At 54.0% G+C, this 57,671-nt stretch carries 55 protein-coding genes and 1 tRNA gene (2 of these 56 running past the window's edge); 10 read left to right on the forward strand and 46 right to left on the reverse strand.

Annotated features, from left to right (window positions below):
* Both cydC and E6072_RS02555 read left to right on the forward strand, forming a co-directional pair.
* Positions 1 to 507: the 3' end of a thiol reductant ABC exporter subunit CydC gene (gene cydC, locus E6072_RS02550; RefSeq protein WP_316693507.1), read on the forward strand. Its footprint begins 1,305 nt before the window's first position; only the last 507 of its 1,812 coding nucleotides appear in the window; the start codon falls outside the window, past its left edge; its stop codon occupies positions 505 to 507.
* Entirely contained in the window at positions 497 to 2,290 is a 1,794-nt protein-coding gene (locus E6072_RS02555) for a GAF domain-containing protein (RefSeq protein ID WP_316693509.1), read from the forward strand. The genes cydC and E6072_RS02555 overlap by 11 nt, the downstream gene beginning before the upstream one ends.
* A gap of 26 nt (positions 2,291 to 2,316) precedes the next feature.
* On the opposite strand, the gene E6072_RS02560 is transcribed toward E6072_RS02555, so the two are convergent.
* The 3 genes from E6072_RS02560 to hflX form a co-directional block, all read right to left on the reverse strand.
* The gene (locus E6072_RS02560) at positions 2,317 to 3,309 is read right to left on the reverse strand and encodes an L-lactate dehydrogenase (protein WP_316076693.1); all 993 of its coding nucleotides are present in this window, start codon (positions 3,307 to 3,309) and stop codon (positions 2,317 to 2,319) included.
* A gap of 135 nt (positions 3,310 to 3,444) precedes the next feature.
* Positions 3,445 to 5,439 carry an ATP-dependent DNA helicase gene (locus E6072_RS02565; protein ID WP_316693512.1) on the reverse strand — a complete coding sequence of 665 codons (1,995 nt, stop codon included), beginning with the start codon at positions 5,437 to 5,439 and terminating at the stop codon, positions 3,445 to 3,447.
* The gene (gene hflX / locus E6072_RS02570; RefSeq protein WP_316693515.1) at positions 5,440 to 6,960 is read right to left on the reverse strand and encodes a GTPase HflX; all 1,521 of its coding nucleotides are present in this window, start codon (positions 6,958 to 6,960) and stop codon (positions 5,440 to 5,442) included.
* 251 nt (positions 6,961 to 7,211) lie between these two features.
* Here hflX and E6072_RS02575 point away from each other — a divergent pair.
* Both E6072_RS02575 and E6072_RS02580 read left to right on the forward strand, forming a co-directional pair.
* Positions 7,212 to 7,288: transfer RNA gene (locus E6072_RS02575), tRNA-Val, on the forward strand.
* Between the two features lie 255 nt (positions 7,289 to 7,543).
* Positions 7,544 to 7,909 carry a hypothetical protein gene (locus E6072_RS02580; protein WP_316693517.1) on the forward strand — a complete coding sequence of 122 codons (366 nt, stop codon included), beginning with the start codon at positions 7,544 to 7,546 and terminating at the stop codon, positions 7,907 to 7,909.
* A gap of 12 nt (positions 7,910 to 7,921) precedes the next feature.
* On the opposite strand, the gene E6072_RS02585 is transcribed toward E6072_RS02580, so the two are convergent.
* Positions 7,922 to 8,350: a DUF3052 family protein gene (locus E6072_RS02585; protein WP_307737606.1), complete on the reverse strand. Its 429-nt coding sequence runs from the start codon at positions 8,348 to 8,350 to the stop codon at positions 7,922 to 7,924.
* A 310-nt stretch (positions 8,351 to 8,660) separates the two neighbouring features.
* Between E6072_RS02585 and aceE the strand changes: the two genes are divergently transcribed.
* Entirely contained in the window at positions 8,661 to 11,408 is a 2,748-nt protein-coding gene (aceE, locus tag E6072_RS02590; protein WP_316693520.1) for a pyruvate dehydrogenase (acetyl-transferring), homodimeric type, read from the forward strand.
* Between the two features lie 218 nt (positions 11,409 to 11,626).
* Here aceE and E6072_RS02595 read toward each other — a convergent pair whose 3' ends face one another.
* On the reverse strand, positions 11,627 to 11,755 hold the full coding sequence (locus tag E6072_RS02595) for a type II toxin-antitoxin system RelE/ParE family toxin (RefSeq protein WP_316693521.1): 129 nt from the start codon (positions 11,753 to 11,755) through the stop codon (positions 11,627 to 11,629).
* Between the two features lie 36 nt (positions 11,756 to 11,791).
* Here E6072_RS02595 and E6072_RS02600 point away from each other — a divergent pair, with 36 nt between their 5' ends.
* From E6072_RS02600 to E6072_RS02610, 3 genes are read left to right on the forward strand one after another with little or no spacing between them, the layout of a single operon-like run.
* The gene (locus E6072_RS02600; protein WP_316693522.1) at positions 11,792 to 12,121 is read left to right on the forward strand and encodes a DUF4298 domain-containing protein; all 330 of its coding nucleotides are present in this window, start codon (positions 11,792 to 11,794) and stop codon (positions 12,119 to 12,121) included.
* A 38-nt stretch (positions 12,122 to 12,159) separates the two neighbouring features.
* Positions 12,160 to 12,618: a helix-turn-helix domain-containing protein gene (locus E6072_RS02605; protein WP_316693523.1), complete on the forward strand. Its 459-nt coding sequence runs from the start codon at positions 12,160 to 12,162 to the stop codon at positions 12,616 to 12,618.
* A 25-nt stretch (positions 12,619 to 12,643) separates the two neighbouring features.
* Entirely contained in the window at positions 12,644 to 12,979 is a 336-nt protein-coding gene (locus E6072_RS02610) for a PIN domain-containing protein (protein ID WP_316693524.1), read from the forward strand.
* Positions 12,980 to 13,762: 783 nt separating this feature from the next.
* Here E6072_RS02610 and E6072_RS02615 read toward each other — a convergent pair.
* The 17 genes from E6072_RS02615 to rpsB form a co-directional block, all read right to left on the reverse strand.
* A complete protein-coding gene (locus E6072_RS02615) occupies positions 13,763 to 14,578 on the reverse strand; it encodes a hypothetical protein (RefSeq protein ID WP_316693525.1) in 816 nt (271 codons plus the stop codon).
* Positions 14,550 to 14,984, reverse strand: a complete 435-nt coding sequence (locus tag E6072_RS02620) for a hypothetical protein (protein WP_316693526.1) — start codon at positions 14,982 to 14,984, stop codon at positions 14,550 to 14,552. Before E6072_RS02620 ends, E6072_RS02615 begins: the two co-directional genes overlap by 29 nt.
* Positions 14,985 to 15,108: 124 nt before the next feature.
* Positions 15,109 to 15,615, reverse strand: coding sequence for a hypothetical protein (locus E6072_RS02625; protein ID WP_316693528.1), 507 nt, complete (start codon positions 15,613 to 15,615; stop codon positions 15,109 to 15,111).
* 526 nt (positions 15,616 to 16,141) lie between these two features.
* Entirely contained in the window at positions 16,142 to 16,570 is a 429-nt protein-coding gene (locus E6072_RS02630; RefSeq protein ID WP_316693529.1) for an acyl carrier protein, read from the reverse strand.
* Between the two features lies 1 nt (position 16,571).
* Entirely contained in the window at positions 16,572 to 17,069 is a 498-nt protein-coding gene (locus tag E6072_RS02635) for a DUF3145 domain-containing protein (protein WP_316693530.1), read from the reverse strand.
* A 630-nt stretch (positions 17,070 to 17,699) separates the two neighbouring features.
* Positions 17,700 to 18,191, reverse strand: a complete 492-nt coding sequence (def, locus tag E6072_RS02640) for a peptide deformylase (protein WP_238128024.1) — start codon at positions 18,189 to 18,191, stop codon at positions 17,700 to 17,702.
* Between the two features lie 3 nt (positions 18,192 to 18,194).
* Positions 18,195 to 20,060, reverse strand: coding sequence for a proline--tRNA ligase (locus E6072_RS02645; RefSeq protein ID WP_316693532.1), 1,866 nt, complete (start codon positions 20,058 to 20,060; stop codon positions 18,195 to 18,197).
* A 590-nt stretch (positions 20,061 to 20,650) separates the two neighbouring features.
* Positions 20,651 to 21,799 carry a flavodoxin-dependent (E)-4-hydroxy-3-methylbut-2-enyl-diphosphate synthase gene (gene ispG, locus E6072_RS02650; protein WP_316693534.1) on the reverse strand — a complete coding sequence of 383 codons (1,149 nt, stop codon included), beginning with the start codon at positions 21,797 to 21,799 and terminating at the stop codon, positions 20,651 to 20,653.
* A 156-nt stretch (positions 21,800 to 21,955) separates the two neighbouring features.
* The gene (locus tag E6072_RS02655; RefSeq protein ID WP_316693535.1) at positions 21,956 to 23,245 is read right to left on the reverse strand and encodes a site-2 protease family protein; all 1,290 of its coding nucleotides are present in this window, start codon (positions 23,243 to 23,245) and stop codon (positions 21,956 to 21,958) included.
* 9 nt (positions 23,246 to 23,254) lie between these two features.
* A complete protein-coding gene (gene dxr, locus E6072_RS02660) occupies positions 23,255 to 24,469 on the reverse strand; it encodes a 1-deoxy-D-xylulose-5-phosphate reductoisomerase (RefSeq protein ID WP_316693536.1) in 1,215 nt (404 codons plus the stop codon).
* A 54-nt stretch (positions 24,470 to 24,523) separates the two neighbouring features.
* Positions 24,524 to 25,075 carry a DivIVA domain-containing protein gene (locus E6072_RS02665; RefSeq protein ID WP_316693537.1) on the reverse strand — a complete coding sequence of 184 codons (552 nt, stop codon included), beginning with the start codon at positions 25,073 to 25,075 and terminating at the stop codon, positions 24,524 to 24,526.
* Positions 25,072 to 26,277: a 23S rRNA (adenine(2503)-C(2))-methyltransferase RlmN gene (rlmN, locus tag E6072_RS02670; protein ID WP_316693660.1), complete on the reverse strand. Its 1,206-nt coding sequence runs from the start codon at positions 26,275 to 26,277 to the stop codon at positions 25,072 to 25,074. Before rlmN ends, E6072_RS02665 begins: the two co-directional genes overlap by 4 nt.
* Positions 26,278 to 26,414: 137 nt before the next feature.
* Entirely contained in the window at positions 26,415 to 27,260 is an 846-nt protein-coding gene (locus tag E6072_RS02675) for a phosphatidate cytidylyltransferase (protein WP_316693662.1), read from the reverse strand.
* 45 nt (positions 27,261 to 27,305) lie between these two features.
* On the reverse strand, positions 27,306 to 27,863 hold the full coding sequence (frr, locus tag E6072_RS02680; protein ID WP_316693538.1) for a ribosome recycling factor: 558 nt from the start codon (positions 27,861 to 27,863) through the stop codon (positions 27,306 to 27,308).
* A gap of 4 nt (positions 27,864 to 27,867) precedes the next feature.
* Positions 27,868 to 28,566 (reverse strand): UMP kinase, encoded by a 699-nt coding sequence (pyrH, locus tag E6072_RS02685; protein WP_316693663.1) that lies wholly within the window; start codon positions 28,564 to 28,566, stop codon positions 27,868 to 27,870.
* A gap of 221 nt (positions 28,567 to 28,787) precedes the next feature.
* Positions 28,788 to 29,627 carry a translation elongation factor Ts gene (tsf, locus tag E6072_RS02690; RefSeq protein ID WP_399335071.1) on the reverse strand — a complete coding sequence of 280 codons (840 nt, stop codon included), beginning with the start codon at positions 29,625 to 29,627 and terminating at the stop codon, positions 28,788 to 28,790.
* A gap of 31 nt (positions 29,628 to 29,658) precedes the next feature.
* Positions 29,659 to 30,561: a 30S ribosomal protein S2 gene (gene rpsB / locus E6072_RS02695; protein ID WP_316693542.1), complete on the reverse strand. Its 903-nt coding sequence runs from the start codon at positions 30,559 to 30,561 to the stop codon at positions 29,659 to 29,661.
* A gap of 420 nt (positions 30,562 to 30,981) precedes the next feature.
* Here rpsB and E6072_RS02700 point away from each other — a divergent pair, with 420 nt between their 5' ends.
* Complete coding sequence (locus E6072_RS02700; RefSeq protein WP_316693544.1) at positions 30,982 to 31,527, forward strand: M23 family metallopeptidase; 546 nt, start codon at positions 30,982 to 30,984, stop codon at positions 31,525 to 31,527.
* Positions 31,528 to 31,698: 171 nt separating this feature from the next.
* On the opposite strand, the gene E6072_RS02705 is transcribed toward E6072_RS02700, so the two are convergent.
* From E6072_RS02705 to E6072_RS02820, 24 genes are all read right to left on the reverse strand, one after another.
* Entirely contained in the window at positions 31,699 to 32,634 is a 936-nt protein-coding gene (locus tag E6072_RS02705) for a tyrosine-type recombinase/integrase (RefSeq protein ID WP_316693546.1), read from the reverse strand.
* Positions 32,613 to 33,782 carry a DNA-processing protein DprA gene (gene dprA / locus E6072_RS02710; protein ID WP_316693548.1) on the reverse strand — a complete coding sequence of 390 codons (1,170 nt, stop codon included), beginning with the start codon at positions 33,780 to 33,782 and terminating at the stop codon, positions 32,613 to 32,615. Before dprA ends, E6072_RS02705 begins: the two co-directional genes overlap by 22 nt.
* 30 nt (positions 33,783 to 33,812) lie before the next feature.
* Positions 33,813 to 35,366 carry a YifB family Mg chelatase-like AAA ATPase gene (locus E6072_RS02715; RefSeq protein WP_316693549.1) on the reverse strand — a complete coding sequence of 518 codons (1,554 nt, stop codon included), beginning with the start codon at positions 35,364 to 35,366 and terminating at the stop codon, positions 33,813 to 33,815.
* 1 nt (position 35,367) lies between these two features.
* Positions 35,368 to 35,736, reverse strand: coding sequence for a YraN family protein (locus E6072_RS02720; RefSeq protein ID WP_316693551.1), 369 nt, complete (start codon positions 35,734 to 35,736; stop codon positions 35,368 to 35,370).
* 160 nt (positions 35,737 to 35,896) lie between these two features.
* Complete coding sequence (gene ahpF / locus E6072_RS02725; RefSeq protein ID WP_316693553.1) at positions 35,897 to 37,453, reverse strand: alkyl hydroperoxide reductase subunit F; 1,557 nt, start codon at positions 37,451 to 37,453, stop codon at positions 35,897 to 35,899.
* A gap of 2 nt (positions 37,454 to 37,455) precedes the next feature.
* A complete protein-coding gene (locus tag E6072_RS02730) occupies positions 37,456 to 38,019 on the reverse strand; it encodes a redoxin domain-containing protein (RefSeq protein WP_316693555.1) in 564 nt (187 codons plus the stop codon).
* Between the two features lie 109 nt (positions 38,020 to 38,128).
* Positions 38,129 to 38,434, reverse strand: a complete 306-nt coding sequence (locus E6072_RS02735) for a DUF2469 domain-containing protein (RefSeq protein ID WP_022864068.1) — start codon at positions 38,432 to 38,434, stop codon at positions 38,129 to 38,131.
* A complete protein-coding gene (locus E6072_RS02740) occupies positions 38,431 to 39,270 on the reverse strand; it encodes a ribonuclease HII (RefSeq protein ID WP_316693557.1) in 840 nt (279 codons plus the stop codon). The genes E6072_RS02735 and E6072_RS02740 overlap by 4 nt, the downstream gene beginning before the upstream one ends.
* Before the next feature lies 1 nt (position 39,271).
* Positions 39,272 to 40,024: a signal peptidase I gene (lepB, locus tag E6072_RS02745; protein ID WP_316693559.1), complete on the reverse strand. Its 753-nt coding sequence runs from the start codon at positions 40,022 to 40,024 to the stop codon at positions 39,272 to 39,274.
* Positions 40,025 to 40,118: 94 nt separating this feature from the next.
* A complete protein-coding gene (rplS, locus tag E6072_RS02750; RefSeq protein WP_022864071.1) occupies positions 40,119 to 40,469 on the reverse strand; it encodes a 50S ribosomal protein L19 in 351 nt (116 codons plus the stop codon).
* Between the two features lie 135 nt (positions 40,470 to 40,604).
* The gene (gene trmD / locus E6072_RS02755; RefSeq protein ID WP_316693560.1) at positions 40,605 to 41,999 is read right to left on the reverse strand and encodes a tRNA (guanosine(37)-N1)-methyltransferase TrmD; all 1,395 of its coding nucleotides are present in this window, start codon (positions 41,997 to 41,999) and stop codon (positions 40,605 to 40,607) included.
* Positions 42,000 to 42,019: 20 nt separating this feature from the next.
* The gene (gene rimM / locus E6072_RS02760) at positions 42,020 to 42,505 is read right to left on the reverse strand and encodes a ribosome maturation factor RimM (RefSeq protein WP_316693561.1); all 486 of its coding nucleotides are present in this window, start codon (positions 42,503 to 42,505) and stop codon (positions 42,020 to 42,022) included.
* A gap of 90 nt (positions 42,506 to 42,595) precedes the next feature.
* Positions 42,596 to 42,844 (reverse strand): RNA-binding protein, encoded by a 249-nt coding sequence (locus E6072_RS02765; RefSeq protein WP_022864074.1) that lies wholly within the window; start codon positions 42,842 to 42,844, stop codon positions 42,596 to 42,598.
* Positions 42,845 to 42,846: 2 nt separating this feature from the next.
* Complete coding sequence (gene rpsP / locus E6072_RS02770) at positions 42,847 to 43,338, reverse strand: 30S ribosomal protein S16 (protein WP_278605839.1); 492 nt, start codon at positions 43,336 to 43,338, stop codon at positions 42,847 to 42,849.
* 288 nt (positions 43,339 to 43,626) lie between these two features.
* Complete coding sequence (locus E6072_RS02775) at positions 43,627 to 44,670, reverse strand: inositol monophosphatase (protein WP_316693562.1); 1,044 nt, start codon at positions 44,668 to 44,670, stop codon at positions 43,627 to 43,629.
* Positions 44,671 to 44,704: 34 nt separating this feature from the next.
* Positions 44,705 to 45,823 carry an amidohydrolase family protein gene (locus tag E6072_RS02780; protein ID WP_316693563.1) on the reverse strand — a complete coding sequence of 373 codons (1,119 nt, stop codon included), beginning with the start codon at positions 45,821 to 45,823 and terminating at the stop codon, positions 44,705 to 44,707.
* On the reverse strand, positions 45,820 to 47,400 hold the full coding sequence (gene ffh, locus E6072_RS02785) for a signal recognition particle protein (protein ID WP_316693566.1): 1,581 nt from the start codon (positions 47,398 to 47,400) through the stop codon (positions 45,820 to 45,822). Before ffh ends, E6072_RS02780 begins: the two co-directional genes overlap by 4 nt.
* A gap of 36 nt (positions 47,401 to 47,436) precedes the next feature.
* The gene (gene ftsY, locus E6072_RS02790) at positions 47,437 to 48,783 is read right to left on the reverse strand and encodes a signal recognition particle-docking protein FtsY (RefSeq protein WP_316693567.1); all 1,347 of its coding nucleotides are present in this window, start codon (positions 48,781 to 48,783) and stop codon (positions 47,437 to 47,439) included.
* An 88-nt stretch (positions 48,784 to 48,871) separates the two neighbouring features.
* Entirely contained in the window at positions 48,872 to 49,633 is a 762-nt protein-coding gene (locus E6072_RS02795; protein WP_316693568.1) for a hypothetical protein, read from the reverse strand.
* Positions 49,634 to 49,716: 83 nt separating this feature from the next.
* Positions 49,717 to 53,391: a chromosome segregation protein SMC gene (gene smc / locus E6072_RS02800; RefSeq protein ID WP_316693570.1), complete on the reverse strand. Its 3,675-nt coding sequence runs from the start codon at positions 53,389 to 53,391 to the stop codon at positions 49,717 to 49,719.
* A gap of 13 nt (positions 53,392 to 53,404) precedes the next feature.
* Positions 53,405 to 53,854 carry a nucleoside-diphosphate kinase gene (gene ndk, locus E6072_RS02805; RefSeq protein ID WP_316693572.1) on the reverse strand — a complete coding sequence of 150 codons (450 nt, stop codon included), beginning with the start codon at positions 53,852 to 53,854 and terminating at the stop codon, positions 53,405 to 53,407.
* A gap of 40 nt (positions 53,855 to 53,894) precedes the next feature.
* Positions 53,895 to 54,725, reverse strand: coding sequence for an HPr family phosphocarrier protein (locus E6072_RS02810; protein ID WP_316693573.1), 831 nt, complete (start codon positions 54,723 to 54,725; stop codon positions 53,895 to 53,897).
* A gap of 140 nt (positions 54,726 to 54,865) precedes the next feature.
* Positions 54,866 to 55,117 (reverse strand): HPr family phosphocarrier protein, encoded by a 252-nt coding sequence (locus E6072_RS02815; RefSeq protein ID WP_316693574.1) that lies wholly within the window; start codon positions 55,115 to 55,117, stop codon positions 54,866 to 54,868.
* A gap of 39 nt (positions 55,118 to 55,156) precedes the next feature.
* Complete coding sequence (locus E6072_RS02820; protein WP_316693576.1) at positions 55,157 to 57,250, reverse strand: fructose-specific PTS transporter subunit EIIC; 2,094 nt, start codon at positions 57,248 to 57,250, stop codon at positions 55,157 to 55,159.
* Between the two features lie 368 nt (positions 57,251 to 57,618).
* Between E6072_RS02820 and ptsP the strand changes: the two genes are divergently transcribed.
* On the forward strand, positions 57,619 to 57,671 hold the start of the coding sequence (gene ptsP / locus E6072_RS02825; RefSeq protein ID WP_316693577.1) for a phosphoenolpyruvate--protein phosphotransferase. It continues 1,618 nt past the right edge of the window; 53 of the gene's 1,671 nt are visible here — the first part of the coding sequence; it begins with the start codon at positions 57,619 to 57,621; its stop codon lies off the right edge, out of view.

Below are 57,671 nucleotides of genomic sequence, written 5' to 3' on the forward strand. Positions count from 1 at the left end.
CATATTTTCGAGACCACCATTTTGGAGAATCTGCGGGTAGCCAACGGGGAGCTTACTGCTGCCGACGGTGAAGAACTGTTGAAAGAAGCAGGTTTAGCCGAATGGCTTGCTTCTCTACCGGCGGGTATAGAAACCGAGTTAGGATCGGGAGCCACTACCATTTCAGGTGGAGAACGCCGCCGTATTCTCTTGGCTCGTGCTTTGGCAGCGAAAGCACCACTATTGGCGCTTGATGAGCCCGGAGAACACTTGGATCCCGAAACCGCTGATGCTCTGCTGCGAGATTTACTTACTGCTGGAAGTGAGGAACAAAAACGTGGAGTCATCCTGGTAACCCATCGTCTCACCCCGCTCGACCAAGCTGATCAGGTTTTTATTATGGATAAACCGCATGGCCGTCCGGATGAACCGGCTGCTTTCGTAGCCCAGGGAACTCATCAGGAGTTGTTGGAAAACCACCCCGGATATGCTTGGAGCCTACGTCAGGAGCATGTCGATGTCTTCTAAGCAGTCATCTTTCCCGATTCCCCGCTTAGAGCCGGAAGCGAGGGAGACGCTTTCGTCTTCACAACCAGATTCTTCTGCTGGAAAACACCTTGATCTAGCACATCACTCTCCCCTACCGGAAGATAGCACCCGTTTAATTTCATCCGTGCTGCAATTGATGGGCAACCTGGAGCAAGATAAAGTCTTGCAGTCTTTTGTAGACCAAGCTTGTGAAGTTACGTCCTCTCCCTATGGGGCATTGTCGATTCTGGGTTCTCGCGGTGAAACTAGTGCTTTCTATACCCATGGGGTCAGTGAACAGCAGCGAAAATCTCTTGGCGATCCTCCGGTAGGTCGCGGCATTATCGGGGATATTCCCCTGGATAACGGCATTATTTCCAATGATTTACACTCCAATCCCCATTTTACTGGTTACCCGCCCAAGCACCCGGAGATGACCAATTTTTTGGGAGTACCTCTGCGGATCCATGAACAGGTTTATGGACGCCTATATTTATGTAACCGTCCGGGCGGCTATAGCCAACAGGACTTAGCTTATGTGTCGGGATTAGCGATTTTGGCGGCGGTAGCGGTAGAGAATTCGCGTCTCTATGAAGTCTCGCGATCTCGCGAACGTTGGACCCGGGTTTCTCAGCAGCTCACCACGATCCTATTGGAGGGAACCGAGGAGGAGGACGCACTCCAGTTCATTGCGAAATCTGTCCGGGAAGTAGCGGAAGCCGATACCGCGTTATTGATACTGCCTTCAGTGGGAGATTCCTGGGTGTGCGAAATTGCGTCTGGATATGGCTCTGCAGACCTAATTGGGGTCACCTTTCCCCCGCATGGGCGTGCTCGCACGGTATTAGCAGAGGGTCAAGGTTTGATTGTCGATTCCTTGGCGCGAGCCACCACCCTACGGGTCAAGGAGTTATCTCGTTTTGGGGCAGCGCTATATGCTCCCCTCCTGGCGGGTTCCCATGCGATTGGCGTTTTGCTGCTGCTGCGGCTGCCGGATAAACCGGAGTTTGATCCGGCGGTATTAGAAATGGCGGAGCAGGTTGCAACGCAGGCAGCTCTAGCTTTGGAGATCGCAGGTGCCAAACACGCTGCCAATATTGCCACTTTGTTAGATGAACGCGCCAAGATTGGTGAAGACCTTCACGACCTGGCAATTCAACAGCTTTTTGCAACTGGGATGCAATTGGAACGCATCCGCGCAGACTTTGCCAGGGGAGCTGATCTGGATGCGTCGCGCGCTGAATCTTTGATGCAGGATGCTTTGGCTAGCGTTGACGACTCGGTTAAACAGATCCGCGCAATTGTCCACAACCTGAGAGAACCTGATGCGGCAGTTGATCTAGTGGAGCGGTTGCGCCGCGAAGCGTCCTTGGCGCGTCGCCTGTTGGGGTTCGCTCCCTCTTTTGTTTTAGATATTGATGGCGAGACTCTCTCTGCCTCTGATCCTTCTCATGAAGAAATCTTGATTTCAGAGGCCGACCAGCGAGTGGGACACGATATTTCTGATGACGTGGTGGCGGTGGTTCGCGAAACTTTGTCTAATACCGCCCGCCATGCGGGCGCATCCTCGGCGCAAGTAGTGGTGAGCATTAATGGTATGGGCACCAACGGTTCTGTACGAGTGGTGGTGACCGATGATGGACACGGCCTAGATCCGGCAGTTACCAGACGCTCTGGCCTTGATAACTTGAAAAGTCGTGCCCGCCGCCATAGGGGCATCTGTTTTACCCAGCCAGCATCTCCGCATGGCTTACAGGTAGTCTGGGAAGTGCCCCTAGGTTAGGCGCACTTCCCGCAAGCTGACTACTTCTAGAGCCCGACGGTTTTAGCGACTTCTGAGAGTTTTTCGGCGCTGCGGGTCAGCGCATCGCGTTCGTCGAGGGTGATGGGCGGATCGAGTACGCGCCCTACCCCGGAACGCCCCACCAGGGTGGGAGCGGCCATACATACTCCAGAAATCCCATTCCAGTTGTCCAGCAGTGACGATACCGTCAGTACCCGATCCTCATCGCGCATAACTGCCGAAATAATATTGGTGACTGCCAGACCGATAGCGAAGTTAGTTACCCCTTTACCATCGATAATCCGATAGGCCGATTCCACGACGTCTTTGGAGATCCGTTTACGCAACTTATCATCGAAGATTCCGCCGTTGATCGTGGCTCCCCAACGCGAAAGCGGAACGTTCCCAATCTCGGCGCTAGACCACAAAGGTACCTCGGAGTCACCATGTTCACCAGCGATATAGGCATGCACATTTTGCACTGCTACCCCGGTCTCTTGGGAGATCAGGTAACGCATCCGGGAAGTATCGAGCACCGTACCGGAGCCAAATACCTGGTGCGAGGGTAGTCCGCTCATCTTCAAGGCCATATAGGTGGCGATATCTACCGGGTTAGAAACCAGAATATAGATGGCATCGGGTGCCACGTTTAACACTTTCGGCAGGATCGAATTCATGATGTTGGCCATCGCCTGCACCATATCCAGGCGGGACTGCCCGGGTTTTTGCTGGGGACCTGCGGTAATCACGATGACATCGGAGTCGCGGAGCACTTCCACATCATCGGATCCGGAGATTGAAGCTGCGGGGGTAAATTGAATCCCGTGGGCAAGGTCTAGTGCCTCTGCCTCTACTTTGGCTTTATTAATATCAAAGAGCGCGATTTCGCGCGCCGCGCCCTTGATTTGGCAGGCGTAAGCCAGTGCGGTTCCCACGAATCCGGCACCTACAATCCCGACTTTCGAGCGGCGAGTAAGCATCGACGCGGGATAGAGGGAATTGGCACGTTCTTTGGACATTTTTTCTCCTTGGGGCGGATTAACTCTCACCTCTTATTTTATCTTCGATACTCCGCTGATGTCGCTGCATAACGTCCTGGCGGCGAGGTGATATTGGATTCATTTCTGTCGCCAGGCATTTCCTAGATAGTTTAGCTATTTCTTTTCTGCCAGGCGCTTTAGCGCTCCGATAACTGTCTGGTGATCAGTGGTTCGCCAAAACGCAGGCAGAGATTTCAGTAGATAGCCCGCATAGCGGGCAGTAGTTAGACGCTGATCGAGCACGGCAACCACGCCTTTATCGGTGCTAGTGCGAATTAGTCTGCCTGCTCCCTGCGCCAATAGTAAAGCCGCATGCGAGAGGGATACCTCTGCGAATCCGCTGCGCCCAGCGGCCTCAGCCGCCCGAGTGCGGGCAGAAATATAGGGGTCATTGGGGCGAGGGAAGGGGATGCGATCGATGAGGACGAGTCGGCATTTATCGCCGGGTAAATCTACCCCCTGCCACAGGGAAAGGGTACCGAACAGACAGGAATTTTTACTGGCAGCAAAGTCGGATATTAGCTGATTTATCGGCGCTTCCCCCTGCAGAAAAACCTGTAAATCACTTTCTTGGGCGAAATACTCCGCGGCTTGTTCGGCAGCTTTAAGGGAAGAAAAAAGCCCCAAAACCCCACCTCCGGCGGCTTCAGCTAGTTCTAGGGCTCTTTCCAGTGCGTCTTCGCTGATCCCGGAGCGCCCTGGTCGCGGCAGATCTGCCGCCACATATAGAATTCCTTGTTTGCGATAGTTAAAGGGACTGCCCAGGTCGCTTCCTTGCCAAACGTTCTGGTCTCGCAGCCCTAGACGCGCCGCGATTGCCTCGAAAGATCCCCCTAGTTGCATTGTGGCTGAGGTGAGCACACAGGAATGTCCCTTAAATAGGTGGGCATAAAGATCCCCGCCCACATCCAAAGGTCCGCTATAAAGGCGGCGACTTCCAGATTTTTCTTCCGCGATCCAGGCGGCCGATTTTTCCGGGTCAAAGGCGGCAATAATCTCGCAAGCATCTAAGGCTTCTTCAATCTGCGCGAGGACGATGCGCTGTTTTACTCGTTTCTCATCTTCGTCGGCACTGCTGGTTACTTCCGCGGAAATATCCGATAGCTCTATTTGCAGAGCGGTCATGCTAGTTTCTAGTTTCTTTGGTAATTCGTTTAGTTCGCCCTCGTCAAGTCTCTCTATGATTTTCTCAAAATCGTGTGCCCCCTGTTCCAGAGCAGTTACTGGCAGCTGGAAGTGTTTACTGACTCCGCGCGCGACTTTTTCTATGGTGCTAGCCGCGAGGCTTACGCAGGCTTGGGAGCGGGCGCGGGAGGGAAGCTCATGGGCTTCATCTACGATCAAGAGGTCAAACTCTGGCAATAGCTCCGCGCTGGTCAGCGCCTCTATGGACAGTAATGCATGGTTGGTGATGATGATATCAGCGTCTTGGGCTTTCAGGCGGGCATCGCGGGGGAAACAGTCCGTATAGAAACGGCAGGTTTTCCCTTGGCATTGATTCGGGGAAATCGAGGCTTGCTGCCAGGCTGCTAAAGACACTCCCCGTTCCAGTTCATCACGGTCACCGCTGTCGGTTTCTTCTGCCCATTCGCGCAACCGCTGCAGCTGTTTACCGATATTGCTGGGTGAATATTCTGCGGCCTCATAACTGGGAAACAGTCCTTCGATTTCCTCGGGAGCCGCTAATTTCCAGCGACAAATATAGTTTGACCAGCCCTTTAATACCGCAACTGTAGGGGGAGGATATCCGAGTTCGCGGCAAGCCCCCACGACGGTGGGGATATCACAGGTAAGCAACTGCCGCTGCAAAGCCAGGGTGGCAGTGGAGATCACTACCCTATCCCCGTGTTCGATTGCCCGTTGGAAGGCAGCCGCCAAATAGGCGAGAGATTTTCCGGTACCGGTTCCTGCCCCTACCAATTGGCTGCCGGGCAGAGAAAACGAGCGGGCAACCAGGTTACACATCTGTACCTGTTCTGCCCGTTCACTGCCACCAATCTGGTTAATACAAGTGCTGAGGATTCGCCGCGCCGCCTGGGCATCTTTACCGCCGCCACCTTTGCCTCTATCGGCGGTGGCTACTAGCGGGGAGGCACCGGGACTATCCATCTAATTCGCCGCCTCTAGGATGGCTTGGGCGAGGGCGGGACCGGCGCGACCTACCACGTGAGTACCGTTTTCTAAGTATTCCACTTTGTCTACGATACCTTCCTCGTGTAGCCTGGCCACCAGCGCTGATTGGTCATAGGGGATCACATAATCGATAGGTTTTTCCGGAGATGGTAACGCGTTAGCGATTGCTTCGCGCAACTGGGCAATTCCCTGCCCGGTGCGAGTAGATAGCGGGATTCCCCCACCAATCGCGGATTGTAGTGCGCGCAGGTGCAGGGCGTCTACCAGGTCGGCTTTATTGAGGACGATAATCTCGGGGATCTGGGAAACTTGAGGTAGATCCGCTAACACTTCATGTACGGTTTCTACCTGTTGGACGGGATTGTGGTGACTGGCATCTACCACATGCACAATCAAATCGGCGTATTCGACTTCTTCCAGAGTGGAGCGGAAGGCCTCTACCAGTTCATGTGGGAGCTCATCGATGAAACCTACGGTGTCGGACAAAGTGTAGGCACGACCATCGGGCGTTTCTGCTTGTCGCACCGTGGGATCCAGGGTGGCAAATAGCGCATCTTGCACCATTACATCCGCATCTACCAGTACGTTTAGCAGGGAAGATTTCCCGGCGTTAGTGTATCCCACGATCACTACCGAGGCCAGGGAGCTACTGAGGCGCCCTTCTCGTTTAGTGTCTCGGGATTTTTTCATCTGTTTGATTTCACGGCGCAGTTTCGCGATTCGTTTAGTGATTCGGCGCCGGTCGGTTTCCAGTTTGGTTTCGCCCGGGCCGCGTGCGCCGATACCCGCACCCCCGGATACGCGCCCGCCAGCTTGGCGCGACATTGACTGTCCCCAGCCACGAAGGCGCGGCAGTAAATATTGCAGCTGCGCCAGTTCCACTTGGGCTTTACCTTCCCGGGAGGAGGCGTGTTGGGCGAAAATATCCAGGATTACCGCGGTACGGTCAATTACTTTCACTTTGACTTGGTCTTCTAGTCCTCGTCGCTGCGAGGGCTGTAACTGCGCATTTACGATCACAGTGTCGGCTTCGAGCGCTGCTACCTGTTCGGCTAACTCTTTGGCTTTCCCGCGCCCTACGAAAGTTGCGGCATCGGGGGCGCTGCGTCGCTGCAGAGCCGCGCCTACCAGTTCGGCGCCTGCGGTTTGGGCAAGCGCCGCCAGTTCTGCTAGGGAATGTTGAGCCTTACGACGATCGGAATCATAAATACCTACCAGAAATACTTTTTCGAGCTGTACTCGGCGATATTCGACTTCCGAAATATCTAGGTCTGAGGCTTGGTTGCGTTGAAATTCTTCGCGTAGCTGCCGGGAGAAATCTCCGCCGTGGGAGCTTTGTTTCGTCAGGGCGGTACTCGCCCAATCCAGCAGCTCTAAGCCCTCTTGGGGAGTGTTTGCGTCTGCATAGTAAGAACGAGAGGGATCTTCCAGGGAATTCTCGAGGGCGGATCCGAGGTCGGAATCAGTTTCACTCCGGTTCAAACTCCGGTTACGCACGCGGCGCACCAGATCGTAGGCTCTATCTAGCTCTTGTTTACTGACTTCCGTTTCCGCAGGTATTTGCGCCGCCTCCCTCGCTGTTCTTGGCTTATCTCATTTTCGCATGACCCCGCGTTAGCTGCAAAAAGACGCGCGGTAAGTGCGGGTGAATGGTATCTTGCAGACTACTGGGATGAGCAGGTTAGATGCAGATCACAGCCTGGGAAATTTGTTTCCTTCGCGCGATTAGGTATTCTTTAACAGGTCTAGGGCCTATAGCTCAGTTGGCTAGAGCGCCACGTTTACACCGTGGATGTCGGGGGTTCGAGTCCCTCTGGGCCCACCACGTAGGCATAATTCCGCCAGGGATTACTAACACTCGTTACGACTTATCTCCATCACATTTTCTTAGGTTGGCAATCATATATCTTCCAGATCGGGCTTAGAAGTCTGGGGTGGGAAAAGATGCGAGAGGGGGCTTGAGCCGAGCGCAGCAAGGCTCACCGGGGTCCCCCGAGCGCTTTTCCCGCCTCAGACCCTAGGATGTTAGTGAGGATAATGAAACTGTGTGCGTAGTCCCTGCAGGTATTACTATCACTGTATGTATTACAGGCTGATACCGTTATTTTCTTCGCTGCTACTTACCGGGTTAATCGGCGGATTGTGGTGGTTTGCCTGGGAGTCCACCGCTCCTGCTCCCACTTGGATGCTAGCTAGCGTACTAGTTATCGCTTTCTTGTTTGCAGCTATCGGGATTGTTTTTGCGAGTAAAACAACCGCTTCGATGGGTGCGAAAATTACTTACCTGACCGGGATGATATTTTTCCTTGCGGGATTCGCGTCCTTTTATGTATTTTCCCAGCCTACCACGATAAACATTTTTGGGTTTATAGCGGTTCTGGCAGGTTTAATAGTCGCGAATCTAGCCGCGGGTTACCTTTGCCGGGATGGTTCTCGGCAAAAGTAAATAATTCGCTGTTTAACGGCCGCGGGAGACTATTTGGGTGCCCGCCCACTGGGGGGAAACCACGTCAGAGGTGGTGGGATTCATACCCACCGTTTTCGCGGCCTCTTCGATTAGACGCGGATCAACCGCGCCGGGATCGGAGGCAATCGGGCTGAGCACCCAGATCAATCCTCCCTCATCCATATTACCCATCGCGTCCATGAGCGCATCGGAGAGATCATCAACGCCGCCATCGTCATCGCGCCACCAGATCAGGGCACCATCGGTCATAGCGGTGAAATCTTCATCTTGGAGATCGTCGTCTATCTGATCCATTATGGCTTGGCGAAGATCTTCGTCGACGTCCTCGTCCCAACCAAATTCCTGAATGACTTGTTCTTCTTTAAACCCCATCTCCGATACGGATAGGGAACTTTCGTGCCTTTCGCGTGTGGTTTCCACGCTCTCTAAGTTACATGATTAAAGCGTAAGGGGGAAACACGGACGCCAACATATAGAAAACTGCCCTCTCTTTTAGCAAAGTTTAGTAGTTTTTAGCCTCTTGCGCCCTCGCCCTGTCCCCTGCGCTCGGCTCGAAGGTTTAGCGATCCTGGGAAACTCAGTTGCGCCGGAGCTTGAGGCCTTGAGTAACTGCTGGGAACCCTAGTCTCTAAGGGTTCTTTGCGAGCCGGTTGGCTCCAGTAGCCAAAGCGCGAAAAATAGTTAACAATTGGCAAGTATGGTCTTTTCTGTTGGAGGAGCAACTAAACCTATGAGTGAAAATAAGGCATCCCTGGACTCTGTACACCAGTTAGCTAGCGCCCTGCCAGATCCAGATCCCCAGGAAACCCGGGAATGGCTGGATTCCTTGGATGATCTGATTAAAGAACGCGGTTCGGAGCGTACTCGCGATATCTTGTTGCGGATGCTTTCTCAAGCAGGCGAACAAAACGTGGCGGTGCCTGCCAATTTAAATACGCCTTTCACCAACACGATTAAGCCGCATGATGAACCGACTTTCCCCGGGGATGAACGCATCGAGCGGGACTATCGCCGTTGGATGCGCTGGAATGCCGCAGTGCAGGTTACCCGCGCACAACGTCAAGGGGTGCATGTTGGGGGGCACATTTCCTCCTATGCCTCTATCTCTACTCTTTACGAGGTGGGCTTTAACCATTTCTTCCGCGGCAAGTCTCATCCGAGCGGCGGGGATCACGTGTTTTTCCAAGGGCACGCCTCCCCCGGTATTTACGCTCGCGCATTTTTAGAGGGGCGGCTTTCTGAGGAGGATATGGATGGTTTCCGTCAAGAACTATCTCAAGCCCCTCACGGTTTGCCTTCTTACCCGCATCCGCGACACCTACCCGAGTTTTGGGAATACCCCACCGTGTCTATGGGGCTGGGGCCAGCCGAGGCGATTACCCAGGCCTGGTTTGATACCTATTTGACTAACCGGGGAATCAAGGACTGTTCTGACCAGCACACTTGGGCTTTCCTAGGTGATGGGGAAATGGATGAACCCGAATCGCGGGGAATGTTGCAGCTGGCGGGACAGCAAAAGCTCGACAACCTCACGTTTGTCGTGAACTGTAACTTGCAGCGTCTGGATGGCCCAGTACGCGGTAACGGACAGATTATTCAGGAACTAGAGTCTTTCTTCCGAGGCGCCGGCTGGAACGTTATCAAAGTAATTTGGGGTCGCGGCTGGGATCGCTTGTTAGCCAAGGATCATGACCATGCTCTACTGAAAGTGATGACCGAATGCCTGGATGGTGACTACCAGACTTTCAAAGCTAATGATGGCGCTTATGTGCGTAAACACTTCTTTGGACGGGATCCGCGCACCGCAAAAATGGTAGAGGACTGGACCGACGAAGAGATTTGGGATTTGCGGCGGGGCGGACATGATTACCGCAAGGTTTACGCCGCCTATCATGCAGCCATGGCGCATAAGGGACAGCCGACTGTTATCTTGGCGCACACCATTAAGGGATATGTGCTGGGTGAAACTTTCGCGGGACGCAACTCCACGCACCAGATGAAGAAGCTGACCTTGAAAGATTTGAAGGCGCTACGCGACCGGCTACATATTCCGATTACTGATGAACAGCTGGAGAAAGATCCGCAGCTGCCTCCCTATTACCGCCCCTCGGAGGATCATCCATCCTTGCAATATATGTTTGAACGGCGGGAAAAGTTAGGGGGATTTTTACCTTCGCGTCCTAAAGAACGCAACCAGATGCGGATTTCTTTACCCGACGATTCCGTGTATGACGTCCTCAAAGGAGGTTCCGGCAAGCAGAAAGTTGCCACCACCATGGCGCTGGTGCGTCTAATGAAAGAGTTTTTAAAGGATGAAGAGTTTGGCAAGCGGATTGTGCCGATTGTGCCGGATGAGGCGCGGACTTTCGGGATGGACTCAATGTTCCCCTCCGCGAAAATCTATAACACTCTGGGCATGAATTACACGGCAGTCGATGAAGATTTGATGCTGCATTATTCCGAGGGTAAAGATGGCCAGATTCTGCACCCCGGGATTAATGAGGCGGGAGCAGCTGCCGCTTTCCAGGTGGCCGGCACTTCCTATATGTCTAATGGGGCACCCACTATCCCGTTCTACCTGTTCTATTCGATGTTTGGTTTCCAGAGGACGGGTGACCAGTTCTGGGCGGCCGGAGACCAGTTGGCACGAGGTTTCGTGATTGGCGGAACCGCGGGACGTACTACTTTGACTGGGGAGGGTCTGCAACACGCTGACGGTCACTCCCCGATTATTGCCGCCACTAACCCGGCGTTCGTACAGTACGATCCGGCCTATGCTTACGAGTTGCGCCATATTATTCGTGACGGTTTGCAGCGGATGTATGGGGATGGCTCCGATGGACGCGACCAGAACGTCATGTACTATTTGACGGTTTACAATGAGGCGATTCAACAGCCCGCAGAACCTGAAGGAGTCGACGTTGAGGGGATTTTGCGCGGCATGTATGCCTTGACCGGCCACTATGAAAATGGCGGGCCGAAGGTAGAACTGCTAGCTTCAGGGATTTCGGTTCCTTGGGCGCTGCAGGCGCAAAAGCTTTTGATGCAGGATTGGGGGGTGGACGCGGCTGTCTGGTCGGTGACCAGTTGGCATGAGCTGCGCCGGGACGGTATGGAGAGCGATCGTCATAATCTGCTTCATGCGGATGAAGAATATCGCTTGCCCTATGTTACTCAGCGGCTCCGTAACGCCACTGGACCGGTGATTGCGACTTCGGATTATGACCATCTGGTTCCCGATATGATTCGGGGCTGGGTGCCGGGACGCTACAAGGTGCTGGGCGCTTCCGATTTCGGGTATTCCGATACCCGTGCCGCCGCACGCCGCCACTTCTTGATTGATGCAGAGTCCCTGGTGGTTCAGGCTTTGGAGGCTTTGAATGAGGACGGGATTCTTCCAGATCGCTCGGTGGTAACTCAGGCCTTAAATCACTATGACCTGCTAAATCCGAACGCCGGTTCTTCTGGCGAACAGTAAAGTCTGACACTAATAGCATCAGGGGGGCGCCCATTTCCCAATGGGCGCCCCCCTTACTTTCTGGAGCTACCCCCACCCCAAAAAATGCGCCCCCAATTGAGTCTGGAGTTACTATTTGCCCTATTAAAGGGCACTAGGTCGCATTAACCCGCTTATTGCGAACCCGGATAACCCTGGTCTTATTTCTCGGGGTTTACCAAGAGTTGCCGCCGCTACCGCTAGCGATAGATTTCTTTGCTATGCCCGATTGCTAAGGCTTGAATATAGAAGTGGTCATCCTCAATCTCACAGATGAGGCGATAGTTTCCGATGCGGTAACGCCACTGCCCCACATAGTTCCCGCGCAATAAGCAGGAAGCAACCAGTTGTGGGAGGATAAGGCTATGGAAAAAGCTGAAGTTTCTGCGGAGCAAATTGAGCGGGTATCGCAAATGGAGGCAGCGCTAGTGCGCCTAAATGACGCGATCACAACGGTTGATGCCGCGTTGGATACCTATGAGCAGATGTGGGACGATTACCGCGATCTAGATAGCTACTATTCCGGGAAAGCCTGGTGGGAAGATTTAGAGGCCGATAACCAGGGGCTTTTGCCGGATGATTTACCGCGCGGGGTTCTTTCCGAGGACGCAGCCTATGACGCCCTCGGCAACGCCGAAGCTCTGCGTGAGCGACTAAAAGAAATCGCCCAATCCGGTTATAGCTCAAAAAACTAACCCTTGCGATTATTTCGATTGTTTGCAACCATAAATATATGGACACCGACATAAAATCCTCCACAAACCAGGGAGTTACCCTTCCTCCGGAAGAACTCGAGGGGCTGCTAAACACTTCTCGTTTTCTGGAAAATTCGCCGGCTCCCGCGTTACTTCTTGGTCCGGACGGACAGCAAGTAGAACTACCGGAACAGGTTTACAAGGCACTGCTGGACGTAGTAAAGGCAATGTCAAAGCGTCAGGCGATAGCGGTTGTACCTTATGAACAGAAGCTCACTACTCAAGATGCAGCCGATTTCCTCGGTATTAGTCGACCGACGCTAATCAAACAATTGGAATCCGGTGCGATCCCTTATGAAAAGCTTCCCGGTAGCCGTCACCGGAGAATTCTTCTCGCTGATCTACTTGATTACCAGTCAAGAAGGCGCGAACAGCGCCGTGAACTATTTAAGCAAATGGTTAAGGATGCGGAAGAAGACGGCTTTTATGATGATTAGGTTTTAAAGACAAGGATCAGCAGTCGTGTCCAGATTCCGCGCTGTTCTTGACGCAAACGTACTTTTCCCGATTGTGCAGGCTGATTTGCTCCTGCAACTGGCAGATCGAAATACCTATGTCCCGCTATGGAGTTCAGAAGTTTTAGATGAACTTGTGGACAGTCTAATTGCCACCGGGAAAACCACCGAGGAAAAAGCTTTGCGCAGGGTTTCTCACATGAACGAGGCATTTTTGGATACCCAAGTTCACAATTGGGAATTCCTGGTGAATAGCATTCACGGGATACCCGACCCGAAAGATCGACACGTGGTAGCCGCTGCTATCGAAGGGAATGCCTCCGCAATCGTCACCAATAATTGAGAGATTTCCCGCAGGATTCTCTTTCTCAACACGGTTTGCATGCAGTATCCTGTGATAGTTTTTTACTTGATTTGTATGACCTATTTCCCAGTAGATTTCGTGACGCACTTGAGGAAATGCAACAAATCCGAAAAAATCCACCTATTTCGATGGAAGGCCTGCTTGTATCCCTTGCAAGGAGCTGCCCGGAACTAATCGCTACCTATCGCGCCAATCAGACACTCACTTGACGCTATTGTCCCCACCATCCACCAACCTGAACAGCTAGATGATCTGCTATTACCGGTGTGAAGAATAGCGTTCGTAAAGCTCTCTATAGGCGCCGTTCCTGGTTTTACCTGGTCGAGAGCAGGGGCTGGTGCCTGGCTAGGGTAAGTAGCAATAGTTGCCGCTGCAGTCTTAGCACCCTCAGGCACCTGGGGCTCGTTCTTATTGGAGTCTGTTTCCACGGGGAAGAACAAAGCCCAAATACATAGTAGGGCAAGCGCTAGTATTACCGCGATCACAGCAAACGTAAACGATTGTGCTAGGTATTTAATCATCTCCCACGGAGTGCGAAGTGACGACCTTTCGGAAGAGGTCACCCTTGGATCCTCAGATTCCGCCCGGAATCTATCAACGTCCTTACTGGGTTTCGGGTTCCCAGAGTAGGATAGATTGCTCTGCGTGGGCATTTCCCGGCTGTCACCGTCCGAACGTTTGTTGTTGGGCTCAAGCGCTATCCCGGACTCTTCTCGTTGCTTTTCAGTAAACTTGCCATCCTTTGCGCGAGGATGCTTCGCTTCAAATTTGTTCATACCTATTACTGTTGGCGGGTGAATAATTCCTCGCAAAGATTACGGGGCATGAAGCAAAAACTTCGCAACTAACCCCCATTACAAGACGGCAAATATATCGAAAAACCCACAATGAACCCTTAATCTTGGCTAGGTACGGCATGGCGCTAACTACTACTTCTTTGGGGTCAAGGACGCGGCCACCCGCATCGTGCATGGTTTTTACTGGCGGCGGAGGCTTCAAAGTGAACGTCTCACTGGCTACCCTATCGGGGGTATCTACCGCTTTAGCCATAGCCTTTTGACGGGCAACCTTAATGTCATACCAGTATTTACCAGCTGCCCAGCTAGTCCACCCAAAATCCTTAGGGGTAAAAGTAGGACTATTAGCGGTGCCAATACTACTGATATTCATAGTCTTGGCCACTGCCTTGGCTTTGCCGCCATAGTAGCCGTCCCAATGAAGCACCACCGAGGCCTTGAGGGCTTCTTTCACGCTCGTGCCTTTAGCGGAGGTACGAATCTGGTCATGGACAGTCTGAGTCCCGCCAGCTGTACCGGGAGAGGCTTGCGCTGCGGTAGCAACCTGCAACTCATAACCAGACGGCTCAAACTCGTTCAGGGCGATACAAACCGCGCGTGCCCCAGTAGGGTTAGCCGCGGCCGTAGCGTTAGCCTCAGCTAGACCAACCTTGTAAATAGAGTTAATGGTTTGCGCGGAATGCCCAGGGAAAGTACCCGGAGTTTTAGCATTCTTCCATGCCGCCGGATAATACTCAACATATTTTTCGCCGTTAGCCCCCCCAAGAAGCCCACTTGCCACTTGGAGTCTTTCTAACGCCCATGTACAGGCCGACTACGCGAGCCTTCTTAGCTTTGCCGCCAGAGCGCGCAATCGCCCGCTGCATAGCAGTATTACAAGCCGGATCAGCCCACTCGTGAATCTGCTTTTGCACCATCTCCCCGCCAACGAAAGCGTTTAGCCGGTTAACATAATAGTTAGTCGAGGCTTGCCCCCAACCCTGAACCGGGTTAGCACGCCGCCCCAGGTTATCTCCCAGCACGAATACGTAGTGGGAAGGGCCGGTACCAGTGCCATCAGTACCCCCGCCAGTTCCCCCTGTCCCAGGGTTATAAATAGTATCCGCCTGCGCGGGAATCGCCGCTCCCAGACCCACCGACACTCCGGCGGCAATGGTAAGCAGCGTCTTAGCAAATCTGTGTTTCATGCTTCAGCTCCCTTTCGCTGTTCCAAAAAGGGAAGGAGTATTTCCCCTTCCACTATTGGTAATGCGTCAAAAGCAAAAAGCAGGCCAGGCACGAAACCTGACCTGCCTTTTAGAAGCGAAACCCTTAGTTACAATTACCTGCCACACATACGATTACCCCGCTGGTATCTTTTTCCAGTTCCGGGTGTGCATTCATATCTTTCGCGATGCTTTCGCCTAGCCTTCTATTGAAATCATCATTAGAGATTCCGCCGCCGCCTCCGCCGCGGCGGGCCTTACCTCGCGCCTTGTGCTGGTAGCTGCCACGGGCTTTAGCTCGCACTCCCTGCCGGTAGTTACTACGAGCCCCCTGCTGATAGCTACGTGCCGACGTACCAGAGCGCTTTGCCGCCCCAGAACCAGCCTGAGCCTGAGCTTCGGCCTCAGCCTTAGCCTTAGCTTCCGCCTCCGCCTTCACCTTAGCCGCCTTGTCTCTATGCTCAGCCATTAGAACCTGCTTTTCCCTATCCATGTCCGCGATAGTCGGCACCTTAGGTGCCGGAGCACTCGCATCAGCGCTACCGCCGCACCCAGCAAGCCCCAGCCCCAACGCTGCACTTGCAAGAACAACCATAAGTTTTTGAGTTCTCATTTCTCCATTCCTTTCTTGAGCCTTTAATGAACTCTCACTACCTATATAGGGCGCGAGGGCAAAAAGCAGGTGGATAGCCCACATTATCATTATATGTTTTTAATAATAGGAAAACTCGCAAAACTGGGTCAATAGTTCAAGTAAGGCCTCAGGAAAAACGGTCGCGAAACTCCGTCAAATAAAACCAGCAAAGAGCGGGGATCGTAATAGTTCTTTCGGCGAGAGGAGATATCTCCTCTCGCCGAAAGAACTATTAGATCATTGTAACCACAAAGCTAGCTCGGATTGTTAGACTCTAGTTCCCGACACGCCTAAATAACGCGATTTACTGATGGTCAAAAGCGGCTGAAACTCTAGGGAAACCAGTTGCTTTCCCTAGAGTTAACTCCTGGTTGCATATACGCAATCAGCTAGTTTTATTGCATTTATGCAACTACTGATGTGGTAATTGGCAGCAAATAACCCCTAAAGAGCTACTTAAACTGAATATATGAATCGTTCTTGCGGGTACCGCCTAATTCGATGCCTATTTATCTTGATATAGGAGCGCCAACTGCCCCAAAGTTGTACACTCGGCGATCTGACTATCGGAACGTTTTGCACCCAGTTCTCCCTCAAGCCGTGCTACCACCGCGTACAGAGAAAGGTCATCGAAATCTAGCTGCTCCCGCAACTTTGTCCCCGGCTCCAAATCCCTCTGATCACAGTGAGTTTCCGCAGCAACTGCCGCTAAGAGACAAGTTATAACCGCGGGATCGCCACTATAATTCTCCCAGGCAGGAGGAATACTTTCTGAGGACGTATCCGCATTACTAGCGCCATTATCCTCAGCAACCACCCCGAATTCCGGAGCAGCCGCACACTCACCCTCTCCCCCGCTTTCACCCTCAGGGTCGCCGGGCAAATTCTTTCCGAAATCGGCGAGCGCCGCTAAGACATCAGCATCTAACGCCATCTCAACCCACTCGATGTAGCCAGCGCACTGGAGCTCCCGCTCCCGCATAGCGGAAAGGCTCCAGCTCTTCATCCCAAGCGGTTCCCAACGCCAAATCCAGTAGGCGCCGCAATTCTTCTTGACTGCCTTGGGCAAGCGCCGAGCGCACCCGATCTTCTGGGATCACCACATTACCCACCACATCGGTTTGAGCATGAAAAATCCCCAGATCTGGCGTGTATGACCAGCGTCCCCCATTGTTATTTATGGAGGCGTCCTCGGTAACCTCGAAACGCAAATGTTCCCATCCGCGCAGTGCGGAGGCTAGTTTAGCGCCAGTCCCAGCCCTGCCTACCCAGGAAAGCTCCGAGCGGAACATCCCGGGTTGCGCCGGTTGTTCCGTCCACTCTAGGTTGACGCGTTGATCTAGAACTGCTCCAACCGCCCATTCCACGTGACTAGACAGCGCACGAGGGCATGAATGTACGAAAAGTACACCGCGGGTGTAATCCTTGTTCATCGCTTCTCCTTTAGTGTTCGCAAGGTTCGTCTTCCCCAACGGCCTGTGCGCACTACAGAGTGATGACACGCGGTGTCTCAGTTTCTATTTTGCCCTCGATAGCGATTTTCAACAACCCCAAAAGGCTCTGACCGGCATTTTTGTGACCACTGAGGCTAATGTGACACCTGTGGTTATACGCGTGGGGCAATGCGGGAAGCGCTTGTCCAGATATGCGGAGGTATTTATGCCGAGGGGGAGGCTGACGGGAACCAGCGCGGGGGCTGGGTTTGATCCGAGCAGGCGCGGTGGGCATAAGAATTCGGAAAACGCCGCTACGTTTTCCGAATTTCTTGGGCAGGAGAAAAACCTAGATTCCGCGCTAACTTACAACACCAGACTCTTAGCACGGATCGAGGGCGGGAAAAGATACGAGAGGGGGCTTGAGCAATAACGCGGGAGCTAGGTTTTATCCGACCATGCCCTTTGCACCAATCAAGGCTGGGAAAAGATACGAGAGGGACTTGGTAAATGCGCGGGGGCTGGGTTTGATCCGAGCAGGCGCGGTGGGCATAAGTATTCGGAAAACGGCGCTACGTTTTCCGAATACTTGGGCGGGAGGACAAACACAGCCCCCGCGCCCAGGCTCACCTACAGGCCTTTTTCGCGAATCTCTTTAAAGGCTTTGCGGCGCGTTAACCGATCCAGACGATCTAGGTACAGATGCCCATCCAAGTGGTCACATTCATGCTGGATACAACGCCCCATCAGCTCTTCGCCCTCCACCACTTTCGGCTTGCCATCCAGGTCAATCCCTTCAGCACGCGCATACCAGGCACGCTGGCAGGGGAAGAAAAGACCCGGCACCGACAGACAACCCTCGTCGCCGTCTTGATATTCGTCCTTTGAAACCTCTACCAGACGGGGGTTAAGGATATAGTCCACTTCCCCGTCAATGTTCCAGGAGAAAGCCCGCAGCCCCACGCCAATCTGGTTAGCGGCCAGCCCGGCACGCCCATCGGCATCTACCGTTTCCAGCAGGTCTTCTACCAGCTGTTTTATGTGTTCATCGATTTCGCCCACCGGTTCACAGGGGGTACGCAAAATCGGGTCCCCGATTACTCTGATTTCTCGAAAAGCCATTTTCTACTCCTCCTCGCTGCCCGCTGCCACCGCAGCTGGAACGATTTTTTCTGCCCGCGTATAGGCTTCCTCAAGATCCCGGCGCACCTGGTCATTTACATACTGGAAGGCATCTACAACTGCGATTTCGTGGCGTTCGCCAGTAGCGCGGCAACGCACTTCCACGGTTCCTTCTTTCAGCCCGCGCCCGATCACTACCAGCCAGGGCATGCCAAGCAGTTCCGCATCCTTGAATTTAACCCCGGCAGATACTTTCTTGCGGTCATCAATCAAAGTATCAATCCCGGCGGCGGTGAGCTGGTCTCCCAGCTTTTGCGCGGCCTCGAAAAGTTCTGTCCCTTTGCCGGTCACCAGTACATGTACCTGGAAGGGCGCCACATTGGTTGGCCATTTCAGCCCGACCTCGTCATGGTATTCCTCCGCAATGGCGGCCATAACCCGGGACACTCCGATCCCGTAGGAACCCATCGTTACTACCTGGGATTTCCCGTTTTGATCTAGCACGTTTAGCCCTAGCGCCTCGGAATACTTTGTTCCGAGGGCGAAGATATGCCCGATTTCGATTCCGCGGGCGGTCTGCAAGGAGCCAGAACCATCGGGAGCCGGATCCCCATCCCGCACTTCCGCAGCTTCAATAACGCCGTCAGCACGGAAATCTCTACCCGCCACCAGGTTATAAAGGTGGGTGTCTTCTTTACCAGCGCCCGCGATCCATTCGGTACCTTCCACTACCCGTGGATCCAGGAGGCAGCGGGGGCTGCCAGAGATATTTCCGTCCTCATCGACTTTCCGATCCGGATGGTCAGGCCCGGCGCAGGTGGGGCCAGTAAAGCCCGGCACGATATTGGGGTAAGCGGCCATATCTTCCGGGGTGGCCATTTCTACGTCTGCCCCCAAGGAGGCTTCCAAACGGCGCATATCGATCTCGCGATCCCCAGGTACGCCCAGGAGCAACACTTCCCGTTTACCATCGGCATAAGTCGCGGCAACCATGAAGGCTTTCAAAGTGTCAGCTTTAGTCCACGCCCTACCATCTTCGCGTGGGAAATGTTCGTTCGAGTAATCCACCAATGCTTCTATAGTGTGTGCGCCAGGGGTTTTACGTTCAATCGCGGCGGGGACTTGCGAATAATCTTGCGGCTCGGGGGCTATAGTGGTCACGGCCTCTACATTGGCGGCATACCCGCCCTCGGAGCGTACAAAAGTATCTTCCCCAATAGCACAAGGAAAAATGAACTCTTCAGAGCGCGATCCTCCCATAGCGCCCGCCATCGCGGAACAAATCACGAAATCCAGCCCTAAGCGCGAGTAAATCCGTTGATATGCTCGCCGTTGCTGCTGATAGGAGGCCTCTAGCCCTTCATCATCGATATTGAAAGAGTAGGCGTCCTTCATGATGAATTCGCGTCCGCGAATCAGTCCTGCCCTCGGGCGCGCCTCGTCTCGATACTTTTCTTTAATCTGGTAGAGGACTACTGGCAGATCCTTGTAGGACGAATAAAAGTCTTTCACCAGCAGGGTGAACATTTCTTCGTGAGTGGGAGCCAACAGATAGTCAGCGTCTTTACGGTCCTGCAGTTTGAACAGGGAAGGCCCGAACTCTTCCCAACGGTTGGTCGCTTCATAGGGTTCGCGCGGCAACAACGCCGGAAAAGCCACCTCGAGGGCGCCAATCCGATCCATTTCTTCGCGTACTACCTGTTCTACGCGTCGAATCGTGCGCAATCCTAGCGGGGTCCACGTATAGATTCCGGGGGCGGCGCGGCGAATATAACCGGCGCGCACCAGCAGTTTATGGGAATCCACTTCGGCATCTACCGGGTCTTCCCGCAAAGTCCTGACAAAATAAGTCGACATATTGTAAGCCACGTTGGCCAGTTTAGTAGATGATGCAAAGGAACCTAAACCGCGCCCGCCTCGCAGGAATCAACATCTTTGCGAGCCTAGGCGAGACACACCTGTCAGTTTCCAGTTAGTTAAGCGCGCGCGAGAAGTTTTTCCTCCTGCCCAAAAACTCTCCGATGCCTACGGCATCTGCGAGTTTTACGCCCACCTAGCCTGCTCGGATAAAACTTCTCACTCGCGCTTGGGGTTACGGCCAAAGCCAGCACCATGACGACCATTTTTTGCGTCGAAGAAGGGTTTGGAATGCCCATACCTTCCTGCAAGAAGTGTCGCGAAAGAACAATATAAAAGGCAACCGGGTTAACCGCGATAAACGTAGCTACACTTTTGGACTTTTGGGGCAGGAGGAAAAAACCAATCCTCCCCGCGGGAAAAGATGCGAGAGGGAGAGTGATACTAAGCGCGTGGGCAGATTTATGCCGAAGGGTAGGCTCCGGGCGTTAAATCCGTGAAAATGCCAAGGCATTTTCACGGATTTCGGGGCGCGAGGTAAAATCTGCTCACGCGCGTTACCGGGGTTCCCCGAGTACTTTTCCCACTCCTGCCTAGAGAAACTAGACAGTTACCTCGACCTCGCCGGAGCCTTCTTCTAGACCAAGGAGCTCGGCTTGACGATGCGCCTCCGCAATCAGGGTGGGCACGATTTCCTCTTCAGGAACCGTCTTAATCACTTTGCCTTTGATAAAAATCTTACCTTTGCCGTTACCGCTGGCTACCCCCAGGTCGGCCTCGCGCGCCTCGCCAGGCCCGTTTACAACGCACCCCATTACCGCTACTCGCAGCGGCACTTTAATTTCGTCTTTTAGGGCATCAGTAACGGCGTTTGCCAACTTGTAGACATCAACTTGGGCACGTCCGCAGGAAGGACAGGAAACGATCTCCAGGGTGCGTTCTTTTAGCCCCATTGATTGCAGGATTTCGATCCCGACTTTTATTTCCTCTACCGGGTCTGCCGACAGAGAAACCCGGATTGTGTCCCCGATTCCTTGACGCAGCAGCGCCCCGAAAGCAGTAGCCGATTTAATAGTTCCTTGGAAAGCCGGACCCGCCTCGGTTACCCCCAGGTGCAGCGGCCAATCCCCCATTTCACTAAGCAATTCGTAGGCGCGAATCATAGTAACCGGGTCATGGTGCTTCACCGAGATTGCAAAGTCATGAAAATCGTATTGCTCGAACAGCCGTGCCTCATTAACGGCGGATTCTGCCAAAGCCTCCGGGGTGGCTTTCCCATGGCGCGCCATTACCCGCGGATCGAGGGAACCGGCATTTATCCCAATCCGCAGGGCAGTGCCGTGTTTACGAGCGCATTTGGTGATTTCTTCTATTTGGTCATCAAATTTGCGGATATTACCGGGATTAACCCGCACCCCTGCGCAGCCGCCCTCAATCGCAGCGAACACATATTTGGGTTGGAAATGAATGTCAGCGACTACCGGAATCGTAGATTTTTGGGCGATTACCGGCAGAGCCTCTGCGTCATCGGCGCTGGGGCAAGCTACCCGCACAATATCGCATCCGGCGGCGGTTAACGCCGCTATCTGCTGCAAGGTGGCACCAATATCAGTGGTTTTGGTGGTGCACATGGACTGTACGCTAATCGGGGCATCTCCCCCAATGTCTACGTTTCCGCAATGAATCTTACGAGTTTTCTTTCGCGGGAAACCCGCGGGCTTAACTTCCGGAATTCCTAGTTCAACGCTCACGTTCCTATTATGACGCTTTCAGACGCTAAAGCCCTAGTTTCTAGAAATAATAACGCTTTTACCTGTGCTATTCCCTCGGCTTTATTAGCAGTAATCACTGAGGGCGAAAGACCGCCAGTATTAAACGATGTCCGCTCCCCATAACTAACTCAATAACTAAGGTAAGCGAATGGGGACAACAATATCCGCCACCATCAGTAAAACTGTCATAGCTATCAACAGTCCTGCCACCACGTAGGTCAACGGCACAGCTTTCGCGGCATCAATCGGGCCGGGAGCCGGGCGAGAACGCAGGCGCGCATAGCTGTTTTTGATTCCTTGCCAACAAGCACCGGCAATATGGCCACCATCTAGAGGCGGCAGCGGAATCAGGTTGAATACAAACAGCGCCATATTTAGGGAAGCCAGCAGCGAAAGCAAGCCCCCAGCGCGATCCGCCAACGTCACCTGGGTTGCGGGCGCAGAACCGATCTCTCCAGCGATTCTCCCTACTCCCAGGACTGACATGATTCCGGAGCTATCACGCGGGGTGTCGGTGAAGACCGCAACTCCTACGTCCCACACTGCTACCGGGAGTTTTAATACTACCGCTCCGGTTTGATAGAACATTTGCCACATGGTTTGCCCATAGGTGGCAAGTCCCGTGCTTTGACGCACCGAACGTGCATACAGCCCTGCTTTCCCATCTACCCCGGATAGGTGCAAGTCGATAACTTCCCCGCCGCGCTGGACTGATACGGTGGCGTCCCCATGGGTAGCTTTAGCATGTTTTCGCAGATCTTCCCAGGTATTAATTTTCTTGCCATCCCAAGCGAGTAACTTATCTCCCGGTTTGATCCCGGCTTGGGCTGCCGGGGAAGGCTGGGCTCCCTCCTGAGCGCAATCAACCACTTGTCCTGCGTTTAAGCAGACGGCTTTATCAACAGTGGTGGTGGGGGTGGCAATCCCTATCCCCAGCATTGCTATCCCCATCAGCACGAACGCTAAAAATAAGTTCATCACTGGCCCGCCGAACATTACCACTAGGCGCCGGGATACTGGCAGGTTATAAAAGCCCCGGTGGCGCTGATCTAAGGGAATCTCGGAAAGCGAGGCGTCGCGGGCTTCTTGCGACCAGGTAGGAACCAACTTTTCAGCTTCCTCCGGGTCGAGGGCGCGTGCCTGGCGCACCGAAAGTTTCTTACCGTCCAGCTTATAGGCGAATTGATCCGGGTCACCCGGTCCGTACATTCCCAGGATGCGGCAATAACCCCCTAGGAGGAAGGCTTTAACTCCGTACTCAGTTTCTCCGCGTTTGCGTGAAAACAGGGTGGGTCCAAAACCAATCATGAACTGGGGAACTAGCGCCCCAAATTTTTTAGCCGGCAGCAGGTGTCCACATTCATGCAGACCAATAGAGATAATCAGTCCGATAACAAGAATTATTATTCCCAGCAAAAAAGCCATGGGGATAGCCTATCTAGCGTTCATGACAATTTCCTGAGCCTTGGTTTTCGCCCAGGCTTGTGCCTGTATGATTTGCGCTAAATCCGGATTATCAATACCGGTATATTCGGCTAATACTTGCGCTAGCGAATCCACTATTCGCAGGTAGGGCAGGTTTCCTTGCAGAAAGGCATCTACGAATACTTCATTGGCGGCGTTATAAACCGCCGGGTGGGAAGCTGAGGCCGCCACTGCCTGCCGGGCAAGTTTTATCGCGGGGAAAGTTTCATGATCTACCGGTTCGAATTGCCACTGCTGAGCGCTGGTGAAATCCAGGGGGGTGACGGTTTTTTCTAGGCGGTTCGGCCAATCTAACCCCAAGGCGATCGGAAGGCGCATATCGGGCGGGGAAGCCTGCAAAATAGTGGCGCCATCTCGCCAAGTAACCCCGGAGTGAATAATCGACTGGGGATGAATCACCGGCACAATATCCTCGGGCGCAACATCAAACAGCAGGTGCGCTTCTATCAGTTCCAAACCCTTGTTTACCAGGGTAGAAGAGTTAATAGTCACTACCGGTCCCATCGACCAAGTGGGGTGGTTAAGAGCTTGCTGCGCGTTAACCTGAGCTAAATCCGCACGTTTCTTTCCCCGGAAAGGACCGCCAGAGGCAGTAAGGATAATCTGGCTAACTTCACTGCAACCATCCTGGTTTACACTGGTTAGCCCCTTATAGTGAACACCAGAGGCCAACGCCTGCGCAATCGCCGAATGTTCGGAATCTACCGGTACGATTTGTCCAGGGCGCTGACAGGCAGCTTTAACTAAGGCGCCGCCCACAATCAAAGATTCCTTATTTGCCAGCGCTAAGGTGGCTCCACTTTCCAAGGCCGCTAAAGTCGGAGCCAGCCCCACCCCGCCGGTAATCCCATTGAGGACTACCGCTTGCCGGTTGGCTCTCCCTGCCGCTCGGGCACTAGCATCCGCTCCCGTCAAAATCTCGGGTTGATATTCTTCGCCCCCGGGAAGTTCCGCAGCTAGCGCAGTCGCGAATTCCTCGCCCCTATCTAAAGAAATCGCCACTATTTCTGGGCGGAAACGGGCAGCTTGACGCGCCAGTAAAGCAAGGTTAGCCCCGCCAGCGCTAAGGGAGCGCACACAAAACCGCCCCGGATTCTGAGCGATTACCTCCAGTGCTTGCGTACCAATAGATCCCGTGGATCCCAAAATGAAAACGTCGCGCACTGCCACTCCTCGATCGTGAAAATATTTTGCCGGTTACTACCCGAACTCAAACAGTTATTCCACCGCCAGCAGTACTTCTACCGCCCGCGAAAGATAGGCATCAACTACGCCCTCTTTATATGCCTTTTCATTCTTTGCAGTCTTAAAAGTGGCACTGCGAATCTCGGCGGAGGTGATTCCCTTATCCGAGTCAAAATACTGTGCCAGCCGGTCAAGCAGCTCATCTACCTGCGCCGCGTCATAGCCTTTACCGTCCGGGTGAGCGAAGCGTTTGCCCCGCGGACGTAGCATCCGCGGATAAAGGGTAGTTGCCCGTTGCGCGACCCTTTCCATCCAGGCTTGCGAACCATTAACTGCCACATTATCTGCTCGGTCACGTCGCACGAAAGCGGCTTCCAGACGATCCATAGCCTGGTCGATCGCGGCAGTTTGATATCCGCGACGCACTAGGTCAAAATGAGCACCCCGCACTTGGGCAGCCGAGAATTTTTCGGCCGGTACCCCGCCCTCATAGGCTTTGCGAGCATCCGCAAAAAACTCGTCCACCTGGGAGGGTTCGTATCCTCGCGTAAAAAAACCGGCTCTAGGAAAGTTGTTCTCGCTCATTTGCCAGTCCTCTCCTTCCGAGATTTAGTTGCCAATTGACCACACGCTCCATCAATATCTTGTCCCCGAGTATCGCGGATAGTGGTAGTGATACCTTTACGTTCCAGAGTATCCACAAATTCTGCTTGAACGTGGGATTCACTCGCCGTCCAGATAGATCCGGGGGTGGGATTTAACGGAATCGGGTTCACATGTGCCCAGCCATGCCCGCGAGCATTCAATAAATCTGCAAGTAGTCCCGCCCTCCAAGCTTGATCATTCATCTTCTTGATCAGGGCGTATTCGATGGAGACCCGCCGTCCGGTAGCTTTAAAATAATCGTAAGCCGCGTCTAACAGTTCGCTAACCTTGAATCGAGAATTAATAGGAATTAGTTCATCCCGAAGTTCGTCATCGGGAGCGTGCAGGGAAATCGCCAAGGTGACCGGGATTTTTTCTTCCGTCAACTTCTTGATCCCGGGTACCAGTCCCACAGTAGAAACCGTGATTCCCCGCGCGGACATTCCGAATCCTTCCGGAGGATCTGCGATCAAACGGCGAATCGCGCCCAGCACTGCCCGATAGTTAACCAGGGGCTCGCCCATCCCCATGAACACCACGTTGGAGAGATTGCAGGGATCTCCACCTAGTCCGCCCTCCTGACAAACCTTACGTGCCAAGCGCACCTGTTCCACGATTTCGGCGGTAGAAAGGTTGCGGGTCAACCCCATTTGTCCGGTGGCGCAAAATGGGCAAGCCATTCCACATCCCACTTCGCAAGAAATACAGAGAGTAGCGCGGGAGGGATAGCGCATTAGCACCGACTCTACTTCGGCGCCATCAAATAGCCGCCACAGGTATTTGCGAGTCATTCCCTGATCACCGCTGCGTTCCACCACTTGCTCAACTATTGACGGAAATGCCAGCTCCGTGAGTTCTTCCCGTCCTTTAGCGGGCAGATCCGACATCTGGCGTGGATCGGTAGTTAGGTGAGTGAAATAGTGACGGGATAACTGGTCGGCACGAAAAGCCGGGAAACCAGCTGCTTTCAGCATTTCTTTGCGTCCCGTCAGATCAAAATCAGCCAAATGCTCCGGGGGTTTCGCGCGTTTAGTTGCTTGAAAACGCAGCACGGGACGCGCATCCGGGCTGCTAGCTCCCTCAGGGGCTTGGTCGGTGGGCATTACTTGGGAGGGATCACGCCGCGGTTTGGCTTGGCGCATCAACTCTTTATCGCTGGTGAAGCGACTAGCCTTACCAGCGAAGCCGGCGTCCTTCAAAGATGCCCCAGATCCGTCCTTTTGCCATCTTTCAGCCGATCCTGGTTGCGCTCGCTTTGCCATTTAGAGGTTCCCATCCTTTAAAAGATCCACAAGGACACCAGGAAAAAGAGGGGTACAGAGATGAGCAGAGAGTCCAGGCGATCCATCACGCCGCCATGACCAGGTAGCAAATTTCCCATGTCTTTAAGTTTCAAATCCCGCTTTATTAGGGATTCCCCTAAATCTCCACAGGTAGCAACAATGGGAGTTAGGATTCCCAGCACTGCGATTGCCCAGAGCTGCGTTCCGCACACCCAAACCGCAACTGCTGCGGCGAGTGTGCACATCACTACGGAACCGGCGAACCCTTCCCAAGATTTGGCAGGCGAAACCGCCGGAGCCATCGGGTGCTTACCTTTAAGTACCCCCGCCGCGTAGCCGCCAATGTCATTACATATGGTGATCACAATCCACACTATTATCGGGGCAGGATGATGGGGATTATGCAGCATAATAACCACGAAGGATGCCAAGAAGGGCAAATAGATGACAACAAAACAGGTCACGAGGAGATCGCGAGTCGCGAATTTGGAAGGACCACTACTCAACCGCCAGATAGCACAAGCTATCAAAGTAGCCAGTAGCGCCGCCCATACCCCCTCCGGGCCCAACAGATAGGCGCAAACCAGCATCCCGATACTGCCCACCACCAGGGGTGGCAAACACAGTTTTACCCTAATCCGGGATACCGCCCTCGCCATCTCAACTTCAGCCATCACTGCCACCACCATGATGAATACCAAGAAACATACCGGTGGTGCCAGGAGCAACGCTAACGCCAAGGCACCCAGGCCTACCCCCACGGCAATCGAGGCCGGTAGGTTGCGTCCTGCCCGCGACTTTTTCGCTTTTACCGGCGTATTCGTGGTAGGTTCTGAGGTCATCAAAGACACAGATCCCTCGCCTTGGACGGGGGGATGGTGGTTCAACTACATCTCCATCAGTTCTTTTTCTTTGGCTTCTAACAGGGCATCCATCATGTCCACCTGTTTCTTAGTCAAAGCCTCGATTTCTTTTTCCGCACGCGTTACTTCGTCCTCGCCGGCATCGCCATCTTTCTTTAACTTGCCCAGCTGATCCATGGCTTTGCGGCGAATACCGCGAATAGATACGCGTCCTTCCTCTGCCTTTTGTCCCGCAAGTTTTACGTAGTCGCGGCGGCGTTCCTCGGTGAGTTCTGGCAGGGTAACCCGAATATGGTTGCCCTCGTCAGTGGGATTAACTCCCAGGTCGCTGTCCCGTACCGCCTTGATGACATCGTTAGTGGACGACTTGTCATAGGGGGAAATCAGCACGGTGCGCGGCTCCGGGATATTAATGGTAGCCAGTTGCTGCAAAGGCGTGGGCGCCCCATAGTACTCCACCATAATCGGGTTAAACATGGCAGCATTGGCACGCCCGGTGCGAATCGCAGTGAATTCTTCCCGGGAGAACTCAATGGCTTTTTCCATCTTCTCCTCAGCTTCGAGCAGAATATCGTCAATCACTTGGTTACTCCTTGTCAGCAGAAACTAATGTACCGATTGTCTCACCTAGCAGCGCTGAAGTAACGTTGCCAGGCTCAGACATTCCAAATACCCGCGTATTTAGTTTGTTATCCATACAGAGACTGAAAGCAGTGGCATCCATAACCTTCAGTTCCTTCTGTAGAGCTTCTTGATAGGTTAGATGATCAAATCGGGTGGCAGTGGGGTCAGTATTCGGGTCAGCGCTATAAACCCCATCAACGCCGTTTTTACCAACCAATAGCTCTTGGCAATGGGTTTCCAGGGCACGCTGGGCACTTACCGTGTCGGTGGAGAAGAACGGCAAGCCGGATCCGGCACCGAAGATCACTACCCGACCTTTCTCCATATGGCGTACCGCTTTTAAGGGAATATAGGGTTCGGCAATTTGCCCCATAGTGATGGCGGTCTGCACCCGGGTAGTTACCCCTGCCTGTTCCAAGAGATCCTGCAAGGCCAGGGAATTCATTACCGTTCCTAGCATTCCCATATAGTCGGCACGCGCCCGATCAAGGCCGCGCTGGGAAAGTTCGGCACCCCGGAAAAAGTTTCCACCACCAACTACCACTGCGACCTGGACTCCTTGTTCAACGGCCGCCCCAATCTGGTGCGCTACCGAATTGATTACGTCTAGATCCATGCCGACTTGGCCGCCCCCAAAGACTTCGCCGGACACTTTCAGCATCACTCTGCGTTGTTTACTTCCGACTTCCTGGTTCACCCTTATCCCCTTAATATTGTTGTTTCCTCGAGGGCAATATGCCTGTTACTACTTTAACCCGAAGCACTAAAGCCGGGGTGCTTCTCCCTCGTGATCTTGTTATTTGCTGGAGGCAAATCCCCAATTAACTGTCTGTATATAAAGATGTGGCCTCAGGAAAATCCTGAGGCCACATCATTATTTGCTTAAGAACCTACGTGGAAGCGGGCGAAAGCAGTAACTTTCCCACCCGAGGCTTTCACGATCTGTCCTACCGACTTCTTCGGATCTTTCGCAAAATCCTGGTCTAGCAGGCAGTTGTCTTTGTAGAAGGATCCCATCCGACCTTCCACAATCTTGTCAACGATCTTTTCCGGCTTGCCCTCTTTCAGGGTCATTTCCCGCAGAGTTTCGCGTTCCTTATCCAGTTCTTCCTGAGGAACTTCCTCGCGGTCAATGAAACGGGGGTCATAAGCGGCGATGTGTAGCGCGATATCGTGCGCCACGTCTGCGCCCGCTTTATCGGTGGCAACCAGTACCCCCACCTGTGCCGGCAGATCTGCGGAAGAATAGTGCAGGTAGCTGGTTACGGCCTCGCCCTCGATCCGGGTTACCTTCCCCAAAACAATGTTTTCAGAGAAGAGGGCGCCGATTTCCTCTACCTTTTCTTTAACGGTACCTTCGCCACATTTTGCTTCCAGCAGTTCCTCGCGAGTGCTTACCCCGCTGTCAACCAGTGCTTGCATGATTTCTTCGGCGGCCTCCACGAACTTGGGGGACTTGCCCACAAAGTCAGTTTCCGAATTCAGCTCTACCATTACGCCGGCCTGTCCGTCTGCGGTGTCCAGGACTTTCGCCATCACCAGACCGTTCGCGGTAGAACGATCTTCCCGCTTAGCCAGGGATTTCTTACCCGCTAACCGGATCGCCTTTACCGCTGCGTCCTTATCGCCGTCTGCCTCTTCCAGAGCTTTCTTAACTTCCATCAGACCGGCACCGGTCAATTCGCGCAGTTCCTTAATGTCTTGCATCGAAATAGCCATCAGTATGTTCCTCTCGTTAACGATCCTTAGCGGATTATTCAGACTTTTCTGCTTCGGCGGGGGCTGCTTCCTCTTCCGCGGGAGCTGCCGGCTCTTCGGCTTTCTTTTCTTCGCCCTCTTCGCTATTTGCGGTACCTTCTAGCAGTTCCCGCTCCCAATCAGCCAAAGGTTCATCACTGGCCGGAGCGGATTCTTCGCTGGAGGAAGCCCCTTCTTCGCTAGCTTCTTTCTTAGCTGCCGCCTTTTGCGAGCGAGCAATTAAGCCATCGGCGCAGGCATCAGCAATAATCCGAGTCAGCAAGGCTACCGAACGAATTGCGTCATCATTGCCGGGAATGCCGAACTCGATCTCATCCGGATCACAGTTGGTATCCAGAATCGCCACGATCGGGATGTTCAGCTTGTTGGCTTCCGCCACTGCCAAGTGTTCTTTATTGGTATCAACGATCCAGACAGCGGAGGGGATACGCGCCATATCGCGGATACCCCCTAGAGTGCGGGAAAGCTTGTCTTTCTCGCGGCTCATCATCAACAGTTCTTTCTTAGTGCGCCCCGAACCGGCTACATCGTCAAAATCGATTTGTTCAAGTTCTTTTAGACGCTGCAAACGCTTGTGCACAGTCCCAAAGTTGGTAAGCATTCCGCCCAACCAGCGCTGGTTAACATAGGGCATCCCTACCCGCTCAGCTTGCTCCGCAATGGAGTCTTGGGCTTGCTTCTTGGTGCCGACAAAGAGGATGTTTCCCCCGCGCAGCACGGTTTGCCGCACGAAATCGTAGGCGCGATTAATGCCATCGAGAGACTGCGCCAAATCGATTACATAAATACCGTTGCGATCAGTCAAGATGAAGGGTTTCATCTTGGGGTTCCAACGCCGGGTTTGATGTCCAAAGTGTACGCCGCTCTTCAGCAGCTCAGACATGGTTACTACCGCCATGACTTCCTTTCAGTGCGCTAAGGCGCACATATTTTGGGGCTATATGCCCCGCTTACGGTTTCCATTCGGTTCCTGGCACGACGTCCGCTGACACCTGTTTCAGCCAGTAGAAATCACTTTCGGGTTGCCCCTAAAGAGATCCCACCAAAAACAGGACCGAAGCCAGCGTGACCCAGCTGGGCTGGTAGTCGTACGCGAAGTCACCTGGCAAGCCAGGTGCTAAGAGCTAGCTTAGCGGGAAATCACGGCCTACCCCAAGCTGAAAGAGGCACTGAACAGTGTTAACCTGCTGACAGTTTCCCAGATGGTACCGGTAGGATTACTTTTTCTAGTTATCCCCACTGGCGAATAGTTATCGCTTTTGCTTACCAAGTTATTAAGGAGTTTCCCCCAGGGCTTACCGCGTTCAAGGTGTAAGACATGAAGCGATCTTCTCCCCCGCCACTGCTACTCTTAGCGGCGCTATCCGCCATTTGTCTGCTGGCATCCGCTCCTGCTCCGCCGGCTCCGACTGCCGTTCACCCCACAGGTAACGCCCAGCTGGTAGATCTGCGACAACTATCCGGCGAAATTGGTTTCTACCATTGGCCGAGTCGCTCTCCCGTCAAAATTCTACGTCCCTTCAATCCCCCGGCGTCCCCCTGGGCAAGCGGGCACCGCGGAGTTGATCTAAACATTCCGGCAGGCAGTGAGGTTTATAGCGCGCGCGGAGGAACCGTATTTTTTGTGGGAACCATCGCGGGCAGCCCCAGCATCTCGATTAAACATTCAGCGCTGATACGTACCACCTATACCCCGGTTAAAAGTGATTTAACCGTGGGAACGGCAGTAGCAGCCGGCCAAAAGATTGGAACCCTGCAGGCGGGGCACCCGGGTTTGCATTTTGGAGCCAAGATTGATGACCATCACTATCTAAATCCCCTACTGTTAATCTTGGGACCTATCCGGCTCCTGCCCGATCCCTAAAATCAGGGGCTAGTATCTGCCCGGTTTTCCGGGGATTAACCCGGGGATTACTGTCCTGGTATTTGCAGCTACCTAGCCACTGTCTGCAGCTACCCAGTCGCGAGCTTCTTCGAGAGAAAACCGGCAATAAATGCCCATACTACCGGTACCGAAAAACACTTTTTAGGCAGTTTAGGCACGGGGAAAAGCCTGCTGGTAAGCACCAATGATGCGATGCGCATCTACATGGGTATAACGCTGAGTTGTAGACAGCGCAGAGTGCCCTAACATTTCCTGGATTACCCGCAGATCCGCTCCGCCCTCCAACATATGGGAAGCCATTGAGTGGCGCAGACCATGCGGCCCTAAATCGGGTACTCCTGCTAAGGCACAGGCGCGGTGCAAACGTCCCCGCACGATCCTTTCCGAAACTGCTCCCCCTTGCGCCCCCAAAAAGAGGGCATCGCTCGCAGCGGACTTTTGTAGCTCGTCTCGCGCCGCTTGCAGGTAAAAGTGAAGGGCTTTCGCGGCCTGATGGCTGAAAGGAACTATTCGCTCTTTTGACCCTTTGCCCCACAGGCGTACGGTGCGGGCTTCGAAATCAATATCTGCTGGAAGTAGGGCACATATTTCTCCCACCCGCGCCCCGGTTGCATAAATCAATTCGAAAATCGCCCAATCACGAGCCATGACCGCATCACTACCTGCTTGACTTTCGCACCAGGCAAGCAATTGTTTTGCTTGGTCAACCGACAGCAAGTGGGGCAGGTTTTTAGCAGTCTTGGGGGTATGAAGTTGTTTCGCAAAATCCGTTTCCACCACTTGATTTTGTTTTGCCCATTTAGAGAAGGCACGCAGCGCAGCTATCTTTCGCGCAATGGTGGTATTCGATTGCCCTGCAGCACGCAAGTGCGCTAACCAGTTACGCGCCGCCGGCAAGGAGCAGGCAGGCAGAATCGATTGTTCTTCTTTGATGTGGCAATGATCCAGCCATCCACGCAAATCTGCCAGATATGCTTTTATTGAGGCTTCAGAGAATGCTTTCGCATATTTCAGATAGTGGCGATAATCTTCGAGTACTTCCCCCCGTTTGACTGCTCGCATTCTTAGACCCCCGCCTTTTTCCATTTACCGGCTACCTGAATCACTCGCCCCTCCATTTCCAGGTTACCCATTGCCGCGACAACTTCCTCGATAGCTGCCCCGCTGGCACGCGCAATTGCCTCTATATTGGCGGGGCTGCGCATCGGAGTAGCATCCAGAATCCGCCCGCTCAAAGGATCCAAACCATCGAGATAACCGCTTTTCACTCGGCCTCTTTCAGTAGTTACCGTCCCGAGAGGCGCAATCATTTCTAAAACGTCCTCGGCACCGCTAATTAAAGTAGCGCCGTCTCTAATTAGTTGGTTGGAACCTGCCCATTCGGGTTGATTAATCGGCCCGGGCACTGCCCCGACCTGGCGGCCTAGTTCTACCGCATGCCGGGCAGTATTGAGCGCTCCCGACCGAAAACCAGCCTGGATCACTACGGTTGCGGCTGATAGTGCCGCGATTAGGCGATTGCGATCTAAGAATCGCCAGCGGGTGGGACGCGCCCCGGGTGGGTATTGACTGAGTAACAGACCACTGCGAGAAATCTGTTTAAACAGGTCACTATTTGCAGCCGGATAAGGACGATCTAGCCCCCCAGCCAGTAGAGCGATCGTGGGAGCCGAGGCACGCAAACACGCCTGATGAATCAAACAATCCACCCCGTAAGCACCCCCGGATACCAGGCTGATCCCTTCGCTAGCGCAGCGCCAAGCAAGTTCGGTGGCGACATCGTGTCCGAGGGCGGAAACGGCGCGCGCCCCCACCATCGCTACGGTTTTGCCGGAGTCCCGGTTCATTAGCGAGGTATCCCCGATCGCCCACAGAGCCCAGGGGGCATTGCTGACGTTATTAAACGCTGTTGGCCAATCAGAATCTCGGCGAGTAACTAACTTAAAACGCCCCTTTGCTAATAGCTTTTCTAGAGCCGGTAAGTCCAATACTTCCAGGCGGCTGCGCCACCGGGCAAAACTCTTATCCCATTTATCGGTGCCGGTGCGCCGCAAAAGTTCTACCGGAAGATAAGTGTGCCAGCGCTCCGGATCATCACTGGCGGCGCGCCGGGCAATTTGTAACGCGGCAACCGGACCGAGTTCATTAAGGAGTAAATCGGCTGCCGGATCACCCGCCTCAGTAAGCCGGGACCAACTGGCACAGGCCAGACGGTACTGGTAGTTATCATCCATACTTGTCTCTCTTTCCACAACTCGTCCCCGTTAATTGGGGCGCTGTGAATTCTTAAGTGAATAGGCCAAACCAAAATCTTCCCGGTTGGGTTTGTCGCGTCCTCGTAAATCAGCAATCGTCCAGGCTACTCGGCAAATCCGGTCAGCTCCCCGCATAGAGATCCGTCCCGACCCCACCAGCCGATCCAGACGTTCTTTCATGCCCGCATCGAGCGTGTGCTTCAAAACCCGGCTGGGAACCCGCGCATTGAGGGCGACTCCTTGCTCTTTCCAGCGCCACTGCGCGCGCTTACGGGCAGCTAATACCCGCTCGCGGATGATCTTGCTGCTTTCTGGAACTTCGGTAGTGGTTAAATCAGTAATTTTAGGGCGCTCTACCCGGCACTGTAGGTCGATGCGATCCATCAGGGGACCAGAAAGCTTGGCTAAATAGCGTACTCGCTGATAAGGGGTACATTTACACTCTTGTCCCAGCTGCCCCCACATCCCGCAAGGACACGGATTTGCCGCGATCACCAACTGGAATGCAGCCGGAAAACTGGTTACCGCTCGGGAGCGATGTACCGTGATCTTTGCAGTTTCGAGAGGTTGCCTTAAAGCATCCAAACTGCGGGATTGAAACTCGGGAGCTTCATCAAGAAAGAGGACGCCGCGATGCGCTAAGGAAATCGCGCCGGGAGTGGCAATACCACTACCTCCTCCGATTAACGCCGGTAACGTAGCAGAATGATGCGGCGCAATAAAGGGAGGACACCGCATCAGTCCCTGAGCAGGTATGAAAGTACCCGCTAAGGAGTGAATAGAAGTTACCTCTAGAGCTTCTTCATCATCAAGCGGCGGTAAAATCCCCGGTAGGCAACGTGCCAACATAGTTTTCCCCGCTCCGGGAACCCCAATAAAACTCAGGTGGTGACCCCCGGCGGCTGCAATCTCTAATGCTTTTCGAGCAAGAAAAGCTCCCCGTACCTCCTGTAAATCTGGGGGATCATCTGGGATAGACTTCTCAGGCAGATTCGGTTTCGCTGGCGCGGTTGCGGCTGCAAGTTCTGCGACCTGAGCCTTCATTTTTCGCATCCCTAAATAATGTAGCGCCTCTACCAGGTGAGATACCCCGATAATCTCTATTCCTTCAATCAGTGATGCCTCTGTAACTGCCTCGGAGGCCACCATTACTTTCTTGAAGCCCGCGCGGCGCGCCGCCAAAACCTGTGGCAAGATTCCTTTTACCCGGTAGACCCGTCCATCCAGGCCCAGCTCCCCGCAAAACACCATCCCGGCTGCGCGTTTTTGTACCCCGGCATAGCGCGAAGCCACTACTGCCAGTGCAATCGGCAAATCAAAACCGGAGCCAGTCTTGGGTAATTCCGCGGGTGAAAGATTAACCGTTAACCGGGTGGGTTCGAAACGCAGACCTGTAGAAGCGATCGCGGCCTCCACCCGTGACCGGGATTCTCTAAGTGAAGCATCCGGCAATCCCACCAGTGCAAACGCCGGTAAACCTTGGGTGTGGTGTGCCTCTACTTTAATCAGGTGGCCACTTAACCCCACCATACCTAGGGCAAAACAAGTTCCGATCTGTGGCATTTTAAATCCCCCGACAGTGGGTAACCACCGGCACTTTTCCCTCGGAAGCATCGATCGCAATCATATCGATGCGCACCCCGCCTCTTGGCCGCACTTCGGGATGGCAGCTGAGCCACAAGCTGACTAATTGACGTAAGCGGAGATATTTTTCGCGCCCTATTCCCCGCTTCGCACCCCCATATTGCGGGGTGGTTCGGGTTTTTACTTCCGCAAAAACTAGACCTGCCGAATGGGGATCCCGGCAGATAATATCGAGTTCCCCAAAGCGACACCGCCAGTTGCGCTCGATTATTTGATATCCGCTGTCTTTAAGCATGCGGGCGGCAAGTTTTTCCCCGGCCGCACCGATTTCGCGGTTTTTCGTTCCCATTCCTTAAGGATTACCTGTTGAAACCGGGAACTAAACTTTTTGTTTTGCGCTCAAGGAAAACCAGCAAATAGCTTCCCTGTGGACAAGCAAAATCGCCAGGTCAGGCGCTAGCACCCAAAAAAGTTGCACGGGTACTCGCCTTAAATAATCGGATCCTAGGCTAGTCTGCTTGTTCCGGAGTGCGTATCAGGTAGTCAAAGGCACTCAGTGCTGCATTAGCGCCAGCTCCCAAGGCAATCACAATCTGTTTATGGGGGGTATTAGTACAATCCCCAGCCGCGAATATCCCCGGCACCGAAGTCGCACCCCGGTTATCTACCTTGATATAGCCATCTTCCAATTGCACCGTTCCCTGCAACCAATCGGTATTAGGAATCGATCCGATCTGTACAAAAATGCCATCCAAATGCAATTGCTGTATCTGGCCTGCGGCGTCACGGTATTCGAGGCCGGTTACGCGATGACCATCCCCCAGCACCCTGGTGGCATTGGCTGAATGGATAACTTTAGTATTAGGCAGCGCCTGGAGCCGATCAACCAGTACCTTGTCGGCTTTCAGCCGGTCTGCTAGGTCAATCACGGTAACTTCCCGCGCCAGAGCCGCTAAGTCAATCGCTGCTTCTAACGCTGAGTTTCCGCCTCCCATCACCGCTACTTTCCGGTCAGCAAATAGCGGACCATCACAGTGCGGACAGAAGGTAACCCCCCGGTTTAAGTATTGTTCTTCCCCGGGGATGTCTAGGCGTCTGAAGTTGGTTCCTACACTGATCACCACACTGCGAGCCCGCAGCAGAGCCCCGCCCTCGGTAGTGACCGGGATTAAGCCGTCCTCGCCGCGCTCCCCGATTTTTTCTATCCGAATCCCACTGATCTGATCCACCGCGTAATCGCGTAGGTTAGCCTGGAAAGTCCCCGCTAACTCTTCTGGTTGAACCCGCTCGAGAGTAATCAGGTTCTCAATCTGTCCACTCTCCAGGACTTGCCCGCCAATCCGGTCGGCTACCATCCCGACTCGCAATTGTTTTCTAGCAGCATAAACCGCGGCCGCAGTACCCCCAGGTCCGCCCCCTACAACTAGCACATCGAAGGGATCCAGGGCGTTCAATCGCTTGAGTCGCAGCCCGGTCATTCCCCGCCCAATCTTGGACACAATCTGCTCGAGGGTTACCCTGCCCTGCAGGAATACTTCCCCATCTTTTATCACTGTAGGCACTGACTGCAGATGGTGATGCTCGAATTCTTCCCAGAAAGTCCCGCCATCTACAGTGGTGTGTTTAATCAGGGGATTAAGCACGGCCATCGCATTTAAGGCCTGTACCACATCGGGACAGTTCATACAGGAAAGCGAAACATAGGTGGTGAACTCGGCGGGCTCGTCGATCTCTTTGATCGCGGTAATAATGTCCTCATCTGCTTTTACTGGATGCCCACCTACCTGCAGCAGTGCCAACACAAAGCTGTTGAACTCGGTTCCGGTCGGTACCCCCGCGAACCGTACGCTGATATCAGAATCCACGCGCCGGATGGCAAAGGAAGGTTTGCGCGGATTTTCCTCCCACTTGACCTGGATCAAGTCCGATAATCCCGCAATCTGGTGCAAAATCTCGGAAGTCTGCTTGGATTGTTCACTGTAGTCAAGCGAAGTAGCCAGTTCAATCGGGTATTTAATCAACCCGATAACTTGTTTTACCTGATCAAGTATCTTTTCTTCTAACATGTTTATAGCTTCCCGGACAGATCAAAAGTCGGGGTGATCGTACTTTCACCCAAATCCCAATTAGCGGGGCATACTTCATCGGGGTGATCGTAAATATACTGAGCTGCCCGCACTTTCCGCAGTAGTTCGCCCGCGCTACGTCCTACTGCATCGGAAGTGGTTTCCACGTATTGAACAATCCCGCTGGGGTCAATCAGAAAAGTACAACGATAGGCACACCCGGACTCTTCATCTAAAGCTCCAAAACCCCGAGAAATCTTGCCGGTAGGATCAGCCACCATGGGGAAAGAAATCTTTTGAATCCGTTTTGAGCTGTTATGCCAGGCTTTATGGGAATGATGCTTATCGGTAGAAACCGAGTAGACCTCCACCCCCATCCGCTGTAGCTGGGCGTAATTGTCAGCTAGATCCTCTAGCTCGGTGGGGCAAACATAGGAAAAATCTGCCGGGTAGAAAAAAACAATTGCCCATTTATCGCGGTAATCTTCACTGGAAACATCGACAAAGGAGTCATTGTAGAACGCTATCCCGGACCAGTCCGGCGCTACAGTATTAATTTTGGACACTGTCAGCCTCTTTCGCCTTTTTACAATCGTTAGCTGTCTAGTAGTTCTCTTATATGGTAACAGTCACTTGCTACCCCGGTTAGGTAAATGCCGAAAGCGAACCCGGATTCTAGATAGTTATTTCCGATTCGGGCAGCTTTTCGACATTTATATCTTTGAAAGAGTAAACCTTTACCCGATTAACAAAGCGGGAAGGACGATAAATATCCCACACCCAGGCATCTTGCAAAGTTACTTCGAAGAAAACGTCCCCACCATTGTTGTGCATTTGCACATCTACCTGGTTAGCCAGGTAGAATCGGCGATCGGTTTCCACTACGTATTTGAAAATGGAAACCACGTCACGGTATTCGCGAAACAGGGCAAGTTCCTGATGATTCTCGTACGCCTCTAGATCTTCAATGCCCAATGTCATCCCTTCTGCGTGCTGAAAACTAGCGGAGGCTGCACCCGTTTTTCCCGGCGAACCCGCCAGGCTCTAGCTAAAGATGCAGAGGTTACCCCCTGCAAATGCCAACTGAGACGATGAGACGAATCTAGCCCCAATTGCGCAATTGCCTGCAGATGTTGCGCGGACGCGTAGCCTTTGTTTTTTGCCCAACCATATCCGGGATCGGATAGGTCGCTCATTAGTCTATCTCGAGTAACTTTTGCTAGCACGGAGGCGGCGGCGATAACTACCGATTTGCCATCACCTTTTACCACAGTGGTAACTTCCCGCGGGATTTCCATTTGCGAGGACGCGCTCGCCGCCGGTGCCGGCTGGTTCGCACTGGCTTCCGCAAATAAATCTGCGGGAGCGGACAGATAGTCAAAACTGCCATCTAAAAGTAGCAGTCGCGGCGAAAAGCCCTGTTGCCCCAGGGCTTTAAGGGCGCGGAAGGCGGCGATCCGTAAAGCGGGAGTTAGTCCTTCTTTATCGATTTCCTCGGCGCTGGACATTCCTACCGCCCAGGCTGCTGGCCAGGAAGAGAGCTCGTCAAACATGGCGTCTCGCCGCCGGGGTGTTAACTGTTTTGAGTCGGTTAAACCGGCAGGCGGCTCTCCCTCGGTGCCATCGATTACCGCTACCCCTACCGCGAGCGGCCCGGCGATTGCCCCGCGGCCGACCTCGTCAATGCCGCCAACGCAGCGCATTTGTAAGGAAGGGACTTTAGCAACAGAACCTGGTAGAAATGAGCCCGCCCCATAGCGGTCTTGGGCGCGTTTGAGCAGAGATAGTTCCAGGTCGCGGGAAGGTATGGTTGCCATTTTAGGGAGCGGGCGGAACCGCCGCGAAAGCATCGGTATTTTTGATCGTCGACAGGTGATTTATCGGCCACATAATGGCGAATGCCCGTCCGGTGACTTGATCCAGGGAAACGAACCCCCGGGAAGGCTCTTTCATATGGAAACGCGAATCCTCGGAATTGGAACGGTTATCGCCCATCACCCAAAGCTTTCCGGCCGGAACAGTCACATCGAATTTGATTAAGGAGGGGGCGCTTCCCGGGTTGATATACCCGCTTTCGTCTACGCTTACTCCGTTAACTTTCAGCCTGCCGTTGGTGTCGCAGCATTGCACTCGATCTCCTGGCAGCCCTACGATCCGTTTCACGAGGTGATTCTGGGAGTCGTCAGGGCGCAGACCTACCCAAATCAGCAATTTTCCTGGCAGGGAGGGACGCGGGGTATCCGCATTACGTTTCAGCCAGTTATCGTCATCTTGGAAAACGATGACATCTCCGCGGTTAAGTTGCCGGTAGTCAGGCACTAGTTTGGAAACGATAATGCGGTCGTTGATTTGCAGAGTTTGTTCCATCGAAGAGGACGGAATCTGGAAGGCTTGCAGTAAGAAAGCTTTGATTATCGCGGAGATAGCTAATGCCACGAACACCATCATTAGGGTTTCGCGCAGCACCACCCACCATTTGGAGGGAGTCTTACGCGCGCGCCGGCCACTATTTGGGGCGGGGATCCCTGTCCCCGGCAGCCCTAAATCGTTTGACTCTCGCGCATCTTTCATACGTTTATCTCCCGCCCTTAATCAACGTTTCCATCATGCCACATATAGCAAATCGGCTCTGCCTACAGGCAGAGCCGATTACTAATTAGCGTGATTAGGAGTCGCGACGCTCTTTAATGCGAGCCGCTTTCCCGTGACGTTCACGCAGGTAGTAGAGTTTAGCGCGACGCACATCGCCGCGGGTTACTACCTCTAACGATTCGATAGTCGGCGAGTTTACCGGGAAGGTACGTTCTACCCCGATCCCGAAGCTAACTTTGCGCACGGTGAAAGTAGCGTTCGGCTGTTTCTTACCGTGGCGGGCAATTACTACCCCCTGGAATACCTGAATACGAGTGTTTCCACCTTCGGTAACGCGCACATTTACTTTTACGGTGTCTCCGGCGCGGAAATCAGGCAGATCCGAGCGCTGGCTCTTCTGGTTAATCTCATCGATGATATTCAATGTAGTTTCCTCATATTGCTTTCGTTCCGCAGGTAACGTCAGCTATCGGGCCGGTCTAGCCGGCGTATCTAGCATTGCTAAGCGGCATTTGCGGCCCCCTGCGGCAGGTTTCGCAGCCTACTTATGCAACCTTGCTTATTGTGCCACGTTTTGCGCCCAAGACGGAACTTTGCGGGTTGTGAAATCCCTAACCGCTATCACATCTCGGTTTTCGATTCCGCCTACTAGGAAGGTGCGGCGCCCGCATTTGCGGTAGCCGTGGTGGCGGTAAAACTTTAGAGCCCGCCGGTTTCCCTGGTTAGTCCCTAAACCAATCTTGGTTAGATGCGGGAAGTGTGTTTGTAGATGTGCGTGGGTTACTTCTAGCATCGCGCCGGCCAGCCCCGAGCCGTGCCAACGCTGATCCAGATAGCATTTAGACAGGTAGGCACAGTTGTCACCTACTGCTTTCACCAGGTTTTCTTCCGGCGGCACAAATCCGGGGTCTCCCCCCTGGGTTAGGGTGTAGCCGGCAGCTTGCCAAGGGGTATCCTCTTGCGCGGGAGCGGCGGGAACAACTTCCGCCAAGATAATTACAGTTCCCGGATCCGCTAGATAGGTTTTAAAAGCCGGCTCACTTAGTTCTTCTTCTACAAAGCGGTTAATGGCATCTGCGGGTAAATAATCCGGGCAGGCCTGCGGGAATAAGCGGGAAGCTAGAGCTGAACAGGTAGCCGCCTCTGCCGGCTGCGCCCGGCGAAACCGTACCCGCTCGAGATAGGGTGCAGGCAGGAATCCTTGGGCAGCCAGGATTTCGCGATCAGATTTTTCGAGGGCGTCGCAAGTTAGCTCCCAGATTAAATCGGGACGCCGCTGGGCAGTTAACATTAGAGACTGCTGACGCCGCCATTTTTTAACTTTCTGGTGATCCCCGCTGAGTAAAACCGCAGGAATATCGAGGCCGCGCCAAGTGGCCGGCTGCGTATAGGCAGGATACTCTAACAAGCCAGACAGTTCATAGGATTCTTCCACCAAGGAACTGGGGTTGCCCACAAAGCCATCCAGTAGGCGGCAGGTGGCTTCTACCAGGGCAACGGCGGCTACTTCCCCGCCGTTTAGCACATAGTCACCCAGAGAAAAAGGTAGCACCTTTACGCCTGGCAACTGCTGATAGTACTGGCTGACTCGCTGGTCGATACCTTCATAACGCCCGCAGGCCACCACCAGATGCTCGGTAGTGGCTGCCAAGTCCCGCACCTGCCGTTGGGTGAGCGGAATTCCCGAAGGAGTAGGAATCGCCAACACCGTTTTAGCCGCACCTGCCTGGTCAATTACTTGATCAATGGCTTTGCCCCACACATCGGGTTTCATTACCATCCCCGCGCCCCCGCCCGCGGGGGCGCGGTCCACGCTGCGATGTACATCTTCGGTCCAGTCTCGCAAGTCCCAGGTATGGATTTGCAAAATCCCGCTAGAGCGGGCTTTGCCCATGAGGGAAACATCTAGGCAATCAAAGAACTGGGGAAAAATCGAAATAATATCTATCCGCATCTGGGAGCCTTTCCGCTGTCTTAAAACAGTCCCGCGGGGGCATCCACGGTAATTACCCGATTTTCCAGGTCAATTCCGGTTACTAAGGCTTTCACAAAAGGCACTTCCACTGTTTGCCCGGCACCAGTACTCACCTGCAGGCGATCTTGGAATCCCCCGATTTCTAGCCCGGTGCACTCCCCCAAGGTTTCTCCCTCGGCACTGATTACCGAAAATCCTTCTAGCTGGCTAGGTGAGTATTCCCCTTCGCGAGATATCTCGGGGGCGAACAATTCGGTACCTCTAATACCCTCGGCGCTCTCCCGGGTATTGATATGGGAAAAAGTTAGGCAGCAGCGATTCTTTATTTCCCGATAGGAAGCCACCGTCCACTCTTCCCCGGCAGCGGTAGTAAGAGTTGCCCCCGCTTGGAAACGTTCGGCGGGATAGTCAGTAAAGGGACGCACTAGTACCTCTCCTTTAAGACCCCGCGCCGGACCTACCTGCCCAACTTTTACCATTTCCATGTTTTCTCCCTTAGATACATCCCTGAATATACCTGCAGATAAAGCGCGAGCCCCATGAATCTTCATGGGGCTCGCCTTTAAAAACTGTCTCTACCGGCGCGAACGACGATCCGTGTCGACTACATCAACCCGAACCGGACCGCGAGTGGACAGCGCACCCATAACTTTGCGCAGTGCCCGCGCGGTGCGACCTCCCCGGCCGATTACGCGTCCGAGATCTTGCGGATTAACCCGCACTTCTAGAAGCTTGCCGCGCCGCATATTGCGTTCATCCACCCGCACATCGTCCGGGTGATCGACAATTCCACTAACTAGATGTTCTAGCGCATCCGCCAACATGTTTAGGCTTCCTCACTCTCGGGAGCAGCTTCTTCAGCTTCTGCGGTTTCTGCCGCTTCTTGTGCTTTAGCTTCCTCGGCTTCTTTAGCTGCTGCTTCTGCCTCAGCCTTAGCTTTTTCTTCGCTGACCTTGGCTTTGCGTTTTTGCGCTTCGTCCGCGGCGGCCTTCACGTTCTTTTCGCGAGCCTGGTCGGCGGTGAGAGTTTCTTTGGTCTTAATCCAGCTTTCAACGTTTTCTTTACCGTTGAAACGGGCAATATCACCCGAGAGCACCAGCAACCGGCGGACTGCGTCCGAGGGCTGCGCCCCTACGCCAAGCCAGTACTGAATACGGTCAGACTTGACCTGAATAAAGGACGGTTCTTCGTTGGGGTTGTACTGTCCAACCTCTTCAATTACGCGACCGTCACGCTTCTTGCGACTATCTACCACTACCACCCGGTAGACCGGGTAGTGAATCTTACCAACACGCTTTAAACGAATACGAACTGCCACTTTTGTGGTTTCTCCTGTTCTATTGACTGTTGAGTGCCCGCCCTAGCCGGTGGGATTCGGCCTGGATCAAGCTCTCGAGACAAGGCCGCCACACAGAGAGGGGGTGTCTTGGCCCGGTACAACTAGCCATTCTGCCAGAATTTAGCTGATAGTTTCCACTTTAAAAGCCGGCGATTAGGCATCTTTGAGCAGTTTCACACCTGTTTTGATTTCAGAGGCAGAAAACCTAGTAGAAAGACCGTATTTATTGTTTCCCCGTGCCTGATCCTCGGCGCCGCCGCGACCTTTTCATTTGAAAGAACAAAGGAATTGTTCTACCGCCACCCGCGCCGTGCGGGGATCCAGATCGCGGGCACTGGCCACAAAGGCGCCCCGCAAATGCTCTGGATCTTCCCGGTTACGGGCAGTTTCATAGGTATGTACCTGTCCCCCAGCTACCCGCACTAGATGGATCCCGGCAGCCACATCCCAGGGACGCATTGCAGTTCCAAAAGCCACCGCAGTATGTCCCGCCGCCACATGCGCCAGATCCAAGGCTCCGGCACCAGGAGAATGCACTGTCGCGTACGCGTTAGCCAGCTTGCCGGCCAATTGCCAAGATTTTTCTACTCGCTGGGGATCTTTATCACGGAAGGGGAAATATCCGGTAATGATTCCTTCATTTTCAACCCGGGCACTCTTTGCGCACATTGGGGTGGCACGCTCCCCCTCGTAGAGGATTGCTTTATGTGCATCGGCGATAAAAAGCTCGCGAGTATAAGGTACATAAATCACCCCGGCCACCGGTTTCCCGTCTAGTTCTACCCCGATTGAAGTGTTGAAATAGGGTATCCCGGCGGCGAAGTTGGCGGTGCCATCGATGGGATCTACTATCCAGCGCACCCGAGATCCCAGATTTTTGACCGTCTCTTCTGCTTGAGCGAGTTCTGCGGTGCCCACTGCCTCTTTACGCTGGGAGGGCTGGGCTTGTTCCCAGGCAAATTCGTCGGTCAAAATCTGTTTAGACCCCGCTCGACGTGACTGTTCAAGGCTAGCGCGCTGTATCTGCTCTAACGTTATTGCCTCAGCGGCAGCTACTTTCTCTTTATCGAGGACGTGTTCCCCGGTTTCCTCCCCCAAAATCCGGGATCCCGGAACCGAAGTGCCCAGCAGATATTGCAGCCTGGCTTCCACGTAGCGGTCATGGATAGTGACCGGATCATGAATGCCAGCTTTTAAGAACACTTCCAAAGGAGCACGAAAAGCTTTGCGCAGGTAAACCCCTACCTGCTGTGCGGCCTCCCCCGCGATTATCATCAATGCGTGGTCAAGGCTCATTCCTGAAGTGCTCATAGCTTCCATTATTACCCTTTTTGGGCTATTAGTCCTAGCTAACCGCAACTGCAGGGGAAAACTTTTGCCCAACTAACGCCACTTGTTCGGGTTTAGTTGCCCGTGCCATCTCACCCCTCGGGTCTGAGGAATAGCGCAGGTAGTCGGCGCGCCCTCCCGGCTCTAGAGCGCCAATCCCCAGATAGTCGCGGGCTCGCCAGGTAGCAAAATCAATAATTTCCCGGGCCGGCACGCCGCCGCGTTCCCACAGCGCCAGTTCCCGCCCCAACTGTCCATGTGGCTGATACCCGCCAGAATCGGTACCGGGCAGCAATTGCACTCCGCTTTGATGGAGCATCGCAAAATGTTCGCGCCGCTGCTCCCACATTTGCTGCATCGTCGCCGCATATACCGGATATTTCTTACCCGCCTGCGCTGCGAACTGATTAAACAGCTCCACCTGCAGCAAAGTTGGGGTGACGGGAATCTCACGGCGGGCGCACTCTTGTGCCTGGTCACTATCGATCCCACTGCCATGTTCGATACAGTCGATCCCCGCTTCCAGTAATCCCGCGATCGCTTTATGGGAAAATGCGTGCGCCGTTACCCGCGCTCCCGCCTGATGGGCAGCTGCAATCCCCTCCTTCAAAATTTCGGTTGGCCACAGGGGATCTAAGTCCGATTCCACTCCATTTGAGCGGTCAATCCAGTCGGCCACTATTTTTACCCAGCCGTCACTTTGCTGCGCTTGGGTGGCCATCACCTGCGGCAAATCACTCAGGTTTTCAACCTCTAGCGGCAGCAGGCGCAGATAGCGTTTTGGACGGGCGATATGGCGTCCGCAGCGAATAATTGGGGGTAATTCGGGATTCCCTAAAATCCCGGGGGCGTATTCCAGGTTTCCGCAGTCGCGAATGGCTAAAATTCCGCAGTCCCGATCTGCCTGTGCCTGCGCTAATGCTTCTTGTGGGGTAGCTATCTGTCCTACCGCCGCGAACCCGATATGGCAATGCACATCGCAAAATCCGGGTAGAAAATAGTCGCCACCAGTGCTGTTATCTTCTCTAAACTCTCCGAAGCATCCGTCCTCGGTGATCGATAACTGCCCGCGCACCCAGCGGGGAGCCTGCCTAGCTTGCTCGCGGTAATAAAAATTTCCGCTCAGCAACTTCATCGCTGACCGAGCATCCGTTTCAAGTCATCGGGCAAATCATCCAAGGTGGGAGCAGCGGCCGGGGCACCTGGTTGGGTAGCACCGATTCCGAAAGCGCTGCCGGCAGCGGGTGCCGGAGCCTCCCCTTTCGTAGCTTGCTGAGCCTCCCACTGTTTTTGCTTCGCCGGATTGCCGAACTTGCGGCGATTCTTCTTGCCTGCCTTCCGCTGTTTCTTGGTAGCTCCTCCGCGCCCGCCCGGCATTCCGGGCATAGCGGGCATTCCGGGGATCCCGCCCCCATTGGACATGCGTTTCATCATTTTCGAAGCCTGCGTAAACCGCTCTACCAGGCCGTTAATCTCGGTTACCGTGGTGCCGGAACCGCGCGCAATCCGGGCGCGCCGCGAACCGTTCAGCAGGGACAAGTCGTCACGTTCTGCCGGAGTCATGGAGTTTACGATAGCTTCGATCCGGTCGATACTTTTCTCATCGAAGGCATCCAATTGGTCGCGGTACTGGTTCATGCCGGGCAGCATTCCCATCAGTTTCTTCATCGACCCCATCTTGCGGAGCTGTTGCAGCTGCGCCATAAAGTCAGTCAGGGTGAACTGGCCTTTTTGCATCTTGCGAGCCAGCGCCTCGGCCTCTTTTTGGTCATAAGCTTTTTGCGCTTGCTCAATCAGGGTGAGCATATCGCCCATATCGAGGATACGTCCGGCCATTCTCTCGGCATGGAAACGCTCAAAATCACCCAAGTTTTCGCCGGTAGAGGCAAAAAGAATCGGTTGCCCGGTTACTCCGCGCACCGATAGCGCCGCCCCGCCGCGAGCGTCACCATCAAGTTTAGAGAGCACTACCCCGGTAAAGCCCACCCCGTCACGGAAGGCAATCGAGGTTTGCACCGCGTCCTGCCCCACCATTGAGTCCAATACGAAGAGGATTTCGTGGGGGTTAATGGCGTCACGGATGTCACGCGCCTGACGCATCATTTCCTCGTCAACGCCCAGGCGTCCCGCAGTATCGACAATGATTACGTCATAGCCTTCGGTAATCGCCAGGTTTAACCCCGAGCGGGCTACCTCGACCGGATCGCCTTGCCCGTCCCCGGATTCGGGGGCGTGAATATCTACCCCGGCCTTTTCGGCGACGATACTTAGCTGCGTAACCGCACCGGGACGCTGGAGGTCACAGGCAGCCAGGAGGACGCGTTTGCCTTCTTCTTCGCGCAGCCACTTTCCGAGTTTCCCAGCCAAAGTGGTTTTACCAGCACCTTGCAGACCGGCCAGCATAAACACGGAGGGTCCGCGCTTGGCATAATGTAGCTGACGGGTCTCGCCCCCCAGAACCTCAACCAGTTCCTCGTGAACAATCTTGACTACCTGCTGGCCGGGATTGAGCGCTTTCGAACGCGCTGCCCCATAGGCTTTTTGCCGCACCGCTTTGGTGAACTGGCGGACTACCGGTAGCGCTACGTCAGCCTCTAATAGGGCGCGCCGAATCTCGGAGACGGTAGCGTCAACATCCGCCTCGGTCAGCAAGCCTTTAGAGCGTAGACGCTTAAAGGAATCGGCTAGGCGATCAGACAGGCTATTGAACAAAGTGGTTTCCTCCTGGAGATAGTTTCGCCGTCTAGTTTACTTCAGCAGCGCGTCTACGAAGTCTTCGGGAACGAAGGGCGCCAAATCATCTGGGCCTTCTCCCAGCCCCACCAGCTTGACCGGCACAGATAGTTCACGTTGTACGCTAACTACGATTCCACCCCGAGCCGTTCCATCAAGTTTTGTCAATACTATTCCGCTGACATCCACCACTTCCGAGAACACCTTTGCCTGTTGCATCCCGTTTTGCCCCGTAGTGGCATCTAGAACCAGCAGGGTCTCGGTTACCGGAGCACTCTTTTCGATTACCCGTTTGACCTTACCTAACTCGTCCATCAAACCGGCTTTGTTCTGCAAGCGCCCAGCGGTATCAACCAACACCACATCCAGGTCTTTTTCTTTTCCGTATTTGACCGCGTCAAAGGCTACAGAGGCGGGGTCAGCGCCCTCTTTATCGGAACGTACTACTTCCACCCCGACCCGCTTTCCCCAAGTCTCTAGCTGGTCAGCGGCGGCCGCCCGGAAAGTATCAGCTGCTCCCAGCACGACTGACTTGTTTTCCGCCACCAAAATACGGGCAATCTTGCCTACGGTAGTGGTTTTCCCGGTGCCATTTACTCCTACGGCGAGGACGATCCCCGGCTTTGTCCCATCGGCCTGCTCTAGATTTAGGCTGCGATCTAGATCCGGGTTTACCAGTTCAATCAGTTTTGCGCGCAGAATCTCCCGGATTTTCTCCGGATCGGAAGTTCCCAGCACTTTCGCTTGGGTGCGCAGATCTTCCATCAGTTCATCGGTAGCGGCAATCCCTAAATCCGCCATTAGCAAGGTATCTTCTATTTCTTCCCAATCTTCCGCACTCAGGTCTCCGCGACCGAGCACCCCCAGCAGCATTTTTCCGAAGGAACCAGATTTCGCTAGGCGTGAGCGCAGCCGCTGCATTCGTCCTTGGGCGGGTTCGGGGGTTTCGAAGGCGGGCTCAGTGCTTTCTTCTTCCTGCGTGTCCGGCTGAGCTTGCTCCTCGCAAGCCGGAGCTTCGCGCGGTTCCGTCACCGGTGAAGCTGCTTGCGCTGCTAGTGATTCCGGCTCCGTAGCTTTAGGCTCCGCAACCGCGTCCTCTTCAGCAAGCGTTGGCGCACTCTCTTCCGCGGTAACTGCAGGTTCTTCAGACTGGTCAACTACTTCAGTTTCCGGCTGTTCGGTGGCAGTTACTGCCTGCTTCTCACCTGTTTCACTCGCGCTAGCTCCAAGTTGTTTGGCTTTGGAGGCCTCTAGCTGCTTTTTAGTTTTCGCCGAGCGCGCTGCCAGCGCGCCGCCAGTTCCCACTAATGCCAGAACCAGAACTACAACCACAATCCCGAGGGGTGAAAATAGAAAATCCATATCCCTATTGTCACCTATTGGGGCGCTCAGGTCATATTAGCTGGGATTCTAAAGCCCAAGCTTGCTATCTAGGCAGGTAGGTTACTTATTATTCTGCGTGTACTCGCTGCCAAGAAATTTTATCTACGTGGAAGGTCTCCTCTGGGGGCAGATCATTTTCGTCCTCGCGAATCTCACTTTCACCAGGATCCGGAGTGAATTTGCGTGCCCAACGACGTATAGGTTTGGCAGGCTTAGAGCTTTGCTGCTCCGAATTACCCTGCTCCGAATTTGCGCTCTCCAAAGCTTGGTCATCCGCCGCTGACTGCGCTTTCTGGCTAGGTATAACGGGCGAGATTGCTGATTTCCCACTAGGAACTACCGGGACATAACTGGTGGCGTCTTCAGGATCTTTCGTAACCGAAACCGCTTCATTTTTAGGGAGGCGACGCCGCCGCGCGGGAGCGAAAGTGGGAGGTAGCTGCCCGGCAGGAACCTCATCAGCTGCCGGTAAGTTCGCCGCTCCATTTGCCCGCGAGGTTTCCTTTTCTGCCCGCCGCGCACGAATCGCGCCCACTTCTTCTCCCCACATTTGCCCGGCGGCACTGCGCAAACTCTCGACTTCGGCGAGAGGATTTGCCGAATCACCAGGGGAAGCCTCGGCTAATAAAGTATCTAAGCGAACTCGCTGCCCACTAGATTCGCCGCGGGAACGATAGTCGTTTTCTTGCCAGGAGTCCGCGGACTCGCGTATCCAATTGCGAATCCCCCCACCGGGACGACGGGTACGAACCATTACCGCTACCACCAGCACCCCAATCAACACAGCGACGCCAATGCCTACGAATAGCAAGATCAACGGTTCAGTCACGTTTCTATTATGCCCAGAGTTAAAGAATTTACCGATCTTAGCTCTTGTCCGATACCAAACTGTTACCAGAATTGGGTGTGATCTTAGCTATCTACCGGTGCTACCCGCTGGGAAATCACCCGAGACACCCCATCGCGCATAGTAACCCCATAGAGTACATCCGCCACTTCCATCGTCCGTTTTTGGTGCGTAATGATGATCATTTGGCTAACTTCTCGCAACTGTTTAAACAGTTCCAACATCCGCGACAGATTCAAATCATCGAGGGCGGCTTCTACCTCATCCAAGATATAGAAGGGCGAAGGGCGGGCTTTGAAAATCGCGATTAAAAATGCCAGTGCCGCCAGGGAACGCTCCCCACCAGACAGCAGCGACAGGCGCTGCACATTCTTTCCGGCAGGTCGGGCGTTAACCTCTACTCCGGTAGTGAGCATATCGCTACTATCAGTTAGTTTTAGTGAACCGGTTCCCCCGGGGAACAGCCGTGCAAATACCTCCGTAAATTCTCGGGAAATATCGGTGAACGCCTGTTCAAATGCTTCTTTTACCCGATTATCAACTTCTCGTACTACTACTAGCAGGTCAGCTTTGGAAGTACGCAGATCTTGGAGCTGCCCCATTAAGAACTCGAAACGTTTTTCGAGGGCGCTGTGTTCTTCCAGCGCCAAAGGATTTACTTTGCCCAGCCGCGAGATGGCGCGATTAGCTTTTTCTAGCAACGCGCTCTGCTCAGCGCGATCATAGGGACGCCAAAGTCCCTCATCTTGCTCGCTGGAACTTTCGCGGTCTTGATCCGTCTCCACCTGCTCGGTGTCGGTATTTGCCGCTTCCTCACCCTCAATTTCTCCTCGATCCGCTTCCTCTTCTTTCGAGGCAGTGGCGGCTGTTTCTTGCGCATTGGCGGCTTTACTCGCCAGCAAATCAGGGTCGGGAACCAGCTGTTGCGGACCGAAGCTTGCAATCAGCTCTTCTTCAGAAAGGGCATAGCGTTCTTGGGCTTGCTGGGTTAGTTGTTCGGCGCGCACTCGATACTCTGCCGCTGCCACCTCATCACGGCGGGAAAGATCGTTTAACTGCGATAATTCTTTATTCAAGCGATCAATTTCGCTACGCATCTGCTGCGCTGCCTGTGAGGATGCTTCGCGGGCAGCATCGGCGCTTTCCCGCCAAGTTTTCGCAACTTGCGCTACCTGCGCTCCCTGGCGGGCAAAAATCTCACACCAGGAGGCTACCTGCAACATCCTTTGTGCATCTTGGGCGTGTTTGATTTCCCGTTGCTTGGCGGCAGCCAGGCGCAATTGGAAACGCTCCAAATATTTAACTTCTCCCTGGAAGCGTTCCCGCAAATTAGTGGTGATCTGAGTGGCAGCCGCCAAAGCCAAATGGGTTTCTGCTTCTTTTTCCCGGGCTGTCAAATCTGCGGCGCGAGCCTGTTCTAAAGCCTGTTCGGCTGCTTGTAAAGGAGCTAAATCTTCACTGCCAGCAAAGTCACTGCAGGCTTTTTCGGCAACCGCAACCTGGTGAGCGCAGGTGTCCACATCCGCCTGTGCTTGGTCTACTTCACTGGCAGATTGCTGGGTTTCGCTCTCGGCTCCCCTGACTGCCGCTTCTCGAAGCGCCCGTTTTTGGGCTTGTGCAGCGGCCTGAGCATCAGCAGCCCGTAAGGTTTTCAACGCCTGGGCGCTAGCTGCCGCCGCTTGGGAAAGCTCCTGGGTACTCGCCTGCACCTTTGCGCGGGCTTCCTCCGTTTGTTTGCGGGCATCCGCCGCGGCCTGGCGCGCTAAGCGAAGCTGACGCTCGACCTGGATGCGGTTCACCCCGCCACTGCCGGTGCTTCCTAAATACTTACTGATAACCGTGCCATCTGTTATCCCTACCCGCGCCTGAGGGAGGTTTTGTACCAGGGCACGCGCCGCCGCTAAATCCGGTGCCAAATAGCTATCTGCCAGGATTGCTTTTAACACCGCATGCAGGGAGGGCGGCGCTTCCACTGCCGCCAAGGCAGGTATCACGCCCTCTTCTTTCGCGCTTTGCTCCTCACTCATAGGGATCCGCTCTTGGCTTTCACCCTCCCCTAGCACCCAGCTAACAATCCCGGTGTTGCCTTTAACCGCCCCTAATCCTGCCTCTACCTGGCAAGCCTCTACTACGAGGGCGGCACCGCTTGTTCCCAGTAAGGCCGCAATCGCCTTTTCCCAGCGATCAGAAACACTAATCAACGAAGCTAGGTCGCCTTGTGGCTTAGCCGCCTGGGCGAATGCATTTTGCGCTTGGCTAGAAGAGGCAGCCAAGACTTGACGAAGACTAGTTTCGCTTTCGGTGGCAGCCACCGCTTTAGCTTCACTTTCCCGCAGCTGGTCACGTGCTTTTTCTAATTGGTTGCGCACCGTTTCTTCTGCCTGCGCCAGCTCGCGATATCGGCTAGCCGCATCTGCCCCTTCATCAACCGTTTCCTCGCGGTGAGCCGCCTGCTGCGCGCGCGCCGCCGACAGTTTTTCCCGCGCCGCCTCAGCCGCCTTTTCCGCTCTTTTAAGCCGCGAGTCCGCCGCCTCTAAACGTGCTTTTGCGGTTTCTAATTCTCGTTCCAGGCGAGCACCTTTTTGGGTTTTCTGCTGGGCTTCCTGCCGCAATTCCTGAGTGATGCGCGTTAGCTCTCCAACTTTTCGGGTAGTTTCTTCCCGCATTGCCTGCGCCGCATCACATTGTTTGCGCCGCGCCAAAGCTTCCTCATCCTTTGCTGCCAAGTCGCTTTGCAGCCGCGCTAAATGCTTTTGTCGCTCTGCCACGCTAGGACCAGAGGGAAGCGGTTCTGGTTTTGACAGGGAAGCGGCTCGTTCCTCAGCTAGCGCTCCCAAAGCCCGTAGACGCTCGGTGAGGGTCGTGAGCTGTTGCCACAGGTTCGCAGCTCGCCCTCCTAAATCACTTTGCTGCGCATCGGCGGTTAGTTGCGCTAGTTTTTCGCGCCGTTTTGCTAGTTTCCCAGTTAATTCTTCGCGCTGGAGCGTCAGAGTTTGCTCACTTTCCTGGTAGCGAGCAAGCTGCGAGCGCAGCTGCTGCAGATCATCAGCCAGGATCCGGCACCCGGCGTCGCGCGCCTGCGCCTGTAAAACCGCCGCTCGCCGGGCAGTTTTAGCTTGCCGCGCTAATGGCCCCAGTTGTTTTTGAATCTCTTGAGTCAGATCGGAAAGCCGGGACAGCTTGTCTTCTAAGCCGTCAAGTTTGCGCAATGCCCGTTCTTTACGCCGCTGGTGTTTGAGTACCCCAGCGGCCTCTTCAATCAAAGCTCGCCGCTGAGAAGGATCCGCCGATAGCACCTGGTCGAGTTTGCCCTGCCCGATAATGACGTGCATATTGCGTCCCATACCGGTATCCGATAGCAGCTCTTGGATATCTAACAGCCGGCAGGCAGTTCCGTTAATCGCGTACTCCGAGCCGCCCTGGCGAAATAGGGTGCGGGATATAGTAACTTCCGAATAATCAATCGGCAGTTCCCCATTGGTGTTATCAATGGTGAGCGCTACTTCTGCCCGCCCGAGGGATGAGCGGAAACTGGTGCCCGCAAAAATAACATCCGCCATGGATCCGCCGCGCAGATTCTTGGCGCCCTGTTCCCCCATAACCCAGGCGAGGGCGTCGACAATATTGGATTTACCAGAACCGTTGGGACCGACTACACAGATGATTCCCGGAGTGAACTGCAAAGTGGTGGCGCTGGCGAAAGATTTAAATCCGCGCAGCGTCAACGACTTTACATACATCTATCTGCTCCAGCTATTTAGCGGCTTCCGGGAACCAAATTTTGATCTCGCGAGCAGCGGAGGCGGGAGAATCTGCTGCATGTACCAGGTTCTGAATATGTCCACTGTCGTAGTCGCGTCCAAAATCTCCGCGAATAGTCCCGGGGGCAGCCTCTGTGGGGTTAGTGGATCCCACCAGGGAACGCACCCCTTCCACTACCCGGGTACCTTCGATAACGGCGGCTACGATTTTTCCGCTCTGCATAAAATCAACCATAGATTCGAAGAAATGCTTACCCCGATGCTCTTCATAGTGATCGTGCAACTCATCATCGGTGGCCTCTGCCACCCGCAGCGCTACGATGGCGTAACCTTTTTGCTCAATACGCGCCAAAATTTTTCCGACCAATCCGCGATGATACCCATCCGGCTTAACCAGTATCAAGGTATATTCCTTATTCGGATCTAGCTTCAGTTCGTTCATTGCCGCTGCCTTTCTTCTTTCCCGATGCTTTCTGCGGGGTTTACTTTTCTAAGGATACCGGCAAAGGCCCGACTCCAATTCTTTTTATCAGCTCTGCAGATGCCGTGGGATCGAGCGCTTCGCCAGGCTGCCCTGCTGCTTGCGCCTGCGCCCTCTGGTCGGTAGCTATTTCCTTAGGCTCCGGCGCGTTAGGGGCGCTCAGTTCTGCCTCTACCGCGTCAAGAGCCCGGCGAGATTCCGCTCCCTCGGCCGCAATCCGCAGTTCCTCTCCCGGTTCTACTTTTAGTCCCATCAAGGCCAGCACGCTGCCCGCATCTACCTCATTAATGGTCACCTCAGCATCAAATCCGGTAGCGATCCTCGCTAGTCGTGCAGCCGGACGCGCTGAAAGCGGCTCGGTACCGCCGTAGATCACAGTCCGCGGAGCGAGCGGGTCTACAGCGGGAGCAGGCGGCAGGATATCGGCCGCGTCCTCCTCGGGGAAAAATTGGGCAGCAGCGCTGATAGAGCGCAAAACTTCTGCTAAGTCAGCACCTTGAGCAGCCGCTACTGCTCCCGCGGCGGTTCCTTCTATCAGCGGCCCGCGTCCTAGCCGCAAAAATCGCTCCCCTAGATCGGTGATTACTTGCTGGCAGGCCAGGCGGGCGGCTCCAAAATCTGCCATCAATACCATTGCGTCCTGCTCTGACATTTTTTCCATTACCGCCGAAACCTTGGTAGCCACGATTTGCGAGGCCGTGCCCAAGCCTTCATCGTGGCACCCGCAGGGTTCAACAATAACCTCCGGAGCTAGCGTGGCTACCACTTCGCATACTCCGCGCGCCAAGGTTTGCGATTGCGAAACGACAATAAAGGCGGTTTTAGGACGCATGGTACTTCCTCCCAGGTACAGGTATCTCCTCTAGGTTATCGCGCAGGGGGTGTGACTTAAACCTTAGATGGATTCGCGCTCTGCCCAGTAACTATTGCAGAAATGTTAACCACTAAATCGGATGCCCCAAACGCCTTAGCTTAGGCGGCGTCCAGATCTTTGGCGACTAGCTCGGCAATGGCCGCAACTGCCTGCGGGTTTTCGCTCTCTACAGTAACTTCTGCCCCGTATTCAGCCCCTAAGGTCATGATTAACATCATCGAAGAGGCAGCCACTGGTGCCCCTTCAGCGGTCGCAATAGTGATTTCTTCAGCAAATTCGCCAGCTTTGGCGGCGATAATCGCAGCCGGACGCACATGTAATCCCACCGGCGATCCCACTTTTACCGTCATTGAAGCCATTATTTCTGCTTTCCCTAATCTATTTTCCGCTTAATCGTCTGCTTTGGCGGCTGCCGGTTTTTTGCGATTCACCTTGGCGAAGGTGATGGCCGCTGCACCTACTGCCACCCCCGCTACCAGGGCAATAACCGCCCCCAATACATTGGTGTAGGCAAATAGCACAAAGATTCCCCCATGGGGAGCGCGGCAACCTACTCCTAACGCCATTGCCAGGGCACCAGTTACTGCCCCTCCCGCCATCATCGAGGGAATAACCCGCAACGGGTCGGTAGCGGCAAAGGGGATCGCGCCCTCGGAAATGAAAGAGAGACCCAACAGCCAGGCGGCTTTACCGCTATGTCGTTCTGCCGGTGAATATAGTTTCGGCTGCACGGTAGAGGACAGTGCCATTGCTAACGGGGGCACCATTCCGGCCAACATCGCTGCCGCCATAAACTGATATGCTCCATCGGTTCCTTGGGACAACCCGGCAGTTGCTACCAGGTAGGCGGCTTTATTTACCGGGCCTCCCAGATCGAAACACATCATTAGACCGATTACTATCCCGAGGATAATCGCGGAAGATCCGGCCAAAGAGTTCAGCCAATGCTGTAGTCCCCTCATCAAAGCTGCCAGCGGACCTCCCAGCAGCATGAGCATTAACAGCCCTGTTAATAGCGTCGTTATTAACGGAATAATCGCCACCGGCATTAGCCCTGCTAACCACCGCGGACACTCCACGGCAGATAGCCAGTTAGCAATAATTCCGGCCACGATTCCAGTTACCAGCCCTCCGATGAAACCGGCTCCTACCGCGATGGAAATCGCCCCACCAATAAAGCCGGGAGCAATCCCGGGACGGCCTGCTAAGCCGAAGGAGATATACCCCGAAAGCGCCGGCACCAGGAAACTCATTCCAGTTTGACCTAGAAACACCAGCAGAGCCCCCAGGTATAGCGCAAGTCCGGAGCGGTTGGTATGCATTTGTCCTTCCCCGAAGGGGCCAGAATCTGGCAACTTCCACAAAGAGAAATTTAGGGAAATGTCTTGTGCCGGGTCGGAAACATCGTAGCCTCCTAGCAAGAATCCTAAAGCAATCAACAGACCGCCAGCAGCCACGAAGGGAATCATATAGGAAACCCCCGCCATTACTGCCTTTTGGATTCGCGCTCCCCAATGTGGGTTTCTAGCTTTCCTCGCCGGAAGCGTAGCAGATACGGGCGCGCCCTGCCGAGCCTTATTATTCGCGATTACCTCCCGAATTAACCTTTCGGGATCATTAATAGCTGCTTTAACCCCCACATCTACTAGTGGCAGCTGGGAAAAGCGCTCCGGAGCCTGCACACTCACATCATGTGCGAATATCGCTCCTGCTGCACCGGTTATTATTGCGGGATCTAACCGGTTAAAATGTCCAGATCCTTGTGCCTCTACATGCACTGTGACCCCTAGTTCTTTGCCTTTATTGATTAGCGCATCAGCCGCCATATAGGTGTGAGCGATCCCCGTGGGACAAGAAGTCACTGCCACCAGATATTCCCCCTGGTAACCGGTTTTCTTTTCTTGCGATACCGGGCTAGAGGATTCTATGGGAGATGGAGAAGTTGGATCAGTTGGATCAATCGGCACTTGTGTAGCCTTAGCTGCTGCCACTGGTTCGCGCCGAGCTGCGGTAGCTACCGGAGGGACGGACGGTGCTAGTGCCGCCATTATTATTTGCGCTGCCTTTTCCGCAGAATCCACAGACCGCAAAATTGAAAGGAAGTCCTTATCTACCAGCTTGTGCGCCAACTTTTGCAGTAGTTTCAAATGATCTTTTCCTTGCCCTTCGCCGGCGGCAATCATAAAGATCAAATCGGCCGGGCCATCTTTGGCCCCAAAAGCTATTGGCTCTTTTAACCGGGCAAAGGCGAGAGATACCGTGTTCACTGCTTGGCAGCGACAGTGCGGAATCGCAATTCCACCGGGCATTCCGGTTGCGGACTTAGCTTCCCGAGTCAAAAGGTCGCCGACCAAGCTAGTCTCCTCAGCGCGTCCGCTAGCAGCAATTTTAGCAGCCAGCGCTCTAATTACGCTGTTTTTATCGCTTCCCAGGGGTTCATCTAGACTCGCCAACTCTGGGATGATTAACCTCTCGTCTTCCATGGATCTCCTATTTAGTTAGGCAACTTTAAAGGCCAGGCTCGCTAATTTTAACTTCTCCGGGATTAATGTCTGCCGGGGTGAGTGGCTGGGTTTCACCTTTCGCGCAGGCAGCCGCACCAAGAATAGGTATTCTTGCCTCCCCCCCCCCACAGCCATCTGCTTGTCGCCAAGTTTGCCCCAGCATTCCTGCTCACTTGCGGTCATTGTATTTAATAGTTCCCCAACAGTTAAGTATTATTGCGGCCTTTTGGCTAATAGGCCTTTATGGACTGTTCCCACATTGCGGCGGCAGTATCGATGTTTATCTTGTTAAATGCAGCGAGACGTGTAACACTGTGATCGTTATGGGGCCTCGGCGAGGAGAGAAGTTGTCCGCAGCAGAAACAATTTATGGAACTCCGGTAGTAAATGGTCTAGCCTA

It is taken from the genome of Varibaculum cambriense, assembly GCF_032557235.1.
Lineage (GTDB): Bacteria > Actinomycetota > Actinomycetes > Actinomycetales > Actinomycetaceae > Varibaculum > Varibaculum cambriense_C.

Coding starts and splice junctions, on each gene's coding strand:
- E6072_RS02630 (WP_316693529.1), bottom strand. CDS start 16,570: ATGGCGTTAGATGCTGATGTCTTAGCGGCGCTCGCCGATTTCGGAAAG.
- E6072_RS02735 (WP_022864068.1), bottom strand. CDS start 38,434: ATGACATTGGGCATTGAAGATCTAGAGGCGTACGAGAATCATCAGGAA.
- E6072_RS02705 (WP_316693546.1), bottom strand. CDS start 32,634: ATGGAAAAAGGCGGGGGTCTAAGAATGCGAGCAGTCAAACGGGGGGAA.
- E6072_RS02675 (WP_316693662.1), bottom strand. CDS start 27,260: ATGACCTCAGAACCTACCACGAATACGCCGGTAAAAGCGAAAAAGTCG.
- ftsY (WP_316693567.1), bottom strand. CDS start 48,783: ATGGATTTTCTATTTTCACCCCTCGGGATTGTGGTTGTAGTTCTGGTT.
- E6072_RS02810 (WP_316693573.1), bottom strand. CDS start 54,725: ATGCGTCCTAAAACCGCCTTTATTGTCGTTTCGCAATCGCAAACCTTG.
- E6072_RS02775 (WP_316693562.1), bottom strand. CDS start 44,670: ATGAGCACTTCAGGAATGAGCCTTGACCACGCATTGATGATAATCGCG.
- E6072_RS02635 (WP_316693530.1), bottom strand. CDS start 17,069: ATGAACAAGGATTACACCCGCGGTGTACTTTTCGTACATTCATGCCCT.
- E6072_RS02820 (WP_316693576.1), bottom strand. CDS start 57,250: ATGGAAGACGAGAGGTTAATCATCCCAGAGTTGGCGAGTCTAGATGAA.
- E6072_RS02620 (WP_316693526.1), bottom strand. CDS start 14,984: ATGAAACACAGATTTGCTAAGACGCTGCTTACCATTGCCGCCGGAGTG.
- lepB (WP_316693559.1), bottom strand. CDS start 40,024: ATGAAAGATGCGCGAGAGTCAAACGATTTAGGGCTGCCGGGGACAGGG.
- rpsB (WP_316693542.1), bottom strand. CDS start 30,561: ATGGCGGTAGTAACCATGTCTGAGCTGCTGAAGAGCGGCGTACACTTT.
- ahpF (WP_316693553.1), bottom strand. CDS start 37,453: ATGTTAGAAGAAAAGATACTTGATCAGGTAAAACAAGTTATCGGGTTG.
- trmD (WP_316693560.1), bottom strand. CDS start 41,999: ATGCGGATAGATATTATTTCGATTTTTCCCCAGTTCTTTGATTGCCTA.
- aceE (WP_316693520.1), top strand. CDS start 8,661: ATGAGTGAAAATAAGGCATCCCTGGACTCTGTACACCAGTTAGCTAGC.
- E6072_RS02700 (WP_316693544.1), top strand. CDS start 30,982: ATGAAGCGATCTTCTCCCCCGCCACTGCTACTCTTAGCGGCGCTATCC.
- E6072_RS02580 (WP_316693517.1), top strand. CDS start 7,544: ATGTATTACAGGCTGATACCGTTATTTTCTTCGCTGCTACTTACCGGG.
- E6072_RS02765 (WP_022864074.1), bottom strand. CDS start 42,844: ATGTTGGCGGATGCGCTAGAACATCTAGTTAGTGGAATTGTCGATCAC.
- E6072_RS02565 (WP_316693512.1), bottom strand. CDS start 5,439: ATGGATAGTCCCGGTGCCTCCCCGCTAGTAGCCACCGCCGATAGAGGC.
- E6072_RS02560 (WP_316076693.1), bottom strand. CDS start 3,309: ATGTCCAAAGAACGTGCCAATTCCCTCTATCCCGCGTCGATGCTTACT.
- ndk (WP_316693572.1), bottom strand. CDS start 53,854: ATGAACGAACTGAAGCTAGATCCGAATAAGGAATATACCTTGATACTG.
- E6072_RS02780 (WP_316693563.1), bottom strand. CDS start 45,823: ATGAAGTTGCTGAGCGGAAATTTTTATTACCGCGAGCAAGCTAGGCAG.
- E6072_RS02655 (WP_316693535.1), bottom strand. CDS start 23,245: ATGGCTTTTTTGCTGGGAATAATAATTCTTGTTATCGGACTGATTATC.
- E6072_RS02625 (WP_316693528.1), bottom strand. CDS start 15,615: ATGAGAACTCAAAAACTTATGGTTGTTCTTGCAAGTGCAGCGTTGGGG.
- E6072_RS02600 (WP_316693522.1), top strand. CDS start 11,792: ATGGAAAAAGCTGAAGTTTCTGCGGAGCAAATTGAGCGGGTATCGCAA.
- dprA (WP_316693548.1), bottom strand. CDS start 33,782: ATGGATGATAACTACCAGTACCGTCTGGCCTGTGCCAGTTGGTCCCGG.
- E6072_RS02555 (WP_316693509.1), top strand. CDS start 497: ATGTCTTCTAAGCAGTCATCTTTCCCGATTCCCCGCTTAGAGCCGGAA.
- E6072_RS02715 (WP_316693549.1), bottom strand. CDS start 35,366: ATGCCACAGATCGGAACTTGTTTTGCCCTAGGTATGGTGGGGTTAAGT.
- E6072_RS02740 (WP_316693557.1), bottom strand. CDS start 39,270: ATGGCAACCATACCTTCCCGCGACCTGGAACTATCTCTGCTCAAACGC.
- def (WP_238128024.1), bottom strand. CDS start 18,191: ATGGCTTTTCGAGAAATCAGAGTAATCGGGGACCCGATTTTGCGTACC.
- E6072_RS02815 (WP_316693574.1), bottom strand. CDS start 55,117: ATGACGGTAAAAGTGGGATCGCCGGTGGGATTACATGTGCGTCCGGCT.
- rlmN (WP_316693660.1), bottom strand. CDS start 26,277: ATGCGCCAAGCCAAACCGCGGCGTGATCCCTCCCAAGTAATGCCCACC.
- pyrH (WP_316693663.1), bottom strand. CDS start 28,566: ATGCTGAAAGTGTCCGGCGAAGTCTTTGGGGGCGGCCAAGTCGGCATG.
- E6072_RS02605 (WP_316693523.1), top strand. CDS start 12,160: ATGGACACCGACATAAAATCCTCCACAAACCAGGGAGTTACCCTTCCT.
- rimM (WP_316693561.1), bottom strand. CDS start 42,505: ATGGAAATGGTAAAAGTTGGGCAGGTAGGTCCGGCGCGGGGTCTTAAA.
- E6072_RS02665 (WP_316693537.1), bottom strand. CDS start 25,075: ATGAGCGAGAACAACTTTCCTAGAGCCGGTTTTTTTACGCGAGGATAC.
- E6072_RS02720 (WP_316693551.1), bottom strand. CDS start 35,736: ATGGGAACGAAAAACCGCGAAATCGGTGCGGCCGGGGAAAAACTTGCC.
- smc (WP_316693570.1), bottom strand. CDS start 53,391: ATGTATGTAAAGTCGTTGACGCTGCGCGGATTTAAATCTTTCGCCAGC.